This window comes from Flavobacterium sp. UBA2787 (assembly GCA_002352205.1).
Classification (GTDB): Bacteria; Bacteroidota; Bacteroidia; order Flavobacteriales; family Flavobacteriaceae; genus Flavobacterium.
The window spans coordinates 692,057-749,727 of record DEHZ01000010.1 but is presented as its reverse complement, the minus strand read 5'-3'; the positions used below and the strand labels follow the sequence as shown (position 1 = coordinate 749,727).

The 57,671-nt window shown below is 34.0% G+C and carries 55 protein-coding genes (2 of these 55 running past the window's edge); 17 read left to right on the top strand and 38 right to left on the bottom strand.

The features are described 5' to 3' along the window. The 5 genes from B4N66_RS10035 to B4N66_RS10015 all read right to left on the bottom strand — a co-directional run. On the bottom strand, window positions 1-545 hold the beginning of the coding sequence (locus B4N66_RS10035) for a pectinesterase family protein (protein ID WP_291094429.1). Its footprint begins 2,680 nt before the window's first position; only the first 545 of its 3,225 coding nucleotides appear in the window; its start codon is at window positions 543-545; its stop codon lies beyond the left edge, outside the window. Between the two features lie 6 nt (window positions 546-551). Beyond that, the gene (pelA, locus tag B4N66_RS10030; RefSeq protein WP_291094427.1) at window positions 552-1,631 is read right to left on the bottom strand and encodes a pectate lyase; all 1,080 of its coding nucleotides are present in this window, start codon (window positions 1,629-1,631) and stop codon (window positions 552-554) included. Between the two features lie 137 nt (window positions 1,632-1,768). After that, entirely contained in the window at window positions 1,769-3,547 is a 1,779-nt protein-coding gene (locus tag B4N66_RS10025; RefSeq protein WP_291094425.1) for a RagB/SusD family nutrient uptake outer membrane protein, read from the bottom strand. Window positions 3,548-3,565: 18 nt separating this feature from the next. Beyond that, on the bottom strand, window positions 3,566-6,793 hold the full coding sequence (locus B4N66_RS10020; RefSeq protein ID WP_291094424.1) for a SusC/RagA family TonB-linked outer membrane protein: 3,228 nt from the start codon (window positions 6,791-6,793) through the stop codon (window positions 3,566-3,568). Window positions 6,794-6,828: 35 nt separating this feature from the next. After that, window positions 6,829-8,289 (bottom strand): glycoside hydrolase family 28 protein, encoded by a 1,461-nt coding sequence (locus B4N66_RS10015; RefSeq protein WP_291094422.1) that lies wholly within the window; start codon window positions 8,287-8,289, stop codon window positions 6,829-6,831. A 234-nt stretch (window positions 8,290-8,523) separates the two neighbouring features. Between B4N66_RS10015 and B4N66_RS10010 the strand changes: the two genes are divergently transcribed. After that, a complete protein-coding gene (locus B4N66_RS10010) occupies window positions 8,524-9,546 on the top strand; it encodes a LacI family DNA-binding transcriptional regulator (RefSeq protein ID WP_291094421.1) in 1,023 nt (340 codons plus the stop codon). A gap of 59 nt (window positions 9,547-9,605) precedes the next feature. Here the strand turns inward: B4N66_RS10010 and B4N66_RS10005 are convergent, their stop codons facing one another. The 23 genes from B4N66_RS10005 to B4N66_RS09895 form a co-directional block, all read right to left on the bottom strand. Further along, on the bottom strand, window positions 9,606-11,216 hold the full coding sequence (locus B4N66_RS10005; protein ID WP_291094419.1) for a UxaA family hydrolase: 1,611 nt from the start codon (window positions 11,214-11,216) through the stop codon (window positions 9,606-9,608). A gap of 10 nt (window positions 11,217-11,226) precedes the next feature. Continuing rightward, a complete protein-coding gene (locus B4N66_RS10000) occupies window positions 11,227-12,693 on the bottom strand; it encodes a tagaturonate reductase (RefSeq protein ID WP_291094418.1) in 1,467 nt (488 codons plus the stop codon). A gap of 3 nt (window positions 12,694-12,696) precedes the next feature. After that, on the bottom strand, window positions 12,697-14,229 hold the full coding sequence (locus tag B4N66_RS09995) for an MFS transporter (RefSeq protein ID WP_291094417.1): 1,533 nt from the start codon (window positions 14,227-14,229) through the stop codon (window positions 12,697-12,699). Between the two features lie 51 nt (window positions 14,230-14,280). Next, window positions 14,281-14,799 carry a LacI family DNA-binding transcriptional regulator gene (locus tag B4N66_RS09990; RefSeq protein WP_291094416.1) on the bottom strand — a complete coding sequence of 173 codons (519 nt, stop codon included), beginning with the start codon at window positions 14,797-14,799 and terminating at the stop codon, window positions 14,281-14,283. 83 nt (window positions 14,800-14,882) lie between these two features. After that, window positions 14,883-15,542: a bifunctional 4-hydroxy-2-oxoglutarate aldolase/2-dehydro-3-deoxy-phosphogluconate aldolase gene (locus tag B4N66_RS09985; protein ID WP_291094414.1), complete on the bottom strand. Its 660-nt coding sequence runs from the start codon at window positions 15,540-15,542 to the stop codon at window positions 14,883-14,885. Between the two features lie 3 nt (window positions 15,543-15,545). Then, window positions 15,546-15,995 (bottom strand): YhcH/YjgK/YiaL family protein, encoded by a 450-nt coding sequence (locus tag B4N66_RS09980; protein ID WP_291094411.1) that lies wholly within the window; start codon window positions 15,993-15,995, stop codon window positions 15,546-15,548. Window positions 15,996-15,997: 2 nt separating this feature from the next. Further along, window positions 15,998-17,041, bottom strand: coding sequence for a sugar kinase (locus B4N66_RS09975; protein WP_248433787.1), 1,044 nt, complete (start codon window positions 17,039-17,041; stop codon window positions 15,998-16,000). A gap of 53 nt (window positions 17,042-17,094) precedes the next feature. After that, a complete protein-coding gene (locus tag B4N66_RS09970; RefSeq protein ID WP_291094409.1) occupies window positions 17,095-18,099 on the bottom strand; it encodes a sugar kinase in 1,005 nt (334 codons plus the stop codon). A 1-nt stretch (window position 18,100) separates the two neighbouring features. Beyond that, a complete protein-coding gene (locus B4N66_RS09965) occupies window positions 18,101-18,439 on the bottom strand; it encodes a cupin domain-containing protein (protein WP_291094407.1) in 339 nt (112 codons plus the stop codon). Between the two features lie 6 nt (window positions 18,440-18,445). Further along, on the bottom strand, window positions 18,446-19,849 hold the full coding sequence (gene uxaC / locus B4N66_RS09960) for a glucuronate isomerase (RefSeq protein ID WP_291094405.1): 1,404 nt from the start codon (window positions 19,847-19,849) through the stop codon (window positions 18,446-18,448). 12 nt (window positions 19,850-19,861) lie between these two features. Beyond that, window positions 19,862-20,647 (bottom strand): gluconate 5-dehydrogenase, encoded by a 786-nt coding sequence (locus tag B4N66_RS09955; protein WP_291094403.1) that lies wholly within the window; start codon window positions 20,645-20,647, stop codon window positions 19,862-19,864. Between the two features lies 1 nt (window position 20,648). After that, complete coding sequence (gene kduI, locus B4N66_RS09950) at window positions 20,649-21,485, bottom strand: 5-dehydro-4-deoxy-D-glucuronate isomerase (protein ID WP_291094401.1); 837 nt, start codon at window positions 21,483-21,485, stop codon at window positions 20,649-20,651. A gap of 155 nt (window positions 21,486-21,640) precedes the next feature. Continuing rightward, a complete protein-coding gene (locus B4N66_RS09945; protein ID WP_291094399.1) occupies window positions 21,641-22,120 on the bottom strand; it encodes a 4'-phosphopantetheinyl transferase family protein in 480 nt (159 codons plus the stop codon). Beyond that, complete coding sequence (locus tag B4N66_RS09940) at window positions 22,117-22,371, bottom strand: acyl carrier protein (RefSeq protein WP_291094397.1); 255 nt, start codon at window positions 22,369-22,371, stop codon at window positions 22,117-22,119. The genes B4N66_RS09945 and B4N66_RS09940 overlap by 4 nt, the downstream gene beginning before the upstream one ends. A 26-nt stretch (window positions 22,372-22,397) precedes the next feature. After that, on the bottom strand, window positions 22,398-23,672 hold the full coding sequence (locus B4N66_RS09935) for a beta-ketoacyl-[acyl-carrier-protein] synthase family protein (protein ID WP_291094394.1): 1,275 nt from the start codon (window positions 23,670-23,672) through the stop codon (window positions 22,398-22,400). A 1-nt stretch (window position 23,673) separates the two neighbouring features. Further along, on the bottom strand, window positions 23,674-24,102 hold the full coding sequence (locus B4N66_RS09930; RefSeq protein WP_291094392.1) for a 3-hydroxyacyl-ACP dehydratase FabZ family protein: 429 nt from the start codon (window positions 24,100-24,102) through the stop codon (window positions 23,674-23,676). Between the two features lie 12 nt (window positions 24,103-24,114). Next, a complete protein-coding gene (locus B4N66_RS09925) occupies window positions 24,115-24,894 on the bottom strand; it encodes an SDR family oxidoreductase (RefSeq protein ID WP_291094391.1) in 780 nt (259 codons plus the stop codon). Beyond that, complete coding sequence (locus B4N66_RS09920) at window positions 24,888-25,940, bottom strand: type III polyketide synthase (protein WP_291094390.1); 1,053 nt, start codon at window positions 25,938-25,940, stop codon at window positions 24,888-24,890. The genes B4N66_RS09925 and B4N66_RS09920 overlap by 7 nt, the downstream gene beginning before the upstream one ends. Before the next feature lie 10 nt (window positions 25,941-25,950). Next, window positions 25,951-26,661, bottom strand: a complete 711-nt coding sequence (locus B4N66_RS09915; RefSeq protein WP_291094388.1) for a methyltransferase domain-containing protein — start codon at window positions 26,659-26,661, stop codon at window positions 25,951-25,953. Beyond that, on the bottom strand, window positions 26,661-27,782 hold the full coding sequence (locus B4N66_RS09910) for an NAD(P)/FAD-dependent oxidoreductase (protein WP_291094386.1): 1,122 nt from the start codon (window positions 27,780-27,782) through the stop codon (window positions 26,661-26,663). The genes B4N66_RS09915 and B4N66_RS09910 overlap by 1 nt, the downstream gene beginning before the upstream one ends. Before the next feature lie 96 nt (window positions 27,783-27,878). Continuing rightward, window positions 27,879-28,553, bottom strand: coding sequence for a hypothetical protein (locus B4N66_RS09905; protein ID WP_291094384.1), 675 nt, complete (start codon window positions 28,551-28,553; stop codon window positions 27,879-27,881). 67 nt (window positions 28,554-28,620) lie between these two features. Further along, entirely contained in the window at window positions 28,621-29,160 is a 540-nt protein-coding gene (locus B4N66_RS09900) for a hypothetical protein (RefSeq protein ID WP_291094383.1), read from the bottom strand. A 2-nt stretch (window positions 29,161-29,162) separates the two neighbouring features. Next, window positions 29,163-30,071, bottom strand: a complete 909-nt coding sequence (locus tag B4N66_RS09895; protein WP_291094381.1) for a hypothetical protein — start codon at window positions 30,069-30,071, stop codon at window positions 29,163-29,165. A gap of 158 nt (window positions 30,072-30,229) precedes the next feature. On the opposite strand from B4N66_RS09895, the gene B4N66_RS09890 reads away from it, so the two are divergent. Next, complete coding sequence (locus tag B4N66_RS09890) at window positions 30,230-31,141, top strand: SIMPL domain-containing protein (protein ID WP_291094378.1); 912 nt, start codon at window positions 30,230-30,232, stop codon at window positions 31,139-31,141. On the opposite strand, the gene B4N66_RS09885 is transcribed toward B4N66_RS09890, so the two are convergent. From B4N66_RS09885 to B4N66_RS09840, 10 genes are all read right to left on the bottom strand, one after another. Continuing rightward, window positions 31,142-31,387, bottom strand: a complete 246-nt coding sequence (locus B4N66_RS09885; RefSeq protein ID WP_291094376.1) for a hypothetical protein — start codon at window positions 31,385-31,387, stop codon at window positions 31,142-31,144. A gap of 68 nt (window positions 31,388-31,455) precedes the next feature. Continuing rightward, complete coding sequence (gene acs / locus B4N66_RS09880) at window positions 31,456-33,363, bottom strand: acetate--CoA ligase (protein WP_291094375.1); 1,908 nt, start codon at window positions 33,361-33,363, stop codon at window positions 31,456-31,458. A gap of 104 nt (window positions 33,364-33,467) precedes the next feature. Then, window positions 33,468-35,363, bottom strand: coding sequence for an acetate--CoA ligase (locus B4N66_RS09875; RefSeq protein ID WP_291094373.1), 1,896 nt, complete (start codon window positions 35,361-35,363; stop codon window positions 33,468-33,470). A gap of 11 nt (window positions 35,364-35,374) precedes the next feature. Continuing rightward, window positions 35,375-35,740 (bottom strand): response regulator transcription factor, encoded by a 366-nt coding sequence (locus B4N66_RS09870; RefSeq protein ID WP_291094372.1) that lies wholly within the window; start codon window positions 35,738-35,740, stop codon window positions 35,375-35,377. 5 nt (window positions 35,741-35,745) lie between these two features. Then, entirely contained in the window at window positions 35,746-38,433 is a 2,688-nt protein-coding gene (locus B4N66_RS09865; RefSeq protein ID WP_291094370.1) for an ATP-binding protein, read from the bottom strand. Then, window positions 38,426-38,620, bottom strand: a complete 195-nt coding sequence (locus tag B4N66_RS09860; RefSeq protein WP_248433750.1) for a hypothetical protein — start codon at window positions 38,618-38,620, stop codon at window positions 38,426-38,428. The genes B4N66_RS09865 and B4N66_RS09860 overlap by 8 nt, the downstream gene beginning before the upstream one ends. A gap of 84 nt (window positions 38,621-38,704) precedes the next feature. Continuing rightward, a complete protein-coding gene (locus B4N66_RS09855; protein ID WP_291094367.1) occupies window positions 38,705-40,417 on the bottom strand; it encodes a sodium:solute symporter family protein in 1,713 nt (570 codons plus the stop codon). A 110-nt stretch (window positions 40,418-40,527) separates the two neighbouring features. Next, on the bottom strand, window positions 40,528-40,788 hold the full coding sequence (locus B4N66_RS09850) for a DUF4212 domain-containing protein (RefSeq protein ID WP_248433748.1): 261 nt from the start codon (window positions 40,786-40,788) through the stop codon (window positions 40,528-40,530). A gap of 27 nt (window positions 40,789-40,815) precedes the next feature. Further along, window positions 40,816-42,030 (bottom strand): hypothetical protein, encoded by a 1,215-nt coding sequence (locus tag B4N66_RS09845; RefSeq protein ID WP_291094364.1) that lies wholly within the window; start codon window positions 42,028-42,030, stop codon window positions 40,816-40,818. A 108-nt stretch (window positions 42,031-42,138) separates the two neighbouring features. Next, complete coding sequence (locus B4N66_RS09840) at window positions 42,139-42,558, bottom strand: IS1/IS1595 family N-terminal zinc-binding domain-containing protein (protein ID WP_291094362.1); 420 nt, start codon at window positions 42,556-42,558, stop codon at window positions 42,139-42,141. A gap of 257 nt (window positions 42,559-42,815) precedes the next feature. Here B4N66_RS09840 and B4N66_RS09835 point away from each other — a divergent pair, with 257 nt between their 5' ends. From B4N66_RS09835 to B4N66_RS09765, 15 genes are all read left to right on the top strand, one after another. Continuing rightward, entirely contained in the window at window positions 42,816-43,421 is a 606-nt protein-coding gene (locus B4N66_RS09835; protein ID WP_291094361.1) for a flavin reductase family protein, read from the top strand. 52 nt (window positions 43,422-43,473) lie between these two features. Beyond that, window positions 43,474-45,777 (top strand): FAD-dependent monooxygenase, encoded by a 2,304-nt coding sequence (locus tag B4N66_RS09830; RefSeq protein WP_291094360.1) that lies wholly within the window; start codon window positions 43,474-43,476, stop codon window positions 45,775-45,777. 49 nt (window positions 45,778-45,826) lie between these two features. Continuing rightward, window positions 45,827-47,419, top strand: coding sequence for an AMP-binding protein (locus B4N66_RS09825; protein ID WP_291094358.1), 1,593 nt, complete (start codon window positions 45,827-45,829; stop codon window positions 47,417-47,419). A gap of 20 nt (window positions 47,420-47,439) precedes the next feature. Beyond that, window positions 47,440-48,033, top strand: coding sequence for a hypothetical protein (locus B4N66_RS09820; protein ID WP_291094356.1), 594 nt, complete (start codon window positions 47,440-47,442; stop codon window positions 48,031-48,033). Between the two features lie 2 nt (window positions 48,034-48,035). Next, window positions 48,036-48,467, top strand: a complete 432-nt coding sequence (locus B4N66_RS09815; RefSeq protein WP_291094353.1) for an acyl-CoA thioesterase — start codon at window positions 48,036-48,038, stop codon at window positions 48,465-48,467. A 24-nt stretch (window positions 48,468-48,491) separates the two neighbouring features. Next, on the top strand, window positions 48,492-49,472 hold the full coding sequence (locus B4N66_RS09810; protein WP_291094351.1) for a carbon-nitrogen hydrolase family protein: 981 nt from the start codon (window positions 48,492-48,494) through the stop codon (window positions 49,470-49,472). Window positions 49,473-49,564: 92 nt separating this feature from the next. After that, window positions 49,565-50,296 (top strand): LytR/AlgR family response regulator transcription factor, encoded by a 732-nt coding sequence (locus B4N66_RS09805; RefSeq protein WP_291094348.1) that lies wholly within the window; start codon window positions 49,565-49,567, stop codon window positions 50,294-50,296. Window positions 50,297-50,311: 15 nt separating this feature from the next. After that, on the top strand, window positions 50,312-52,195 hold the full coding sequence (locus B4N66_RS09800) for a tetratricopeptide repeat-containing sensor histidine kinase (RefSeq protein ID WP_291094346.1): 1,884 nt from the start codon (window positions 50,312-50,314) through the stop codon (window positions 52,193-52,195). A gap of 175 nt (window positions 52,196-52,370) precedes the next feature. After that, window positions 52,371-53,093, top strand: a complete 723-nt coding sequence (locus B4N66_RS09795) for a hypothetical protein (RefSeq protein ID WP_291094345.1) — start codon at window positions 52,371-52,373, stop codon at window positions 53,091-53,093. A 117-nt stretch (window positions 53,094-53,210) separates the two neighbouring features. After that, window positions 53,211-53,729 (top strand): nuclear transport factor 2 family protein, encoded by a 519-nt coding sequence (locus tag B4N66_RS09790; protein WP_291094342.1) that lies wholly within the window; start codon window positions 53,211-53,213, stop codon window positions 53,727-53,729. Window positions 53,730-53,791: 62 nt separating this feature from the next. Then, window positions 53,792-54,721 (top strand): NAD-dependent epimerase/dehydratase family protein, encoded by a 930-nt coding sequence (locus B4N66_RS09785; RefSeq protein WP_291094339.1) that lies wholly within the window; start codon window positions 53,792-53,794, stop codon window positions 54,719-54,721. Between the two features lie 7 nt (window positions 54,722-54,728). Continuing rightward, complete coding sequence (locus tag B4N66_RS09780; protein WP_291094337.1) at window positions 54,729-55,217, top strand: nuclear transport factor 2 family protein; 489 nt, start codon at window positions 54,729-54,731, stop codon at window positions 55,215-55,217. 88 nt (window positions 55,218-55,305) lie between these two features. Continuing rightward, window positions 55,306-56,415 (top strand): cupin domain-containing protein, encoded by a 1,110-nt coding sequence (locus B4N66_RS09775; protein ID WP_291094334.1) that lies wholly within the window; start codon window positions 55,306-55,308, stop codon window positions 56,413-56,415. A 10-nt stretch (window positions 56,416-56,425) separates the two neighbouring features. Continuing rightward, the gene (locus tag B4N66_RS09770) at window positions 56,426-57,610 is read left to right on the top strand and encodes a retropepsin-like aspartic protease (protein ID WP_291094331.1); all 1,185 of its coding nucleotides are present in this window, start codon (window positions 56,426-56,428) and stop codon (window positions 57,608-57,610) included. Window positions 57,611-57,663: 53 nt separating this feature from the next. Next, window positions 57,664-57,671 carry the 5' end (the start) of a fumarylacetoacetate hydrolase family protein gene (locus B4N66_RS09765; RefSeq protein WP_291094328.1) on the top strand. It continues 901 nt past the right edge of the window, so only the first 8 of its 909 coding nucleotides appear in the window; its start codon is at window positions 57,664-57,666; its stop codon lies beyond the right edge, outside the window.

The window sequence follows — 57,671 nt, the reverse complement described above, 5'->3', positions numbered from 1 at the left end:
CGATATGTCCCAGCTGTTTGGGCAACAAATTTCACTTCTGTTACACTTCCTGATGCAGAAGTTGTTGGAAATGTATTTGTTTGTAAAGATGGATTTGCTTCGTTGACGAACGTCAGTAAACCATCAGTATCGCCTCGGGCAATGATTGTGATTTCATCGTCTTCATCAACTGTAATTCGTAAGTATCTGTTGTTTGGTAAACCAGCATTCGTAGTAACTGTTCCATTACAGTAAACTCTTCCCGAATAAGCAGCAACACTGGCAACATTGGCATCAAAACGCGTTAAATTGGTATTGGTTGTTCGTAATCTGTCGCTGGCATTTCCCACCCAAGAAAGTGATCCTGCTGTAAATGCTGTGGGGAAATTTACTCCGGCAGTTCCGGGAGTTACATCTCCATACCAAGCATTGATAACACTTTCGTTTAATTGGTTGTTGTATTCAGATTCATTAAGTTGTGTAGCTCCAAAATCCCAAACATCTGTATTTTGGGCATACATCATTGATGTTACAAACATCAAACAGAAAAGTAAATTTTTTTTCATCTTTTTTTAGTTTAGTGATGCTTTCCAATCATCATATTTTTTTAAAACTTCTTTTGGTTCGTTGGTGTACCACGCATAGCCTGTTCTTCGTTCTTGACCAATTTCTGCCATACTGTATTTTTTCACACCATCTCGATCACAAAAGAAAGGTTTGTTATCATTTAATTCCATAAACCTAGCCCAAAGTGGTGGAGCAACAGGACTTTCGACAACGATTTTGTCTTTTTCATCATTTTTTCCGGTGGAGATGGTTTCAATTTTAATTCCGTTAATTTTTATTTTTTCAAACCAACTTACCGCTGAATTCACAGCAGTAATTACTTCTTTTGACGGATTTTCGATTGACATCAATAACAACACAATTTTAGCTGATTCTTTTCCGCTTAACGACGGTAATTCGTAAGGTCTGGCTTTGGCAGGTTCCAACGTTTCATTGTCATGTTGTGCACACCAAGCGGTTAATATTCCGTTTTGTTTGTATTGCGTTTTTAGAATGCAATCGATTCCTTTGCTAAAAGATTCTTCAGCCATTTTAGTGATTTCACCAGGAACCGAAATTGAGTAGAAGTCGGATTTATTTTTAACTTCTTTCAACACTTTCAAAACATTCACCATTGCATTATCATTGTAGGTGATATGTGTGTAATAGCCTTTTTTTATTGGATAAAACTGTGGCCAACCACCATTTTTATATTGAGCTGTGATTAGATAAATAACACCTTTTATGAAAGCGGTTTTATATCGCTCATCAGGATTTGATTTATAAATTTTTGATAGAAAAAGCAATTCCTGACACGTTGCACCGTTATCAATCGTACATCCATTTGGATCTGATTTTAGAAGTTTTAATGCTTGCTTTTCTTTTTCTGAAAGTTCATTTTGAATTTCAGTATTTTTTGGCCAACCACCAATATCGCGTTGGTATAACAAAACATTTTCTGCTATATTTTTGGCTTCTTCGGTTGCAAACCAACTTTCATCATTATTTTCTATGATATTTTTCCAAGTGATTTTTTTTTCTTGAGCAAAGTTGCTAAGAGAAATTAATAATGTGAAAGCGATTATGCTATATTTAAATTTTTTCATTTTAATTTTTATTAAATCGAATTCAATTTATATTTAAATTTTTAGCAACATTGAATTCTTAAACTTAAAAAACTCATCATTTTAAATGAACAAAATGATGAGTTTTTTAAAATGTAATTCGTGTGGATTATGGATTTTTAATAGCCATAATCATTTACTAATAACCCATTACTGTTTTCAATAAACACTTGCCAAATTGGCCAAAATTGTCTGGTATCCGGATCTAGTCTATAGATTGCATTTATTTTGGAATCAGTAATTGAACTCAAAGGAGTTGCTGTCCATCCAGCACCCGGATCATCGAATTCACCTCTATTTAATCCGTAAATTATTAATGTTTCATCATCAGCTGCATATCGAGTGTAAAGTGTAGTTGGAACATCTGCATATTCTCCTGCTCTATCTCTTAAATTAAATAGTTTTTCTTTTGCTAAATCTAAATTTTGCTTCAGTAAATTCCATCTGATTAATGCTTGTTTACGTTCCATTTCACCTGTAAATTCAAATTTATGCTCCTCAACAATTGCATTGAACATGGCTTGTTTTGACGTTAAAGCATTTACATAAGCGTCAACTTTAACTGCGTGATCTGCTGGGTTGAAGGCTCTCATTCTTAGCATTTTCAGATAGACTCCGGCAGCAGCTGGTCCTTCTATTTCATTAGCTGTTTCAGCAGCCATTAAAATTACTTCGGCATAACGCATGTATAATTTGTTTACACCATCATCATTAGTAGAGGTTACAAAACGCGACATCCATTCATAGCGATATTTACCAAAATACCAAGTATTAAAGGGATTTAATTGTTGTCTTGCAAAACCGCTCACTGCAGCTCCATATCGATAAGGCACACAAGTTACATTTCTTCTGGTATCAGATTCGTCATAATCGTAAAACACATAAGGTAATGGACCAGATTGTCCACCTCTATTGTTTCCATTAGCATGATGCTGATTGTTGTTAGTATGTCTTACAGCAAAAGTGAATAACATTCTTCCTCTACCATCTCCAAAAGGTATCTCCCAAAGAGATTCGCCACCCGCTGTGGTAACATCTTGATTGTATTTTCTCCATAATGTTTCAAAAGAAGATTCTAAGTTACAAGTACCACTTTCGATAACGGAACGACATTCGTTTAAAGCTAATTGATGCATTGCTGTAACAGATAAATCAGGGTCATTACTTCTTCTGATTCCATCTGGATATTGTTGGAAGCCACAAGCTGCTAAAGCTAAACGAGCACGAAGACCTTTTACAAATGCTTTGTTAACTCTTTCAACGCTTGTTGTTGTTGCATTTCCATTTGGCCATGGCACTAATGTTGCGGCTTCTTCTAAATCTTGAATTAATTGTTTGTAAATAATATCTCTACTCGACTTAGCAATATAGATTGTTTCACCATTTATTGGTTCAAAACGAGCAGGCACATCACCCCATGCTTTTAGTAAGTCGGCATAATAAACTGCTCTTAATGTTAGAGCTTCTCCTAAAAGATAACCTAATTCAGAATCTGGAGTAGGATTTCCATATGTACGTAATCCTCTAATACATAAGTTTGCTCTTTCTATACCACTATACATCATTGCCCATGCATTATTCAATGTATTCATGTTACTATTATTAGGTTTAGCATCATAAACACACAAATCAGGATTGTCATTGGAAGTTGTTTCAGACGAATTGTACCATTCAGTATCGGTATTAAAACCATACCAAGGAAGAAAACGACCACGGTAAGAATTGGTTTCACCAAAAGGAATTTTAATTCCATTAACTGCTCCTTCAGCAAGTCCGGGAGTAGAAAAGATTATTGACTCATCTAAAGTAGATTGTGTTTGAGATTCTAAAAAATCATCCTCACAAGAAACCAAAAAAGATAAGAGTATGATGACTGAAAATATTACTATTTTTTTCATTTTAAATATTTTTTTAAATTAAAAATTTAGGTTTAAACCAAAAACAAACTGTCTGCTACGAGGATATCCTGAATAATCTATACCCGGTGTTAAAGGCGTTGAACGTCTTGTATTAACTTCTGGATCTAGACCCGAATAATTTGTTAAGACAAATACATTGGTAGCAGTAGTATAAAATCTTAATCTATCTATACCAATTTTAGACACAACTTCTTTTGGCATTGTATAGCCAAGTGTTAAAGTGTTTAATCGTAAGAATGATCCATCTTCAATTGCCCAATCAGTAAGTACATACCTAGGCATATAAGGAGACCACAATGAGGTTCCAGCATTAAGAGCTTCTAATGCAGCAGGATCCGTAACTAATTCTCCGCTTGATGGGTCAATATTAGTCCACCTTACACCGTCTGCCATAGTAGTGGTTAGGTTTCTATATTGACCATTTGGGTTAGAAATGGTAGCAGTAGTATGTTCAACTTTGCTAGCGTTGTAAATATCATTACCATAACTCCAGTTGAAAGCAGCTGATAGATCAAAATTATGAGCGTTTGCATTAATTACAAAACCTCCAGTATGACCTGGATTAGCGTTTCCTATTACAGTACGGTCATTTGCATCTACAACTCCATCGCCATTTATATCTTTTAATTTCATTGATCCGGGTCGAACCGCACCCACTATAGTAGATGCATTTGCAACATCCGCTTTTAAAATATATTGACCATCAACAAAATCAAAGTCAGATACTTCATAACGTCCATCACTTCTATATCCATAAAACTCGCCAATAGACCCTCCTACTTTTACATCGTATTCTTCTGTAATTGCTGACGATGCCCAATTAGATCCAGGTCTATATATTCCAAGTTCTCCTAATGAATTAATAGTATTCATGTTGTGGGCAATGTTAAACGAAAAATTTAATCCAAATTTGTCTTTTCTAATTGCATCAACAAATAATGAAGCTTCAAAACCTTTGTTTTCAATTTCACCTAAATTTCTATATTGTGTTAAATAACCCGAACCTGGTATAGGGAAATTAATTAATAAGTCATTGGTTAAATTTTTGTAAACTTCAAAAGATCCACTTACTCTACCTTTAAACAGTTCATAATCCAAGCCTAAATTTTGAGTAACAGTTGTTTCCCACCTTAAGTCGGGATTTGCCAGTACATTTGATGCTGCCCAAAAACTTTCAACGCCATTAATCCATGTTGAATTAAATGATAAATAGTTTTGAATAGTTTGACCAGTTATAATATTATTATTACCGGCTTCGCCATAACTCACTCTAAGTTTTAATAAATCAAGCCAACTTACATTTTTCAGAAAGCTTTCTTCTGAAACTTTCCATCCAGCAGCTACTGAAGGAAAATATCCCCAGCGATTATCACCTAAAAATCTACTTGAACCGTCTGCACGATAAGTTGCAGTTAAAAGATAACGATCTTTGATATCATAATTTACTCTTCCAAAAAAGGATAGTAACTCATCATTTGGGTTATTGAAATTATTAACAGATTGTGGCACTCCTTCTGTTGTTAAATTAATTGCATTGTTAAAATTGAAAAATTCTGGAAAGCCATGAATCACATTTGTTAATAGGTTTTCTTTATTAATAATAGTTTCTTGTCCAACAAGCACTTTTAATCTATGATTTTCTCCTAAATGTTTTTTAAAATCATAATCTAAAGTATTTGCTGTTCTAAAACGATTGTTTTCTCGATTTGTAAAAATTAAAGCCGGAGAACCTTGGTTTTCAGCAGCTGGAATATTGTTTATGTAAAAAGTGGAGTTACCGTAAAAACGATAGTCTAAATTTCTAAAATTATCAAATCCGAAATCAGATTTAAATTGTAATCCATCAATTATTTTCCAAGTCAAACCGCCAAGCATATTATAATTTCTTCTATCTTGTAGTCTATCATTGTCAGCAACAGCAACAAAAGGGTTAACCAAATAACCAGCAACATTTTCATCTGTATCATCATCAAGTAAACCTGGTATTGGAATTGGAGAATAACCAACACTGTGTCTAAAACGAGCATCAGTAGATGAAAATTCTCTTTGTTCATTCGCTCCACCACCTCTAATTTCTGTATCAGAGTAACGAATTGTAAACGCTAATTGTACTTTTTCATTTAGCTTACTTTTAAGGTTTAATGACAAGTTATTTCGTTTAAAGCTTGAACCAATCATAATAGCTTGCTCATCAAAATGTACATAATTGAAATTGTAATTTATTTTATCAGAACCACCACGAATTCCAAGTGTATGACTTTGCACAGTGCCTGTTTGACCATAAATTTCTTTTTGCCAATTTGTATTTTGAGCATTATCATATTGACTTATATCTTGATAAGTTCCAAAAAAATCTTCATACGAGGCTAAATCGTTTTCTAGCGTAGCGAATTCATATTGCCAATTAGCAAAATCTCTCGCTCCAAGTACATCAATTGTATTAACAATATTTTTAAACCCTGTAAACATATCATATGAAACACTCATTTTTTCACCAGTTTTACCGGTTTTAGTTGTAACTAAAATTACACCGTAAGCACCTCTAGCTCCATAAATTGCTGTGGAAGACGCATCTTTTAAAACAGTAATATTTTCTATATCTGCTGGAGCAATATCATTTAAACTATTTACAGGAAATCCATCTACAATAATTAAGGGAGAAGCGTCTTGTGTTAATGATCCACCTCCTCTAATTCTAATTGATATGTCAGCGTCAGGAGAACCTTCTGATGATGTTACTCTAACACCTGCAATTCTACCAGTTAATGCTTCACCCACATTAGAAATAGGCTGTTTCTGAATTTCAGTTCCCGAAAGTGTTGAAATTGATCCTGTTAAGTCAGATTTTTTAACCGAACCATATCCTACTAAAACTACCTCATCCAGTGATTCCTGATCTAAAGCTAATTCGATATTAAGTGTGGTTCTTCCTTTTAACTCAATCGTTTGCGTTTTATAGCCAATAAAACTCACAACTAATGTTGCGTCACTGGATTTAACATTAAATTTAAAAGCTCCATCAAAATCGGTTGAAGTACCATTTGATGTTCCTTTTTCAATAATATTAACTCCGGGAATTTCCAGTTTATCGGCTGCGTCAACTACTTTACCCGATATTGAGACGGTGTTTTGAGCATAAGTTTCTTGCAGTCCGAATACGGAAATAAAAATAAATAGTGTTAGAGTATATCGTAACCTATTTAGTACTAATAATTTTGCTTTCATAATCTGCGTGGTCAATTTTAGGTTTGTTTGTTTTCTTAATTGCTTGTTAGGTTTACTTTTTTGTTATTTATATAGGTATCGATTAATTTTAAATTTTTTACGTGCTTCAATGAAAAGTTTTCTTTTACAGTATCTATTCTTACGTTATTAAATGTGACGTTTTCGATAGGCGAATTTTCTAATCCATCGGCAAAAATGGCATATTTACCAGCATTTTGAACAGTTATATTTTCCAATAAAATATTTTTAATTTTTGGAATAAAATTTCCGTCCTTCTGACCAGCATAAACCGAATAGTTCATTGTAATATGCAAAACAGCTTGTTTTACTTTTCCCACCTTAATGTTTCTAACATACACTCCATCTACCGTTCCTCCTCTTTTAGTATTGGTTTTTAACCGAATTGCTCTGTCAAGTTGAGGACTATCCATAAAGCAATCTTCTACAAAAACATTTTTTACTCCGGCAGACATTTCACTTCCAATCACCACTCCACCATGACCGTCAATCATTTTACAATTTCTAACGACAATGTTTTCACTCATAATACCTACTTTTCTACCTTCGTGATCTCGTCCTGCTTTTATGGCAATACAATCGTCACCTGTGTTGAAAGTACAATTTTGAATGATTACATTTTTAGAATATTCAGGATCACAACCATCATTGTTTGGTCCGTGGCTATCAATAGTTACACCGTCAACAATAACATTTGTACATTTTAATGGATGAATAATCCAAAAAGGAGCATTAATGATTTTAATGTCTTTGATTAAAACATTTTCGCAATCAAATGGTTCTATAAAATTTGGTCTCAAATACTTATTATTTCCAAAAACTCTTTTGTCAATCGGAACATCTTTCTCAGCCATTTTCATCAAAGCAGGTAAATTCAAACTGTCTAATTGCGAAGGTTCTCCTGGCTTGTAACCATATACATCGCCTTCAGAAGTTTTACCTTTCCAAGGCCACCAATAGGTATTGTTAGCTTGACCATTTAACGTTCCTTTACCAGTAATTGCTATATTTTTTTTGTTTTTTGCATAAATTAGCGGAGAATAATTCATCAATTCCATTCCTTCAAAAGATGTGTGAACTAACGGATAATAATCATCCGGATTAGTGCTGAATAATATCTCTGCTCCTTCTTCCAAATGAAGATTTACATTGTTATCTAAATGAATTGGTCCTGATAAGAATTTTCCTGTAGGAACAACTACTTTTCCACCACCGTTTTCTGTACAAGCTTTGATAGCTAATCGAAAAGCTTCAGTATTCATCGTTTTTCCATCTGCTTTTGCACCGTAATCGAGTACTGAATAATTTACATTTTTGAAAGTCGGTTCTTTGGTTGCGACTAAAATTGCTTCCATCTTACCCCACGGATTTTCTTCGCTTACTACTCTAGTTTGGTTCTTTTCTCCACAAGAAATAAAAAGTAGTACAAGGTTTAAATAGATAATTGTTTTGTAATTCCGCATTTTAATTGCTTTCATTTTAGTAAATGTTGTTATGTAATCGATTACCAAAAATAATTAATACAATAATAATAACCAAGCTTTTTTTTATAAAATTAAAAAATAATATAAAATTTATGATTTATTGATAATTGAGACCTTTGTTTTCAAGTCTTTTTTTTAAATAAAAAAATAAATATTCAATGTAATTGTTACATTTGTGTTCATAAAAATCAAAGATTTAGTAAAATATACCTTTAAGTTTATCTCTTAATGAAGAAAAAAACCACTATCTACGACATCGCGAAGAAGCTAAATATTACAGCCGCTACAGTTTCAAGAGCTTTAAACAACAACCCAAATATCAGCGATGCTACCCGTGAGCTTGTTGTGAATATGGCTACTAAAATGAATTATGAGCAAAACCGACTTGCTTTAGCTTTAAAAAGTGGAAAGAGTAATAACGTCGGTGTTGTGGTTCCAAGAATTGACAGTAATTTCTTCGGTTCTGTAATTCACGGAATTGAAGAAGAATTAAACAAACATGGTTATCACGTTATTATTTGTCAAACAGATGGAGTTGAAGCAAAAGAAGTGGCCAACATTGAAGCACTTTTGAATTCCCAAGTAGATGGAATTTTGATTTCAACTTCGAGCAATAATGTTTCAACTTTTGATCGAATTATGAAGAAAGAAGTTCCGTTAGTGTTTTTTGATAGAAAAAAAACAATGAAAAATGTGAGTTCTGTCACCATAAATGACTTTGATGGAGGCTACAAAGCTACTAAACATTTAATTGACACAGGCTGCAAACGTATCGCCTACTTTTCAGGAGATACGAATATTGAAATTTTTAAAGATCGTTTTTTAGGTTACAAACAAGCTTTGGAAGACAATAATGTAGAGTTCGTAAAAGAATATATTGTTCAAACAAAAAGTACAATTGAAGAAGGTAGAAAAGCAGTTAAAAAACTTTTAAAACTTGCTACACCTCCTGATGCTATCTTTTCTTCGAGTGATTTCGCTGCTTTAGGAGCCATTCAAGAATTGAAAGCGAAGAATATTAAAATCCCAACTGATTTTTCGGTTATTGGATTCAGTAATGAACCGTTTACAATGTTTATGGAATTGTCTATCAGCACAATAGATCAGTTTCCACTTGAAATGGGAAGAATGACTGCTAAAGTGTTTTTGGAACAAGTAAACAATTCGGATAAAATTAAAATTGAAAAGAAAGTAGTTTTGGAGCCTGAATTAATTTTAAGAAAATCAACTCGAAAACTAATAGAGAAGTAATAAAAAATCCGTTTAGCTATAGAACTAAACGGATTTGAAAAAAAATACTAACTAAAAAATTATAATGAAACTCCTCGTTTCCAAGGAATAAAATCATCTTGATTCAATTGGTCAGCTTTGGAAATAATTCGTCCGCTTGCCACTTCAATAATATATTCTAAAATGCTATCTCCTATTTCTTCGATGGTTTTTTCGCCACTTATCACAGCTCCTGTATCAATATCAATAATATCATTCATTCGCTGAGCTAAAATTGTATTCGACGAAACTTTAATTACCGGAGCAATCGGATTTCCTGTTGGAGTTCCTAAACCTGTTGTAAATAGAACCACTGTTGCACCGGAACCAACCATTGCAGTTGTACTTTCTACATCATTTCCGGGTGTATTTAGTAACGTTAATCCGGATTCAGAAACATATTCACCATAATCCAAAACATCTGTTACGGGAGAAGTTCCGCCTTTTTTGGCTGCTCCTGCTGATTTCATTGCATCGGTAATCAAACCATCTTTGATGTTGCCGGGAGACGGATTCATATCGAACCCAGAACCTGCATCAACAACGGATTTTTCATATGCTTTCATCAACGATAAAAACTTATTGGCTTTTTCTTCGGTGACGCAACGGTTCATTAATTCTTGTTCAACTCCGCATAACTCCGGAAATTCTGCCAAAATACTTTTTCCTCCTAAAGCAGCCATAATATCAGACACGTGTCCTAAAGCCGGATTAGCTGAAATTCCTGAAAAACCATCCGATCCACCACATTCTAAACCAATACAAAGTTTGGATAAAGGTGCTGGTTGACGCTGAATTTGGTTAGCCCTTTTAATCGCTTCAAAAGAATCTTTAATAATCGTTTGAAGCATTGTATCTACCGTTCCCATTTGCTGTTGCTCGTAGATAATTACTTCTTTATTTAAATTTGGATTGATGGCTTTTAGCGTATTTTGAAACAATTCAATTTGCAAATTTTGACAACCTAAACTCAACACTGTTGCTCCGGCTACGTTGGGATTATTCACATAACCAGCTAAAAGTCGGGCTAAACTTTCAGAATCTTGTCTAATCCCACCGCAACCGCCTTGATGTGTGATGAATTTTACTTCAACATTATCAAATGCATTGGTGCTTTTTTCTTCAATAACTTCAGTTTGACTGGTGTTGTTGACTAACGATCGAAGTAACATTTGATAGCTATCCGTTTTCTTTGGCATTAATTCCTTTTCGAAAACTTCTTTTAAGCGTTCGATGTTTTTATTTTCACAAAAAACTAAAGGAAAGAATAACCAAATATTTCCCGTTCCTACTTGACCGTCAGCACGATGATAACCCATAAACGTTCGGTCTTTCCATTTGTCAACATTTGGTGGATTCCACGAAGTTGTTTCTGTTTTTTGAGAAACTTTTCCGCTTTGATGCTTCACGTTTGATGTAGTTAACACCTCACCTTTTTGTATATTTTGACTCGCTTTTCCAACCAAAACTCCGTACATAAAAATGCTATCGCCGGTTGCAAAATCAAACTCTGCAATTTTATGTTTTGCCTTCACAGCAGTGGCTGTCGTGATTTCTTTTCCTTCAAAAGCGATGGTTTCGCCTTGTTCAATATCAACCAAAGCAACAATTACGTTGTCGGTGGGATGAACTTTTATTAATTTCTTTTGCATAATCGTTTCGTTAAGAATCATATTGATTTTTAAAACTTATAAATCCGTTTTCAATTCCTTTATTTTCTATTTCTGTCAAAGCAAAAACGAGTGCTTCTGTTAAACCATTTACTGAATTTAAGTCTTTATCCCAGAATTCTAAATTTGAAAGTGTTTGTTTAACTACATCTTCATTATTATTTGATTTCCAGCTGTTTTCAAAAAATGAAACTATTTCTTTTGTATCATTAATTGGTAAAATTCTGTCTTGCCATTCCTTCTTATAAAAACGAATTAAACAAGCAAATGAGAATGTTAAATGAACCGGTAATTTTTGATTCATTTTTACATATTCCAACAAACTTGGAAGTACTCTCACTTTGAATTTTGAAACTGAATTTAAAGCAATATCAGCTAATTGATGTTTGATAAACGGATTTCTGAAACGATCTAACACTTCATCTGCAAATAAATCCAATTCTGCTTTTTCCATTGGAAGTGTCGGATTGATTTCGTTGAAAATTGTTTTCGTCACAAAATCTTCTGTAAATTTATTATCCAATGTTTCTTTCACTGTTTCATTTCCATATAAAATTGAAAAAGGAACCATTGCCGTATGAGCTCCGTTAAGAATTCTCACTTTTCGTGTGCGATACGGTTGCATATCCGACACAATTTTTACATCTAAATTCGTTTTATGAAAAGGTAATTTTTCTTTCAACTTTTCATCGCCTTCAATTACCCAAAGGAAAAAAGGTTCGGCAGTTACTAAAATATCATCGTGATAGTCTAATTTATTGTTATAGTCGTCAATTTCATTTCTAGGATAACCGGGTACAATTCTGTCTACCAATGTATTATGAAAAGTACAACTTGCAGTTAACCAATATTTATATTCTTCGCCTAACTGCCATAAATCGGCTAATTTTAGTAAAATTTCTTTTAAAGTATCTGCGTTGTAATTAATTAATTCGCATGGAATAATGGTCAAACCTTTGGAAACATCACCATTGAAATGTTTGAATCTTTCGTATAAAAACACAGACAATTTTCCCGGAAATGAATTGGGTGGTTGCATTTCTTTTTTGTCTGAATCAACATACTCAATTCCGGCTTCAGTTGTATTTGAAATAATGAATTCAAGTGTTTCAACTTTCGCTAAATCAAGGTATTCCTGAAAATTCTTGTATGTATTTATACCTTGTACAACGTTAGTAATCAATTCAATATCTTGAATCTTTTCGCCTTTTTTTACACCATTCATAAATAAAGTGTACAAGCCATCCTGTTCATTTAATAAGTGAACCATACCATTATCAAGTGGTTGAATAACAGCAATTCCGCCATTAAAATCAGCTTTTTTATTTAAGATTTGAAAAGCATAATCAACAAATGCTCTTAAAAAATTTCCTTCTCCAAATTGAACAACTTTGATGGGATATTTTGTTGAAAATCCGATACTTTCTCTACTTAATTTTTGTTTTACTAGATTTTCCATTTTTTAATATTTGATTACTTTATATTTTGGTACTAATGTTTTCATGATTCCCCACGCAATAAGGTAGGCAACGGCACAAATGGAGAAGATAATCATGTAACCTTTATCAATTCCGTCTGAAACAACAGCACCTGATTTTTCTAGTTCTGCGAATAAATTTTCAGGAATACGATCATTTATATACTGCGGAAATTTCTCTAAAAACGGCACTCCATCCACAGTTGTCCACGTTTTATGTGAATAATCAAATAAAACTCCGGAACCTTTATTAATTAAAAATGAACCAATTCCGCCCGCCATTCCACCAATTCCTGTGATGGTTGCGATGGCTCTTTTTGGAAACATATCCCCTACTGTTGAAAAAATATTTGCTGACCACGCTTGATGTGCCGCACCAGCAATTCCGATAATGATAACCGGGATCCAGTATGAAATATCGCCACCAGGTTGGGCTAATAAAGCTAATAACGGGAAAAATGCAAAAATTAGCATAGCTTTCATTCTACCATCATACGGATTTAAACCTAATTTATCAACGAAATATTTTGGCAACCATCCACCGATAATGGATAATAATGTGATGACATATAAAACCACTAACGGAATGGCACTTTGTGTGCTATCCATACCATAAACCGAACTTAAATAGGCCGGTGTCCAAAATAAATAGAACCACCAAACGCCATCGGTCATAAATTTACCAACAATAAAAGCCCACGTTTGACGGTATTTGAAACATTCTTTTAATGAAAAAGTAGCGTCTTTTTCCTCTTGTGTTTCTACAGGAGCATCTACTTGATCTTGGTTGATGTATGCCAATTCTTCTGCATTTACTTTTGGATGAACTTCGGGTTTTTTGTAAAGAAATATCCACAATCCCATCCAAACAAAACCTAATGCACCAATGATGATAAACGCCATTTCCCAGCCTAATGCTTTAGCAATAAACGGGATCGTTAATGGTGCTGCCAATGCTCCAACTGTTGCTCCGGCATTAAAAATACTGGTGGAAAATGCTCGTTCTTTTTTGGGAAAAAATTCGGCTGTCGCTTTGATGGCAGCTGGAAAATTTCCGGCTTCACCGACGGCTAATACAAATCGTGCAAAAATGAATAAGGTGACACTCGTACTAATAACCAACGAAGTATTATTGATTGTACTGATGATTTCTTTTGATTCCGCAAAACCAACAAACCAATTTCCTGTGATGTAACCAGCCGTTGCAATTCCGCAAAAAGCGTGTAATACCGCACCGACAGACCAGATTCCGATTGCCCAAAGAAAACCTTTTTTGGTATCAATCCAATCCACAAATTTTCCGGCAAACAGCATACTGATGGCGTAAAAAATCGAAAACAATGCGGTGATATTTCCGTAGTCATTGTTGTTCCAATGGAATTCGGGTTGAATGAAATCCTTCCAAGTAAGTGAAAGCACTTGTCGGTCTAAATAATTAATGGTAGTCGCAAAAAATAATAAACTACAAATGGTCCATCTGAAATTTGTTGCTTTTTTAGAAGTGGTTTCTTGTGTCATAAGGTTTACTTTTAGGCGATTTTGTTCCTACTGTATTAATTATTTTATGTTTTAGCTGATTTGTTTGATTAGTTTTTCAAACAATTCAGCACAATTTTCATTTATTTTAAAATTGGATTGTTCGTGATTGATTTGAATAAATACCGTTGGTAAATTTCTTCGTCGTGATGAACTAATCTCGCTTTCAATGTTTTTGTTGATGGTAAGCACAATTGCGGCATCAACGCTTCCATCGTTGATATCTTCTAAATAATGTTGAATTTTTGAAACCTCTTCAAACGATTGAAACAACATAATTCGATAGCCTTTTTTAGAAGCACATTTTTGAATGTCATACAACATTTCACTGTAAAGTGCATTATTTATTCTGGGAACAATAATTGCAATGATGCTCGATTTACTACTGCGTAAGGCTAATGCATTCTTATTTGGTCTGTAATTCGTCTTAAGAGCAAATTCTTGAATAATCTTTTTGGTATCGACATTAATATCATGCTTATCGTTCAACGCTTTTGAAATCGTTGAAATGGAAAAACCCGTTAAATGTGATATTTTTTTTAATGTCGTCATTTTTAAAATTGTTTTTTTCCTGTTGAGTGCTTTCTGTTAGTGTGAGGACTAACAGTTGCACTCATCAGGGTGTTAAAAAAATTCTATCGTATGGATTGAATTACTTCTAAAACTTTTTTGGTTTCAGCTTCAATCGTGGCATAATCTTGATCGGCCATTAATTGTTTACTGATTAATTTACTTCCCATTCCAACCGCAGAAACGCCTGCTTTGTACCAACCTGAAATACTTTCTTTGGTTGTATCAACTCCGCCTGTTGGCATAAATAATAATTTTGGAAAAATATCTTTAATACCACTTAAAAATTCTGGTCCAAGCATATTTCCGGGGAAAAGTTTGATGAATTTTACGCCGGCATTTTCAGCGGCAATAATTTCCGTTGGCGTCATACAACCCGGGCTGTAGAATAAACCCTTTTCAATCAAAAATGTGGCTACTTCAGGAACAAATCCGGGACTGATAAAGAAATCTGCTCCAACATTTAGAAAATCATTTGCCTGATCTAAATTTTTGATAGTTCCAATTCCAAGTAATAAATCCGGCATTTCAGCATTTCGAACTTCAACCATTTTAGCGAAGTTTTTCAAAGCAGCTTCACCACGGTTGGTATATTCTACGGCTTTAATTCCTGCACGATAAATGGCTCTAAGTACTTCAATTGTTACATTTTCATCCGCATTAAAATACAAGGGCAAAATTCCTTGTTTTACAATCGCTTCAGAAACTTTTTGACTATTACTCATCTTTTAAATTTTTACTTTAAATACTAATTTTTTTATTACATCATCACCAATCATTGGAGCGTGCACATCTTCAGGATAAAATATAACAAATTGATTATCTGTTAATTGAAAAAACATATCCGGTTCGTCATTAAAAAACAAAACATCTTTTTCAGTGCTATACTCTCCGTTTGGCGTTACACATTTTTCTCTTGGTTTCCAAGCGATCGTTTCTACTCCTTTTGCACAAAATTGAATGTCGATATTTTGATTGTGGCATTCAAATTTGGCTAAACTTTCTTCCTTCGTTTTTCCTTTTTTATTGCTAACAATTACTTTTAAACCATCAGTAATTTCAATTGTTCCGTCTTCTAGAGAATCAATGTCGTTTTGTTTCACAAACTCAAATGCTTTGGCAAACAACGGATGTAAACTGGTATATTTTGATGCGTTATTTAATGTATCTACTATCATAATTATCTTGCTACGCGGCCGGAAGCATCGCCTCCCATTAATTTTTGAACTTCGTCAACTGTAACTAAGTTTGCATCACCTTTGATAGTATGTTTCAAACAAGAAGCAGCTACAGCAAAATCCAATGCGTTTTGATCATCATCAGGATACGTTAATAAACCGTAGATTAATCCACCCATAAAGCTATCTCCACCACCTACTCTATCTACGATATCTGTGATTTGATATTGACGAGTTTGGAGCATTTCTTTTCCATCGTATAAAACTCCGGCCCACGTATTGTGAGAAGCCGAAATTGAACCTCTCAACGTCGTAATTACTTTTTTAGCTCTTGGAAATTTTTCCATCATTTGCTTACAAACTGATAAAAATGCTTCTGCTTTTACATCGTGTCCGTGCGTTTGAACAGCTGCACCATCGGGTTTGATTCCGAAATGCATTTCTGCATCTTCTTCGTTTCCTAAAATTACATCACAGTAAGATGTCAGTTCGGTCATAATTGCTTCTCTGTCGCCACCGTATTTCCATAATTTGGCTCGGTAATTCAAATCGGTTGAAATGGTTACACCCATTTTGCTGGCTACTTTCACAGCTTCCAAACAAACATCGGCAGAACTTTGAGAAATTGCAGGCGTAATTCCGGTCCAATGGAACCAACTTACACCTTGAAAAACCTCTTCCCAATTGATCATTCCTGATTGAATTTCCGCCATCGAAGAATGTGCTCTATCATATACTACTTTACTTCCTCTACTTACAGCTCCTGTTTCTAGGAAATAAATCCCTAAACGATCACCACCCCATACAATTTTATCAACACCAACGCCTCTTTTACGCATTTCCATCATGGCACATTGACCAATATCATTTTTTGGTAAACGGGTTACAAAATCAACCGGAATTCCATAATTAGCTAATGAAACCGCTACGTTTGATTCTCCACCACCATATACAACATCAAAATTGTCTGCTTGTGAAAATCTTAAAAATCCTTGTGGTGCTAATCTTAACATTATCTCACCGAATGTTACTACTTTTTTTGACATTATTTTAAAAGTTTTGTTATTATGTAATTTTGTTTCAGGTTTAAAGTTTCAAGTTATCTCGACACTCTTCCGCCGCCGGAACCTCCCATTAATGCTTTTATTTCATTGACCGTTGCTAAATTGATATCGCCTGAAATGGAATGCTTCAAACAAGTCGCTGCTGCGGCAAATTCTAACGCGGTTTGATTGTCATTCGGCCAAGCAATCATTCCGTAAATGATACCTGCCATAAATGCATCACCGGCACCAATTCGATCAATTATATGCGAAATATTGTATTTCTGCGAATGCAATAATTCTTTACCGTTCCAAAATGAAGCACTGATTCTGTTAGACGAAGCATTTGCATCCATTCGTTTGGTGGTTACAATGTTTTTTAATTTTGGAAAAGTGTTCATCCAATTAGAAAAAATTTCTTCTTGGGTATCCTTTTCATTTACTTTTATGCCTAACACTTTTTCCGAATCATCAATTCCGCCTAAAAGTAAATCGCAATGTTTTACTAGATTTGGCATAATTTCATTGGCATTTTTACCGTATTTCCATAAGGTAGGACGATAATTTAAATCCGCTGAAATCGTCAATCCCATTCGTGAAGCAACCGTTAATGCTTCTTCACAAATTTCAGCTAATTCTAGTGTTAAAGATGGTGTAATGCCCGACCAATGAAACCAATCGGAATCTTTGAACGCATCTTCCCAGTCAATCATTCCTTTTTTTAGGGTTGAAAACGAAGAATCTTCTCTGTAATACACCACTTTTCCCGGTCTTTCGGATGCACCTTGTTCAAAATAATAGATGCCGAGTCTTTTTCCTTGAATAAACGAAATAGGTTCAACACCAAAAGAACGTAACATGCTTAGCGATGATTCGCCTAATTCATTTGCCGGAACCGCCGTAATAAATTTTACGGAGACTCCAAATTTTGATAAAGAAGCTGCAACATTTGCTTCGGCACAACCATAATACAAATCAAACGACCTTGCCTGCGTGAGACGTAAATGACTCGGAGGCGAAAGCCTAAGTAAAAGTTCTCCAAATGTTACTACTCTGCTCATTTTACTTTATAAAATCTTCCCGCATTGGGCTAAAAACGTCAATTAATAAACCATCTTCTAAGCATACAACACCGTGTTCAAGGTTTGGAGCAACATAGAACGAATCTCCTTTTTGTAACAACTTGGTTTCATTGTTAATTGTCACTTCAAATTTGCCTTCTGCAATATGAGTGACTTGCGAATGGATGTGATGATGCATCGCACCAATTCCACCCTTTTTAAATTGCACATTGACCATCATTACCGATTGATCGTGTCCAACAATTTGTCGCTCGATATTATTATCAATAGTTTCCCAATTAGTTGATTTATTTTCGAAAAATGCTTTGCTTTTAGCCATTTTCAATTACTTAAAATTAAAATAGTTTTTGGCGTTATTGTAACTAATATCGGCTACCATCTTCCCTATCCATTCCATATCATTTGGCAATTCGCCTCTTTTGATTTCATCGCCTAAAAGATTACATAAAACTCTTCTGAAATATTCATGTCTTGGAAAAGATAAAAAGCTTCTGGAATCGGTTAACATACCAATAAAACAACTGATTAATCCCATATTTGACAAGGCATTCATTTGTTTTGTCATTCCGTCTTTTTGGTCTAAAAACCACCAACCGGAACCAAACTGCACTTTTCCTTTAATGCTTCCATCATTGAAATTTCCAATCATAGTTGCCATTACTTCATTATCGGCAGGATTTAGATTGTATAAAATCGTTTTTGTTAATTTATCTTTCGAATCCAATGAATTCAATAAAGCAGATAGATTTCTGGCTTGTGAAAAATCGCCAATCGAATCCCAACCTGTATCCGGTCCTAAAACCCGGTGCATTCTGGCATTGTTGTTACGCAAGGCTCCCAAATGGAATTGTTGCACCCAACCGTGTTGATGATAATTTTCACATAAAAACAATAAAATGGCTGTTTGGAATTTAGCATCTTCTAAAGAAGAAATCAGTTGATTTTTTCTTCTCTTTTCAAAAATGGAATTGATTTCACTTTCGGTATATTTTTCAAACTGAATTTGATCTAATCCGTGATCGGAAAGTTGACAACCATTTTCATTGAAATAAGCAATTCTTTTACTTAAAGCATTACATAAATCAGCATACGTATTTACTTCAAAATCAACCACTTTTGACAATGAATCAATGTAACTATTATACGTTTCACTTGCAATTAAAATTGCTTTATCAGGTCGGAAAGCGGTACTTACTTTTACTGAAAAATCGTTATTGGCTAATTGCTTATGGTATGCCAAATCATCCGTTGGATCTTCTGTTGTGCAAACCACTTCGGCATTGGCTTTCTTTAATAAATTCTGACAAGAAAACTCAGAAGTACTTAATTTTTGAGATGTAGCTTCGTAAATAGCTTCCGCTGATTTTTCATTTAATAATTCATAAATATCAAAATAGCGAGCTAATTCCAAATGCGTCCAATGATACAACGGATTTCGCATTGTGTACGGAACCGTTTTTGCCCATTGAATGAATTTATCTTTGTCTGAAGCATTCCCGGTAATGAATTTTTCATTCACACCCAACGTTCGCATAGCTCTCCATTTGTAATGGTCGCCATTAATCCAAACGTCTGTTATATTTTTAAATTGATTATTTTCAGCTATTAATTTAGGCGATAAATGATTGTGATAGTCAATAATAGGCTGATTTTTAGAATAGTTGTGATACAATTCTTCAGCATATTTATTTTCTAACAAAAAATTATCGTGTATGAATTTCGTACTCATTATAATTGTTTTTTAATCTTCATTCGATGGTTTTCCGATGGTAGCTAAAATTCCACCATCCACATAAATTATTTGTCCGTTTACAAAATCACTCGCTTTTGACGATAAAAATATTGCTGCTCCTGCCAAATCTTCGGGATCTCCCCAACGTGCTGCCGGAGTACGACTGATGATGAAATCGTTAAACGGATGACCGTCTACTCTAATCGGAGCCGTTTGAGAAGTGGCAAAATAACCCGGGCCAATTCCATTTACTTGAATGTTGTGTTTTGCCCATTCTGTTGCTAAGTTTTTTGTCAGCATTTTTAAACCGCCTTTTGCCGCAGCATAAGCCGAAACACTGTTTCTTCCCAACTCACTCATCATCGAACAAATGTTGATTATTTTACCTTCTTTGCGTTCAATCATTTGTTTCGCAACTAATTGAGACATAATAAATGGACCAACTAAATCCACATCAATCACTTTTCTGAAATCGGCAACCGGCATTGTGATGGCCAATTCTCGTTTGATGATTCCGGCGTTATTCACTAAAATATGGATGTCACCAACTTCTTTTTGAATTAATTCAACGTGTTTAGCGGCATCAATTTCATCGGTTACATCAAATAAATAACCTGTTGCTTGATAGCCTTTGGATTTGTAATACGAAATCGCTTCCTCCATCTTGGATGGCGTGGTTCCCGTGATGATTAATTGAGCACCGGCTTGAGCTAATGCTTCGGCAATTGCCATTCCTAAACCGTGCGTTCCACCGGTTATTAAAGCGTTTTTATGTGTTAAATCGAATAATTTCATTTTATCTTAGTTCGTTTGGTGGACAAATATCCATATCGCTATAATCTAAATTTTCACCCGCCATTCCCCAAATAAAGGAATAGTTTGATGTTCCGGCACCTGAATGAATAGACCATTCCGGTGATAAAACCGCTTGATTATTTTGCATAAAAATGTGACGTGTGTGTTGTGTTTCTCCCATAAAATGAGAAATGGTTTGACCTTCTTCTAAATCAAAATAGAAATAGGCTTCCATTCTGCGGTTGTGCGTGTGAGCCGGCATTGTATTCCAAACATTTCCGGGTAATAATTCGGTTAAACCCATTTGCAATTGACAGGTTTGAACGATTTCATTCACAATCAATTTATTTAAAATTCGTTTGTTAGCCGTTTTTTCTTCGCCTAACTGAATTACGATTGCATTTTCTTTGGTAACTTTTTTATTTGGAAAATAAGTGTGAGCGGGTGCCGAATTGATATAAAACAAAGCCGGTTTTTCTTCATTGCTTGAAAAAACAACTTCTTTTGCTCCCATTCCAACATATAAAGCTTCTTTTTTGTTTAGTTCAAAAGCTTCTCCGTCAACCGTTACCGTTCCTTTTCCGCCTACATTGACAATTCCCAACTCGCGACGATCTAAAAAGTTTTCTGATTTTAAGTACGGAATTGTTTCTAGTTTTAAGTCTTTTGAAACCGGCATAATTCCTCCCACAATGTAACGATCGTACATTGAATAGGTTAAATTTATTTCATTTTCTGAGAATAAATTATCAATTAGAAATTGATTTCTGATTTCTTGTGTGTCATATTTTCTAGCATCAATAGGATTTGATGCATATCTAAAACTGAAATTTGTCATGAGTATATTTGTTGTAATCGATTACACAAATATAATAATTATTTTTAATAAAACTAAAATATGTATAATTTTTAGAGATAAAAAATAAGATATATGAAAAAAAGTGGACTTAAAATAGCTAAAATCTGATTGTTATAATCAAATCTGTAAAAAATCTAACTTAAATTTAGTAGTAGGATTTTCTCAAATCTCCCGTGATGACTTTTTGAAATGAAATGATTCTTTCCGTTAGTAATTATAAACGGAATTTCATCATTTTTATGAATTTCAACCGAAGAATTTAGTTCTGAGATATTATTAAATTGTAGATTTTTTAAAGCAATTGTATGCAACATATCGCCTTTTTGAACTGTTTTGGTGTAGTATTTATTTTTATTAAAACAAACAATTCCGGAATCGTACTCAGTATTTTCAATTTTTAATGGATAAAATCCTCGCAAACCATTTTCTTGTCGGATGATTTTATAAACAGCTTCTTTCTTACTCCACAATATCCAAACCATAATTGTTCGATTTTCTGCAGAAAAAATAAGATTTTGCTCTTTTGTAGTAAATAGTTTATCGAGGTAACCTTTTCGTTGCCAATTGCTTTCTACTTTTGCTAACGCTAAATCGATGACATCATTTCCAATCATTTTTCAGCTAATTTGGTTTCGATGATTTCCAACGCTGCTTGAACATTGAGCATTCTTTCCATCGATGCATTGTCAATCACAATGTCAAAAGCTTCTTCAACATCCAAAATAACATCTACTAAATTAGCAGAATTTATCTTTAAATCATTGATAAAATCTGTGTTTTCATTTAAATTCTCAAAAGCTTCCTGATTTTTAATATATGGTTTTACAATAGTTTTCAGTTTGAGAATGGTTTCTTCTTTGTTCATCTTCTTTTTTTACGAAGGTAAGCAACTTAGCTAAACTTTTTGAAAACAACACAAGCATTAACATCGCCAAAACCAAAACTGGCTTTTACAGCAATATTGATTTCTTTTTGAAGAAGTTGTTGCGGAATTTTTTCTCTATTAACCAAAGTTTCAATTTCCGGATGCAAATCTTCACAATTAATTGATGGGAAAATAAATCCGTGATGAACTTGCAAAACAGTTGCCACGCTTTCAATGCTTCCGGAAGCCGAAAGACAATGTCCAATCATTGATTTTAATGAATTGATATATGGAAAATTGGATTTGGATAAACCTAAAGCTTTACTCCAATTAAAAATCTCTAAACTATCTTTAATTGTGGCAGTTAGATGTCCATTTATTGTATCAATTTCATTTGAATTTATAGTTGAATTTAGCAACGCATCTTCAATACATTTTTGCACAGCAATTGAGTTTGGAGCGGTCATTGTTCCTTCGCCTCGTTGTCCTCCGGAATTGCTGTTTCCACCTAAAACTTCCGCATAAATTGTTGCATTTCTGGCTAAAGCTGAATCTAAATCTTCTAAAATTAAAGCTCCTGCTCCACTTCCGGGAACGAATCCGGAAGCACTTGCACTCATTGGTCTAGAGCCTTTTTCAGGTGAATCGTTGTGTTTGAAGGTACAAACCCGCATTGCATCAAATCCACCCCAAATATACGGACCGCTGTCGGAAGTGCTTCCCACCAACATTCGTTTCGCTTGTCCGGAAACGATTCGGTCGTAGCCCATCAAAATGCTTTCTGTTCCGGTTGCACAGGCGGAAGAATTGGTGGTTACTTGATTTCCTAAACCTAATTTAGCCGCCAAATACGCACTCACGCCACTATTCATCGTTTGAGCAACAGCTGTACTTCCTAACCTTCTGGTTTGAAAATCATCAATTTTATAAATACTTTCCCTGAATTTTTCGATTCCGGATGTTCCTGATCCAAATATTGTTCCGCTCTCCCAATCGGGATTTTCGTTGTTTTCAATGGATAGACCGGCATCTTTCCAAGCATCTATTCCGGCGATAACACCGAATAAAATTCCGGAAGCGTTGAAGTTTTTTAATTCTAATTCTGTAAAATATTCTTTTTTAAGTTCTTCCGATATTTCAGGTTTTCCCGAAATTTGACAGGAAAATTGTAATTGTTCTAATTCTGCATCGTATTTTATTCCCGAAATTCCGTTTTTGATGGCGTATAAAAAGTTGCTCACTCCTACACCATTGGGAGCAACCACGCCTAATCCGGTTATCACGACACGTTTTTTTTGCATTTTATTTTATTATTATTCCTGACAAAGTTCCGCTACAAACCTCTTTATTTTTATTATTCATCATTCGGACTTTACATTTTAATTTTCCAAAACGGAAATACACTTTTTCTGAAATAACGGTGACTTTTTCGTTGGGATAAACCGGTTTTAAAAATTCAACTTCGGAGGATGAAAAGGCGATTTGCGAAACATCTTCGTTCAAAGTCAGATAAATTCCCAAACAAACCAAGCCAATTTGAGCCATTGTTTCAATTAAAATCACACCCGGCGTAATTGGATTATCTTTAAAATGACCTTTGTAAAAATCTAATTTTTCATCAAATATAAAAGTTCCTGTTACTCCATTTTCATCAATTTGAAGCAATTCATCTACAAAAAGAAATGGCTTTTGGTACGGAAGTTTACTTAAAATTAAATCGGTTTCTTTCATTACAATTTGATTTTAAAGGCTTTCACCTCCATCAACCTTAATAATAGTTCCGTTGATCCATTTGGCTTCTTCTTTACAAAGTAAATAAACCACATTGGCCACATCTTCAGGAGTTGTTAATCGCTTAAAAGGATTTCGTTTTATAGCAAATTCTTTAATTTTTTCACTATTCGGAATGAGTTGAAGAGATTTTGTATTGGTCACACCTGCTTGAATGCAATTACTTTTGATGCCAAATTCTGCAAATTCAAAGGCAATTTGTCTTGAAATCGCTTCCAACGTTGCTTTGGCAGCACTCACGGCTCCGTAATTTGGAATTGGTCGTTGGCTTCCTTCACTGGTAAAAGATATGATTTGGGCATCGTGATGAAATAATTCAGCTTTAAAAACTGCTTTAGTCCAATCATACAGCGAAATTGCCATCGCATTAATAGTTAATAAAAAATCATCTGTTGACAATGAATTTTCGGAAGTCATACTTTTTAAACTTCCTTTTGCAATGCTATGAATCAGACATTTTACTTTATCAGAACCAATTTTAATCTTTATTTGATTAATGATTTCTTGCCGTTTTTCAGGTTGTAAAGCATCGATGTTAAAACTCAAAAAGGAAATTCCGGTTGATTTGATAGTTTCAAATTCATTTTCAATCTCGGGTAATTCCACTCGCGTATTTCGGTGAATGATGCAAATATTCATTCCGTTTTCGGCTAATTTTTTAGCAGAAGCCAATCCTAATCCGGAACTTCCTCCGAGGATGATTGCCCAAGTATGTTGAAATTCCTTTACCATTCTAATAAAATTCGTTGTGCTGTAAATCCGGGACCAAAACTCAACATCAACCCTCTTTGACCTGATTTTGGATTTTGTTGCATAATTCTTTCCAAAACAAATAAAACGGTTGCACTCGACATATTTCCGTATAATCGCAAAACTTCTTTGGTGTCGTCTATGTTTTTGCCTAAATCTAAAAATAAATCTTCGACTAAATTTACGATTTTTTTCCCACCCGGATGAAAAATTAAATAATCAATATCCGAAATAGATAAATTGTTTTTTTCTAAAAAAGGATGAATAATCGCTGGAAAATGTTCGCCAATAGTTTCAGGAACTTCAATATCCAAAACCATTTTTAAACCTTTATTCGTCAAATCAAAACCCATCATTCGTTCTTTATCGTAAAAATGATACATTGCTTCATCAACAAGCATTGGTCCTTCATCTTCGGGAAAAGAAGACAATAAAGCACACGCGGCTCCATCACCAAAAATCGCAGCACTGACAATGTTTGCCATCGAAAAATCATCCAATTGGAAGGTTGCTGTCGGACTTTCAATGGTAATCACAGCTGCTCGTTTGTTGGGATTGGCTTTAAGGAAATTTTTGGCATAAATCAGTCCGGAAACACCACCAACACAACCCATTTCGGTCACCGGAAGTCGAACAATATCTTGTTTTAATTGTAATCGATTGATGAGATAAGCATCTAGGGACGGAATCATAATACCGGTGCAACTCACAGTAATAATATAATCAATGCTTTGCGGACTCCATTTTGCTTGATTTAATGCTTTTTGAAGCACTTGTTCGCCTAACACAATCATTTCTCGTGAATAAATGGTGTTTCGTTCTTCGAAGGATTGGAGCGAAAAAACTTCTTCCGGATGCATAATCGAGTAGCGTTTGTCCACTTTTGCACCTTCTACAATTTTTTTGGCTTTTCTGATAAACCGCTCTTCTTGACTGTGAAGCCAATTATCCATTAATGGAATTATTTCCGAAGTTTCGCGGGAATATTGCGGAAGTTGCGTTGCAACGGTTATGAGTTTTACAGCCATTTTAATTTATTTATTTCCGAATAATCCATTGGTATCTAAACGCCCATTTCCATTGAATCGTTTGTTCTTTTGCGTTAATTTTTCGTGAAAAACCAATCAATTCTTCCTTTTTGAACCCTTTTAAGATAGAAAGTAAACCATCTTTTTTGGGCATTTCTTGTAATTTAAAGACAAAACAAACCAATTGAAATAAGTGATAGGCAATGGAACTTCTGTGCAAATCATTTATAACAATTCCGAGCTTACTTTTTGCTAAATAATCTTGCAAAATCATATTAATTTCGTCATCACTAAAATGATGTAATGTTAAGGTAAACAATGTAATATCACTATTTACTTGATTTATTTGTTGATGTAAAATATTTTCCTGAATATAGTTAATATTTGGGAAATTTTCAGATAATTGTATGGCTTCTTTGATTGTATAAGCGTTCGCATCAATCCCAATTAAATCAAATTGATATCCGTTTGAATGTCCGAATTTTGCAATTTCTCGCAGCATGTCGCCATTTCCGCAACCGACATCACAAATGCTAATTGATTTAGATTTATCAACAGATTTTAGTAATTCTTTTACGCCGTTTAATGTTAACTTGTTTCCGCCTAATTTTTGATTTATTGACGCGATGGTTTGTAAAGCGGTAGTTAGCTCATTTCCTTCCATAGAAAAATCGTCCATTAATTCTTCTTCTCGGTTGCGAAATTTGGTGTTTACAAGCATTATTGAATTGGCTTTCCGTGCGTTTTTTGAATTAGGAAAGGTAGTGATTTTGGGAAGACGATTAACCATTTCATCATCATATTACTCAGAACTGGATTAAGTAATAATTTTGAGAGCATTTTACCCATTTGAATGCGTGATTTGAAATTGAAATTCCATTGATTAGTGTAGTTTATTTCGAATTCCTTGCGATTTACTATCCCATTTAGAAAATCAATCGTACATTCACTGGCTATTTTGGCACTGTGAATGGCCATCGCCATTCCGTTTCCACATAGCGGATGGATTAATCCTGCAGTATCTCCGAGCATTAAAATATGGTTTTCAACTTGTTTTTTGCTTTCAAAGGAAACTTGACTAATGGTTAGGGGTTTTTCAAAAAGCATTTCTGAATTGTCAAAAATAGCTTTGAGTTTTGGATTTTTACTTAAAACATTCGACTGAAAATCGGAAATAGCTTTGTGTTTTTTAAAAGATTCATATTTAGTTAAATAACAAATATTAATAATGTTATTTTCCACTTTCGAAACACCGCAATAGCCTCCTTCAAAATTGTGTAATTCTACTAAATCATTGGGAAAATTACCTTTGTAATGAGCTTTTACAGCTAACCATGGTGATTTTCCTTGAATAAAATTTCGCTGAAGTTTGACATCTAAATTTGATCGTTTACCAAAAGCTCCTAAAACTACTTTTGCTTGGAAAGTTTGGTTATTTTCGGTTTGAATGGTAAATGAATCGTTTGAAAAACCAATTTCATTTACTTGGTGATGAATGATTTTACAACCTGATTCTTTGGCTTTCTCGCAAAGGTAATTATCTAACTGATAACGACTTATTCCAAATCCGCCTAAAGGAAGAACAGCCGAAATAGATTTTCCGTTATTGATTGAAATTGATGTTTTATTGATGTGAGTTGGCTGTAATGATTCAATAAACAAACCCAATTCTTCTAAATAAGGTAGCACTTCGTTTGATATGAATTCGCCACAGACTTTGTGTTTTGGATAAGTGTTTTTTTCAAATAGAATAACCGATTTTCCCTCTTTCGATAAATGAATCGCGGCGGTTAATCCGGAAAGACCGCCACCGATGATTGCTATTTGGGGAGTTGGGTTCATTTGAGCTAAATTAATACAAACAATTCATTTTTGCTTGTTTTTAGAAATAAAAAAAAACGCTCGTTAAAAGCGTTTTAAAAAAATTATAGCAAAAAATTAATCTTCTATTTCATAATAAACCAATCGTTCCTCCCAAGTGTAGTTTGAAGCAACAGCGTGACAAACAAATTTTACTAGTCCTATATTTTTTTGGTAATTATATTCTATGGTTTTAGAGATTAATTCGGGTTGTGTTGCCGCTGGTGTAAAAACACCTTTATAAGGCATAATTGTGTAATCATTTCCTTCTACATTCATAGTGGTTTGTTCATATAATCGATGTTCAATAGTTCCATAAGGCTCATCAACTACATAAGTATAATTAAAATCAGAACCAGGATGTAAAACAAATCCGGAAGATTCTTGCACTGTATTTTGTGCTGTATCTTCATTAATTTCAACTAAATGACCTTGGTTGTTTACACGAACGTAGGTAATTTTTTCATAAACAATAGTATTACTATTTATATTAACTCTTTTGGTTGATTTTTTTGCAAATGACAGGCCTGAAATAGTTACTTCATCTATGATTTTAATTGTATCAACAACACCATTAAAAGTGAATTCAGTAGGATTAAAATTCGTGTTTTCATATTTTTTGTAAACCCATTTGTTACCAACATTTAGGTTAAAAAAGCTTTCATCTATAGAAGTGGTATTATCATCTTCAGAACAGGATAAAATTGAAATAGCTATAAATAAAAAAAGTACATTTTTGATGATGTTTTTCATGTTTTTAAGTTTGGTTCTATTCAAAAAACGAACTTTTTTTAACTTTATTTTAGTAAGCTGATGATTTTCAATTCATCTCACCCAACAAAACACTCCAAACTTCCTTTTGATTTTCGCCAAACGATTTTAAATTTTCAGAAAAATAAACCTTTTGTTCAATTTCGATGATGGTAATTTGTTTGTTTCGTTCTATTTCTAAATAATAATGATTGATCCAATAATCATTAAAAAACTGAACTTTCTCGTTCTTTTTTCTGGTCTGGAATCGAATATTTTTTTCATTTCCCAAAAGATTTAAAAATTCAGCGAGTGAAACTTTTTCTTTTTTGGAAGAAAGAAAATTTATAATCGACACATTATCTTCCTTATAAAGAGAATGAACAGCCGTTTTAATTTCTGTTATTAAATAGTTTGAAATAGTTGGATTTGTTAGCAGTTGAGCATATTCATAAAAATCATTCACTTTAGAAAACGAACTTTCCTGATAAGCTTGCAATGTTTCAACAGAAAAGCTTGCTTTCATACTTTTCTTTGAAAAACTCGCATCTTGAGCCATTCCAAAGCAAGAAAAAAACAATAATACGATAAGTAAATAATTGATTTTCATATTTATTCCTGTTTAATTCGAATGAATTGAATTTGATCTTCTGAATTATTTTTAATTTCTAAAATTAGCATTTTTTTGATGGTTGATGTTGGAATGACTAATTTTTCTGAAAATTCTTTTTTGTTATAATATTCGGCTCCCAAATTGTTATGCAACATCACGATAACTTCCAAATCATCAGACAAAATCTTCTGCAGTTGCTCTTTTCGAGTTTGCCAATCTTTGATGTCTGATTGCATAAACGCTTTGAGCATCAACGCATAATCGTCAGGTTGCATCAAAAGAATTTGCGTTTCAGTATTGGATTTTGCAACTTCAACTTCCTTTTTTTTGTAAAACGGACTTTCAACACTGATTTTTGTTTCGGGTGAAACGGATTCAATTGTCGCTTTTCCATCTTCTACTTTTAACGGAACTTTTTTATCATCATCAATTTGATAAACTTTCACATCTTCATCAGCAATTTTTTCTTGCGTAAATTCATCTTTAATTTCAATGGTTTGTGAATTCGTTGTCGTTTTATTTATCCAATAGAAAATGAAAAGAATGATTATCAACCCTACTCCTATCATCCAAAAATAATTGCTTTTCTTTTTAGTTTTTTGAACAATAGAATTTTCTTTCTTATTTATAAAAACAAACTCATCCCAACCTGAAAATCCACAAAACTGACACAAAATATCCAACATGTCTTTTCGTGGTAATTTTTCATTGGTTTCCGGTTTTAAATGCGTGTAAATCCACTTTTCGCTAATGCGTTGCTTCAGTTTATCTTCAATTAAATCAATTAAATTTTGAATGTCTTGCGAACTGAATTGTTTCCAACCACCTTGAAAATAAGGATAATGCTTTTGATAATTCAATAGCACTTCGTTTTTCAATAATTGAAATAATTGTGGATCGTTCATCATAAAATTGAATTCGAAAATAAAAATACGCTTTTAATTCGATACTGTAAAACTACTGTAAATGTTTAGAAAACCAATTACAATCAGTTGAAAGTGGTTTTGCCAATCCTTTTTTAGAATGTCAAACTACTATTGCATCATAAACTTTTAAATCATAAAAAATGAAAACAATTTTCTTATTACTTAGCGTTTTTTCTTTATCAATTAGTAATGCTCAACACGGTGCAAATGAACTGTATCGAAATGGCGAAAAATACAATTCTACTGTTTATCAACTGAATAATGGTGAACATCAGCGTGTTTCGCAAACCAAAAACGAAGCGGTTTATCGAATTAAAATTTTAAATAATGCAAAAACAGATGCGTACATTGTAACCTTTGGATTAAATCAAGAAGCTCAAACGGTTAAGGAATGCAATGCAAAAATTAATCAACGAATTCAAGGTTTTAAATCGGTTGCCAAAAAATTGGGCATAAAAGAAGATGAAATTTATGTAGATTTTATTACTCAAAATAAAATTTATGATTACGAATCAGAAACCCAAGGTTCGCAAGTGAAAGTGAATCAGGTAGATGCCGGTTTTGAAATAAAAAAGAATGTCATTCTTCGGTTTTCCAATCAAGTTTCTTTTGATGATTTGGTGGAAAAAGCTTCTGATTTTGAAATACATAATATCATTAAAGTCGATTATGTTAATTTGAATGCTGATAAAATTTATGAACAAATGTTTGAAGAAGCTCAAAAGTTAGTTCAAATTCGAAAAAAACAAATGGGCAAACATATTGATGAAGGTCCCGAAGATGTTCCGACAATTGGAGTTAGTTTTGTAACCTTATCGCCTACTTCGCAGTATAAAACTTTTCAAGCATTTGAAACATCAGAACTTAGTTATTCCAACAATTCACGTTACAGTGATAAGCACGTGATCAGGCAAGAAGAGCGAAAAAGCAAAACATTCTATTATGATGGTTTGAATCCGCAAGGATATGATAAAATTATGAATGCTGATTCGCCTGTGGTTGGGATGCAATATGTGATGGAAATTACTGTGACGTATCGGAAAAAACAGTAACTAAGATGTTCTGTTTTTTAGTTCTTCCCGTACTTCTTTTAATTGATTAGTAAAGATAATTACAAGCGGTAAAAAAGCAACAGGTAAAAAAGTTAGCACTGAATTTTTCATTTTTATCATTAAAAATATACCGCTAAAAAGCATGATAGCCATAGCTGTAAGCATTAATATTGTCGAATTTTTCAAAGTTTTTTCTTTATACTTTAATTCCTCAACAGATAATTTTGATAAATCTTGCTTTTTCATAATTTCAAATAGATTTAAAAAAACCGCTTGAAATCAAATCAAGCGGTTTACAAAAATATAAAATTGTTTTACAACTTTCCGTCCTTAATTTCCTCAACAATTTCAGGATTTAATAACGTAGTAATATCACCAAAATTAGAATAATCTCCTTCCGCAATTTTTCTCAAAATACGACGCATGATTTTTCCGCTTCTTGTTTTTGGTAAGCCTGAAACAAACTGAATTTTATCCAATTTAGCAATCGGTCCGATTTGATCGGAAATTTGTTGATTAATTTCTTTTCGTAAATTATCTTGATTTCTGCTTTCGCCTGACTCTTTCAAAATAACAAAACCGTACAAGGCATTTCCTTTTACATCATGCGGGAAACCAACAATTGCACTTTCTGCCACAGCCGGATGTTCGTTGATTGAATCTTCGATTGGAGCTGTTCCTAAATTATGACCGGATACAATGATTACATCATCTACTCTACCCGTAATTCGGTAATAACCTACTTCATCTCTCAAAGCTCCATCTCCGGTGAAATATTTTCCCGGGAAAGCTGAAAAATAGGTTTCTTTATATCGTTCGTGATCACCCCAAATCGATCGTGCCATTGCCGGCCAAGGGAATTTAATGCATAAACTTCCTGTCACTTGATTACCTTCAATTTCATTTCGTAATTCATCCATCAAAACCGGCTGAATTCCGGGTAACGGCAAAGAGGCATACGTTGGTTTTGTAGGTGTTACAAACGGAATCGGCGAAATCATGATTCCACCCGTTTCGGTTTGCCACCAAGTATCCACTAACGGACAACGTTTTCCGCCTACGTGGTCGTTGTACCAGTGCCAAGCCTCTTCATTAATAGGTTCTCCAACAGATCCAATTACTTTTAAAGATTTTAATGGAAAACGCTGCACATAATCGATACTTTCTTTGGCTAACGCACGAATGGCAGTTGGAGCCGTATAGAATTGGGTGATTTTATGTTTTTCAATTACTTCCCAAAAACGGCTAAAATCAGGATATGACGGAACACCTTCAAAAATTACGGTTGTTGCTCCGTTTAGCAAAGGTCCGTATAGAATATAAGAATGTCCGGTAATCCAACCAATATCGGCTGTACACCAATAGACATCATTTTCTTCGTAATTAAATACATTTTTAAAAGTATAGGCTGTATAAACCATATAACCAGCAGTAGTATGCAACATTCCTTTTGGTTTTCCTGTTGAACCGGAAGTGTAAAGAATGAATAATGGATCTTCTGCATCCATGATTTCTGCTACGTTATTCGGAATTGCTTCATCTAAAAGTGGTTGCAACCAAAGGTCACGTCCCTCTTTCATGTTTACAGTTGTGTGCGTTCTTTTGGCAACCAACACTTTTTCCACACAAGGTGATTTTTCTAATGCTTCATCAATAATACCTTTTAAATCAATGGTTTTATTTCCTCTAAATCCGCCATCGGAAGTGATGACCATTTTACATTCGCTATCGTTAATTCGTGTCGAAACAGCCGAAGCAGAAAATCCTGCAAAAACAACTGAATGTATTGCTCCAATACGGGCACATGCCAAAACAGAAACAGCCAATTCAGGGATCATTGGTAAATAAATACAAACCCTATCCCCTTTTTTAATGCCTTGATCTCTCAACACATTTGCCATCTTAGCTACTCGTGCATAGAGTTCATTATAAGTAATATGTTGAGCTTCTTCGTCAGGATTATTAGGTTCAAAAATAATCGCTGTTTTATCTCCTCTTCGTGCCAAATGACGATCAATGCAATTTTTAGTAATATTTACTTTAGCGTCTACAAACCATTTGAATTTTGCCTCTTGCATGTCAAATTCAAACACTTTATCCCATTTCTGATACCAAGTAAAATTTTCATCGGCAATTCTATCCCAAAATTTTCGGGGTTCACGCACCGATTTTTTATACATTTTGAAATAATTCTCGAGGTCATGTATTTTATAGTAACTCATGATGTTCTGTTTTTGGTCTAATTTTTATGTAAAAATAACGAATCTAATCGTTCGTTGCAATGTATCTTTGCTAAAAAGATATAGATAAAATTGTGTTTATGATTTTATTTTTGCTTTGAAACTGCATATTTTTCAATAACTTCAATTATTTCATCAATGATTAGTTCGTCGTCTATGGTTGATGGAATTTGAAATTCAATTTTATCAACGATATTTCGTAATAATTTACGTAATATTTTTCCCGAACGTGTTTTGGGTAATCGTTGCACAATCATCACATTTCTCAAACAAGCTACTGCTCCGATTTGGTCACGAATTAAATGAACAATTTCGTATTCCAATTGAAAATGTTCTGTTTCATTTCCGGTTTTCATTACCACCATCGCTAACGGAATTTGTCCTCGTAATTCGTCGTTCACACCAATCACAGCACATTCTGCCACAGCTGGGTGCGAAGCTACAATTTCTTCCATTTCTGCGGTTGATAATCGATGCCCTGCAACATTGATGACATCATCTACTCTTCCTGTTATAAAAATATAATCTTCTGCATCTTTAAATCCGCCATCACCGGAGAAATAATACCCCGGAAATTTTGATAAATAACCTATTTTAAAACGTTCACTATCATTCCATAAATCGAGCATCGTTCCCGGTGGTAAAGGTAATTTTATAACAACAAAACCTTCTTCGTTGGCACCTACCTCTTCCCCATTATCATTTAGAATACGAATGTCATATCCAGATACCGCTTTTCCGGCAGAACCCGGTTTGATGGGTAAATATTCTACTCCCATCATATTGGCTATCATCGGCCAACCTGATTCTGTTTGCCACCAATGATCGATAGCAGGAACCGGAATGTGTTGATTATACCATTCTAATGTCGCTACATCACAACGTTCTCCAGCCAAAAATTGGTTTTTTAAACTTGATAAATCATATTCTTTGATAAATAATCCACCAGGATCTTCTTTTTTGATGGCACGAATAGCGGTTGGAGCGGTAAACATCACATTCACTTTATGTTCGGCAATCACTCTCCAAAATGTAGAAGCATCCGGCGTTTTAATTGGTTTTCCTTCAAAAATGATAGTTGTATTTCTATTGATTAGCGGACCATAAACAATATAACTATGTCCAACTACCCAACCCACATCGGAAGCTGCCCAAAAAATTTCATCTTGTTTTACTCCATAAATGTATTGCATTGAAAATTTAAGTGCTGTCGCATAACCGCCTGTATCTCTGACAATTCCTTTTGGTTTTCCGGTTGTTCCGGATGTGTATAAAACATAAAGTGGATGAGTTGAATTCACAACCACGCAATCAGTTTCTTCCGAACCATAAACTAACGCATCATAATCTACATCGTATTTTTTAAATGGAACTCTAGCACCTAATTTTCGATTAAAAACTACTACTTTTTTGGGTTTGTGATTGGCTAATTCAATCGCTTCATCAACTAAAGGTTTATAGGCGATTAATCGATCCACTTCAATTCCTGAAGAAGCTGTTAAAATGATTCTGGGTTTGCAATCGTCAATTCGGATAGCCAATTCGTGTGGAGCAAATCCGCCAAAAACGACGGAATGGGTCACTCCTATCCGAGCACAAGCTAACATTGCAAAAGCAGCTTGCGGAATCATTGGCATATAAATTACTGCAGTTTCGCCTTTTTTTATACCTAAAGAAAGTAAACCTCCAGCTAGTTTGGCAACTTCGGTTTTAACTTCGTTGTAAGTATACTTTTTAATAGTTTGTGTAACCGGCGAATCATAAATGATGGCAATTTGTTCACCAAAACTCTCTTCAATGTGTTTGTCTAAAGCTAAATAACAAATATTTAATTCACCATCTTTATACCAAAGCGGATACTCATTTTTATCTTTTGATAAAATGGTTTCGGGTGTTTTAAACCAAGAAATTAAATTGGCTTGTTCTTTCCAAAATAATTCCGGATTGTCAAGACTTTTTTGATAAAATTCGTTGTATTGCATTGTAGTAGTTGTTAGTCTTTTAGAAGTTCATTCACTTGATCTACCAATTTTTTGATTGAAAATGGCTTGGTCATGTAGGCATCTGCACCCAATTGCATTCCTTTTTCAATATCGCTTTCTTTGTTTTTTGCGGATAGAAAAATGACTTTGCAATTGGTAAGTTTTTCATTCTTTTTAACCGATTCAATTGTGGCATAACCATCTACATTGGGCATCATAATATCGAGAATGATTAAATCCGGTTGTTCGTTTTTTAAAATATCCAACGCTTCCTGACCGTCACGAGCGATGAAAACTTCAAAATTGTTTTTCTTAAACGTATATTCCAACGACATGATAATGTTGGGTTCGTCATCTACTAATAAAATCTTTTTCATGAGTTTTATTTATTTTTGGGAAGGATGAAAGAGAATGTCACGCCATTTTGAACATTTTCTGCCCAGATTTTACCTTTATGAGCTTCGATGATTTGTTTGCAAATGGCTAATCCTAATCCGCTTCCGATGGGTTTTTTAATATTTTGATTGTTTGATTGATAAAATTTGTCGAAAATGGTTTCCAAATCATTCGGATTTACTCCTTTTCCGTTGTTAAAAACATTTATTTTGATGAAATCTTCCTTATTTAAAACGGTGATAATAATCAATCCTTGCTTTTCATCCGTAAACTTTATGGCATTGGAAACCAAATTGGTTATCACTTGTATGATTCGTTCTTCATCATATTCTATAATCACTTTTGATTGATTTTCATCAAATTCCACATGAATCTTTTTGTTCGAAATCAGTTGTTGTAAAGGTGAAAGTGATTTGGAAATGGTTTGAATAATATTTCCTTGACTGGGATAAATTTTCTGTTTTCCGGTTTCAAATTTTTCTAAATCCAAAATTTTATCAATTAATCTATTTAAACGATCGGATTCGGTGATAATATTTTGAAGAAATTGTTTTTTGAGTTCTTCCGGAATTTCGTCATCGTCGTGCAAAATTTCGCTCGCTGCCCGAATGGCGGTTATTGGTGTTCGTAGTTCATGCGTAACGGTATCTAAAAAATCATCTTTTTGCTTATCTTTTAATAATAAAGTTTCATTTGCTTTTTTTAGTTGCGATGAAAGTTCCTTTAATTCATTGGATGTTTCTGTCAGTTTTTTATTTATGATAAGATTTTCTTTCGATTCTTCTAAAATTTTCAAGACTTCTGGTAAACTGATTTTATCTTCTTTGGTTACACTTTCAATTAATATTTTGGCAGAAGCAGTTCCGATGTGACCAGTTAATAGATTTTCGGCAAATTTGACTAATCTGGCATCTGCCATCAAATTATCGGGAGCAATATTATATTTCATTTTAAAAATGGAAAGTGCACGATTGGTTCGTTCTTCGCCTAAAAAACGTTTCAACACTTTTTGAATATCAGACACATAAGCCGTTCCTTTCCAAACAAAAGCATTTTCATGGTTGTTGATGTATTTATCAATATCTACGAACATTTCGGCATAATTTCGTTCGCGGTAATCACCTTTAAAACTTACAGAAACAAATAGATAAACCAAACTATTGAACAACAAACTCCAAAAAAGTGCATGTGGAATAGGTTCTAGATAATCTAATCCAAACAATTGAAATGGTTGTAAAAAAGTATAACCAAAGAAACCTTCTTTAAAAAAGTTACTTTCGGGATTGATGGAACTCATTAAAAACGGTAGCATAATCGTGTAAAAACAAATCAACATTCCTACTATTATTCCCGCTACTGCACCGTTTAGTGAACCTCTTTTCCAAAAAATAGCTCCAAAAAAAGCGGGTCCGAGTTGAGCTACAATTACAAATGAAATCATTCCGACGGATACTAACGAAAAATCCATGATGAAAAATCTGTAGTAGATAAAAGCTAAAATAATTAGTAAAAAAATACCAATTCTTCGAATTTTGACGATGCGTTCGCTATTGCTTTCCTGGTTGTCTTTTTGTAAGGAACCTAATAACCCATACGGAATTAAAAGATTGTTACTCAACATAGTAGAAAGTGTAATCGATGAAACCACAATCATTGAAATGGCTGCTGAAAATCCGCCTAAAAAGACTAAAACCGTCATAAATGTATTGTCAAAAAGTTGCGGAATTAAGAGCGAAAACATATCCGAATTGACATCTTTACCTTCAAATAAAATATTTCCTCCCCAAGCGATTGGATAAACAAATAAATTGAAAAGTAACAAATAAAGTGGAAACAGCCATATTGCAGTTTGGATATGTTTTTCACGATTGTTTTCGACAATTGACATGTGAAACTGCCGAGGCAAAAGAAAGATTGAAAAAAATGATAATATGATGAGCATCATCCAATTCATTCCACCTTCTAAACCATGAATTGTATTTCTTTCTTCAAAACTTTCCATTAATGATGCTTTGGCATAAATGGCATCAAAGCCATCAAATATGTAAAAAGTAACATACAATCCTAAAATAATAAAGAAGAACAATTTAAGTACTGATTCCATCGCAACAGCAGTCACAATTCCTTTTCTCTTTTCAGAAGCATCAACATAACGCGTTCCATAAAAAGAAGCAAAAAGAGCTAAAACTAAGGCAACATAGGTTGAAGTGTCTAAAAAAACATTGGTGGTTTCCGGTGAATTGGTTACGATATGAAATGTTTCAGAAATCGCTTTGAGTTGTAATCCCACATAAGGCAAAATCGCTATTAGTGAAATGATTGTAACTAAAGCTCCCAGAAATCGACTATTTCCATAACGAAGCGAAATAAAATCGGCTATACTTGAAATTTTATTGACTCTGGAAATTCGGATTATTTTTCTTAGAATAACAATCCAAGCCGGAAAAGCAATCACCGGTCCGAGATAAATCGGAATAAAATTTAAACCTGAATTTGCAGCCACACCAATACTTCCGTAGTACGTCCAAGTTGTGCAATAAACAGCGAGTGAAAGTGAATAGACATAAGGATTATTTGTCCATTTCGAGTTACCTTTTCGCTCTGCCCATTGAGCAATAAAAAAAAGTAATCCGAGATAAAGCAGCAATATGACTAATAAAAATCCGCTATTCATTGTATTTTTTTAAAAAGTAAAATGAAATGATAATTGACAATGTCCAAACCGAAAAAATGTAAAAATAGATGATTGGAATTCCAAAAATAGCTTCAGATTTGTTGAAAAGTAATAGTATTGGAAAGTTGAATGCCATCCATAACAACAAACTAATAATCACAAATTTTTGAAGATGTCTTTTTTTCATTTTTAGTTTTTCATTTGAATCACAAACTCTGCTCTTGAAATTCAAAAGCAGAGAAAGTAATTTTATCTAAAGATAATTCTTTTATTAATGTCCGGTTGCCTCACCAGCTCCGGATGGAATTCTGATGTTTTCCACAATATCCTGAACATCTTGTGGTGGCTCAGGAGTAAATCTGTTAACTATCAAAGCTACTGCGAAATTGGCAATCATGGCAACAGTTCCAAAGCCTTCCGGTGAAATGCCAAACCACCAATTTGGTTTTAACGAATCTACCATTTCTTTTCCACCATCGAAGATACCGAATTTGAATTTTAGCATGTAATAAATCATTAATAACATTCCAACAACCATTCCGCTGATAGCTCCCTCTTTATTCATTTTCTTGTAAAAAATACCTAAAATAATGGCCGGGAAAAAGGATGCCGCAGCCAAACCAAATGCCAGTGCAACGACAGCTGCCACAAATCCAGGCGGATTAATTCCGAAATAACCAGCGATACAAACCGCAACTGCAGCAGAACCACGAGCAGCCCAAAGTTCATTTTTTTCTGAAATGTTTGGGTTAATCATTTTCTTGATTAAATCGTGCGAAACAGATGAAGAGATAACTAATAACAATCCCGCAGCTGTTGATAAGGCAGCAGCCAGAGCTCCGGCGGCTACTAAAGCAATCACCCAATTTGGTAAATTCGCAATTTCAGGATTAGCCAAAACCATGATATCGTTATCAATTTTTAATTCGTTTGCTTCTTTATCAGCAACATACTGAATTTTTCCGTCTCCATTTTTATCATCAAAGGTTAATAAACCTGTTTTCTCCCAATTCATAAACCATTGTGGCATTGCACTATATTCTTTATCACTTACTGTCTGAATTAAGTTTGCTTTTGCAAAAACCGCAACAGCTGGAGCTGTAGTATAAAGAATCGCAATTAACAACAAAGCCCATCCGGCAGATTTACGAGCATCTTTCACTTTTTTAACAGTGAAAAATCGAACAATTACGTGAGGTAATCCGGCTGTTCCAACCATTAATGCTAACGTGATAGCAAAAACATCAATCATGGATTTTGAACCACTTGTATATTCATCAAACCCTAATTCAGTTTGAAGTCCGTTTAATTTATCTAGCAAATAAGTTCCTGAACCATCAGCAACTGTTCCTCCCATTCCTAATTGTGGAATAGGATTTCCTGTCATTTGTATCGAGATAAAAATGGCTGGTACCATAAAGGCAAAAATCAATACACAATATTGTGCTACTTGTGTATAGGTGATTCCTTTCATTCCACCTAAAACTGCATAGAAAAGAACGATTACCATTCCAATAATAACACCGGTATTAATATCTACTTCCAAAAATCTTGAGAAGACAACCCCTACTCCTCTCATTTGTCCGGCTACATACGTAAACGAAACAATCAAAGCACAAAAAACAGCTACTGAACGAGCAGTTTTTGAATAGTAGCGATCACCAATGAAATCAGGCACAGTGAATTTTCCGAATTTTCTCAAATAAGGAGCTAATAATAAGGCTAGTAAAACATAACCGCCAGTCCATCCCATTAAATAAACAGCACCATCATATCCCGCAAAGGAAATAATTCCCGCCATGGAAATAAATGAAGCTGCCGACATCCAGTCAGCTGCAGTAGCCATTCCGTTAGCCAAAGGTGAAACACCACCACCGGCAACATAAAATTCTTTGGTTGATCCGGCACGCGACCAGATTGCAATTCCGATGTAGAGAGCAAATGTTACTCCTACTATTATATATGTCCAAGTTTGTACATCCATTTTGATTATTTTTTAGAGTTGCTGAGTAGCTTAGATACTGAGCAGCTGAGTTATTTGAATTTTTTATTTCAATTTATTTTAACAGAAAACCGATAACCGAAAACAGAAAACTATTCCTCTCCGTATCCGTATTTTTTGTCTAGTTTGTTCATTAGTCTAACATACACAAAAATCAAAATCACAAATACATAAATTGATCCTTGTTGTGCGAACCAAAATCCGAGTGGAAATCCTCCGATTTTAATACTGTCTAAAGCGTCTTTAAATAAGATTCCTGCTCCATAGGAGACTAAAAACCAGATGGACAAAAGAATAAGAAGATACCTTAAATTCTCTTTCCAATAGGCGGTAGCGTTTGCTTGATTACTCATAGTTAAATTTGTTTTTAAAAGTTAAGTTTATAGATAAACCATGGCTTGAAGCGTAATCGTTCCCGTTTTGCTTTCGCCAAATTTTTCATTTTTATATTCTAATGTAAGTTTAGAATTGTGTCCGTTTAAATAAAGGTTTGTACCCACACCGAATACATTTCGATTATCATCCACAGCATCATAACTGTTGGTTGCATAGGATAAGTAGGGTTGAATTTTTGTCAATTTTTCCGAATGGAACATATAACCGGCATGACCATAAATGAAGCTTCCGGTTCCATAGGCGTTAAACAAATAATTTTTACCGTAATTGTTGTTTTGGTAAGTAGCATAAGCTGTAATTGCTCCTTTTTTATCACCAACTGGTGCATCATAAAAAGCATCAACAGCAAAAATGGATACATCTTCACCAATGTTGGTTGTGCCATCATTGTAAACACTTCCTTTTGGATGCAGAAAAAATCCGGCACCTACATTAAATACTTTTTTGGTACCTAAATAAGACCCAACTCTAAACGGTAGAAAATTGCTTTCAGCATCAAAAAAGCCATATTCAAAATAACCGGCATAATTCATTCCTGACTCTTTTGAACCTAAAACTCTTCGACCTGCATAAATTGTGGTGTTTACATTATCTGCTGTAACTCGGGTGTCTAAACTGTTTGTCATTGATTCGTTAATGGAAACCCGGTATTGAAATTTACCAAAAGTACCTTTTGCATAAACACCTTGGTGACGAGCAAATTGATCGGATAAACCTAAGGTTGACCATGATTGACGGTTGTTATCCAAAGTCATAAAATTTAAAGTTCCTTGACTATTTAATCGCGAAATTCCGTTCCAGTAATGTAAACCTGAACCAATGGCGTGATTTTTTCCTAAACTGTATTGCACCCAAAAATCATGAAAAAACAATTGAGAACTCTCGCCTTTTCCTGTTGGCGACATGTTATCTGCATTCAATGAATTTAAACCAAAATGAGTTAACACTAAGAATTTTGGTGTAATTTGAGCATAGGTTAAAATCCGTGCTCTTCGAGTTGAAAACTCAATTGCTTTTTTATCTTCGGGCAGGTTGTCATTATATTGACCCCACATTTGCCCCCAAGCAATGACACGCATGTATTTTGAACCTTCTTCGTTTAGGTTAAATTTCATTCCGCCCCCATAATCGGGAGAACCTTGCGAGAAAGCATTAAAAAAGCAAAACGTTGTCATGAGAAGTAAGACTGCTTTTTTCATTAATTATAAATTTGGTTTTGGTTAGAAGAATTTGTTTTTCTGAGTACCAAATTGAAATTTTATAAGTGAGAAAAAAAAACAGTTATATATTTTTGTTAATTAGTATAGCTAATCTTTGAAACGCTCCCATTTTATAAGCATAAATTTATCGCCTAATTCAGTAATAATCATCCCGGCACCTTTGAGCTGGTCTTTGTTTTTTAAGAATTCTACTAATTCTAAATGATTATAAATCTTATAAGTAGGATGATAATCGGTGTGAGCAGGTTTTTTGATTTTAAACTCTTTTACCCAATTACTCACTGTTACATGAGAAACTCCTAAAATTCGCTCGATTTCACGATAACTTAATCCTTCTAAGTATAATTGCAGAGCTTTCGTTACGTAGTAATCATCTATCTTTTTACCTAACTTGTTGACCGTAAAGTAATAATTGCATTTTTTGCATAAATACCTTTGTCTGTCTTTAATGATGCCACTTTTAACAATCTGATCATTTTGGCATTTCGGACACGCTAAAATCTCCATATATAAAAATTTTGCATAAATATATTAAATTAGCAATAATATAAAAACATATTTTGTAATTTATTTTAGAAAAAATTATGAAGTGCTTAATTTTATTGGCTAAAAATTATATTGTTCATAATTATAGCTAAATTATAATAAAACAGCAAATTCTAATAAGTTATACCATTTTCATCTAAAAAAAGATAAATTTTAGCGTAAGAGATAAGTAAATATTCATGCTATTTTCTTTAATTTGTAGAAACAACAATCAACTTATGCAATTTAATACTAATGAAACAGACCCTTCTGTTTTATATAAATTACTAACCGGAACTATCATCCCCAGACCAATTGGCTGGATTTCGACTGTAGATGCTAACGGAATCAACAACCTCGCTCCTTTTTCTTATTTCAATATGGTTTCTCACAACCCACCTTGCGTGATGTTTTCCACAGCTAGAGATAACAATAAAAATAAAGATACACTGAATAATGTATTGCAAAACGGACAGTTTGTGGTGAATTTGGCAACATTAGATGTGGTAGAACAACTGAATGCAACTTCAGCTACGGTTGCATCCGATGTAGACGAATTTGAATTGGCCAGCCTTACTCCTATTGACTCTGTTTTCATCAAACCCAAACGTGTAAAAGAAAGTCCGATTCATTTAGAATGCGAAATGATTCATCATTATTTTATGGATAATAATGATGGTGGCGGTGCTTGCATCGTTATCGGAAAAATAAAAACCATTCATATTGATGATGCTATTTTGATGGAAAACAACCGAATTAATTTAGACGTTTATAAACCTGTTGCTCGTTTAGCAGGTTCAAATTATAGTACGTTGGGAGAACTTTTTTCAATTAAAAGAGCGTAATTTAATGTTTAAAAAATCAGTGTAAATCGGTGAAATCCGTGTCAAAATAAAAATGAAAAAAATAACAGTAATCGGTGGCGGCCCAGGCGGACTCTACTTTTCCATATTAACCAAAAAAGCAATACCTCATTGCCAAATCGATGTTTACGAACGCAACAAACCAGAAGACAGTTTTGGTTTTGGCGTAGTTTTCTCCGATGAAACATTAAGCGAATTTTTAATGCGAGATTTAAAATCGTATGAACTTATTCGCAGTGAATTTGCTTATTGGGATGATATCATCGTTGCTCGTGACGGACAAACCGTCAACAGTTCCGGAAACGGATTTTGTGGATGTTCCCGAAAAACATTATTAAAATTATTACACCAACGCTGCCGTGAAGAAGGTGTCAATCTGCATTTCGAACAAAATGTGGGTGATTTAAGCCAGTTTGCTGATTCAGATATTATTGTTGCGTGTGATGGAATTGGAAGTGTCATTCGAACACAATTTGCCACAGAATTTGGCACTAAAATAGAACTTAAAAAGAATAGATTTGTTTGGTTAGGTTCGACTAAGCCTTTGGATGCTTTTACTTATTTCTTTAGAACAACGCCTTTCGGAACCATTGTGGCACACACCTATCAATATGAAGAAGGAATGAGCACCTGGATTTTTGAATGCTCCGAAAAAACTTGGCAAAACATCGGTTTTGAAGTCACCAACGAAAAAGATACCATTCAAAAAATTACTGAAATTTTCGCAGCAGAATTAGACGGACATCCGCTTATTTCCAACAAATCACATTGGCGACAATTTCCGCACGTAACCAATGAAAAATGGTCATACAACAATATTGTTTTGTTAGGTGATGCGAAAGCAACTGCTCACTACTCTATTGGTTCAGGAACAAAATTAGCGATGGATTCAGCGATTGGTCTTTCCGATGCTGTGATTGCAAATCCTACGAATGTTGAAGCTGCTTTCGAACAATACGACAAAACCAGAAGAAATACGGTGGAAATGATTCAGTATGCAGCTTTGGTCTCGTTGGATTGGTTTGAAAATATGGATCGTCACATTCAACATCCGTTCTATCAATTTGCTTTTGGTTGTATGACGCGTTCCAAAAAAGTAACGTTTGAAAATCTACAAATTAGAGATAAATCGTTTACAGATAAAGTTTTAAAAGAGTTCAATGACAATTGCAATGTCAATGACAAAAATCAATCAGCGGCTTTTTCAACTTTCAAATTAAGAGATTTAGAACTTTCCAACCGAATTGTAATGTCTCCGATGGGACAATATTCAGCTGAAAATGGATTAATTAATAACTGGCATTTAGTTCATTACGGAAGTCGAGCAACCGGTGGCGTTGGATTGATTCTAACTGAAATGACAGCTGTTTCTTCAACCGGACGTATAACTTTAGGTTGTGCAAGTATTTGTAATGAAAATCAAATAGTTGAATGGAAAAAAATCACTGATTTCATTCATCAAAATACACAAACTAAAATCGGAATTCAACTCGGACATTCAGGAAGAAAAGGAGCTATAAAAAAACCTTGGGAAGGACAAAATGAACAGATTGATGATGCTTGGGAATTACTTTCCGCCTCTCCTATCCCATTCAATTCCAAAATGGCAACTCCGAAGGAAATGACTTTGGAAGATATGGATAAAATTACTGCTGAATTTATCCAAGCTACAAAAAATGCTGAACAAGCCGGTTTTGATATGATTGAATTACAAGCTCATCACGGATTTTTATTAGCTTCGTTTTTATCTCCTTTGACAAATACGCGAACGGATGAATTTGGCGGAAGTATTGAAAACCGCATTAAATTCCCCTTACGAGTGTTTAATGAAATGCGAAACGTTTTTCCACAACAAAAACCAATGTCGGTTCGAATTTCCACTTCCGATTGGGCAGAAAACGGAATTTCAGAGGAAGACGTGATCTACATTGCAAATGCTTTCAAATCAGCCGGAGCAGATATAATCAACGTTTCAACCGGAAATACAGTTGAACATCAAAAACCTCAAATGGGAAGAATGTGGCAAACGCCTTTTTCGGATTTGGTTCGAAATACAGTTCATATTCCCACCATAACCGCCGGATTTATTCAAGATATTGATCAAATCAACACCATCATTTTAAACGGAAGAGCGGATTTAGTGGCATTAGGCCGACCTTTATTAGCCGATGCGAACTTTGTCAGAAATGCTCAAGCGTATGAAAATGTGCAAACTGATGATATTCCGGTTCAATACAAAATGGGAAGTTCTCATTTATATCCGTTGAAAGCATCAGAAAGGAAACAAGTGGAAAGTATGAAGAAGGCGTTGAAGCCGAAAAGCAATAAAAAGAATTAATTAGAAATCTCAGCAACTCAGTTTCTCAGCAACTCAGCAACTCAAAAAAATGAAACACTATCAAGACAACTTCGCTCACGATTCCCTACCAAGCATCGACTTGCAACCCATCTATTTACCTGGTTTGTACGAAAACGATATGCTCAATTGTGTCGAACGTCTTTTAGATTCTCACATTAAAAACGGGAACGGAAATGCTCCTTGTCTTCGCACTTTCAAAAAAACGTGGACGTATCAGGATTTATTTGATAAAGCCAATCAAATTGCTAATGTTTTAGTGGATGATTTAGGTTTACAATCCGGAAATCGTGTACTGATTCGTTCTGCCAATAATCCAATGATGGTGGCGTTGTGGTTCGGAATTCTGAAAGCAGGCGGAATTGTAGTAGCGACGATGCCTTTACTACGTTCCAAAGAACTAAAAACAATCATCGAATGTGCCGAAATATCCCACGTGTTTTGTGACATCGCTTTAGAAAATGAAATTGATTTGGTGGATTCCGATTTTCTGAAAAGAATCTGCAAATTCTGTGGTTCAGAAAGCGGTACTTCCGAATTGGAAAATCTGATGATTAATAAACCTAAAACCTTTACTAATTTTCATTCCAAATCAGATAGTGTTGCTTTGATTGGTTTTACTTCCGGAACGACAGGATTACCCAAAATGACGGCTCATTACCATAAAGATATTTTGAATATTTGCGAAGCATTTCCAACGTATTCTCTTCAACCAACTGCAAATGATATATTTACAGGAAGTCCGCCAATCGGTTTTACCTTTGGTTTAGGTGGATTGGTTTTATTTCCGTTATATTTTGGTGCTTCCACATTTTTAATAGAAAAACCAACACCGGATGTTTTGTTGCAAGCCATTCAGGAACATAAAATCACGATTTGTTTTACCGCTCCAACCGCTTGGCGAATCATCACTACAAAAGTGAAAGACTATGATATTTCCAGCTTACGCAAATGTGTCTCTGCCGGAGAAACCTTGCCGTTAAAGGTTTGGGAAGATTGGCACAACGCCACCGGATTAAAAATCATTGACGGCATTGGAGCGACTGAAATGCTGCATATTTTCATTTCATCTAATGAAGAGAATATGAAACCAGGATCTACCGGTTTGGCCATTACAGGTTATGAAGCGAAAATCATTGATGCTAACGGAAATAACGTTTCTGCGAATGAACCCGGACGATTAGCCGTTCGCGGAATTACAGGTTGTAAATACCTAAATCGAATAGAAAAACAGCAAGAATACGTTCAAAATGGTTGGAATATTACTGGTGATATTTTCAAGCAAGATGAAGACGGTTACTTCTGGTTTGTCGCTCGTGGTGATGATATGATCATTTCTTCAGGCTATAATATTGCAGCAATTGAAGTAGAATCCGTACTTTTAACCCACGAAGAAATTCTGGAATGTGCCGTAGTTGGTTTACCTGATGATGAACGTGGGATGTTAGTTTGTGCTCATATTGTTCTAAAAGATGCATCTAAAGCAACGGATAATATGAAAAACCATATTCAACACTGGTTCAAAGAAGTAGCGGCTCCGTATAAATATCCGAGAGTGATTTATTTTACAGAAAATCTGCCTAAAACAGAGACTGGGAAAATACAGAGGTTTAAATTAAAGTAGTAAGTAGTAAGACTTTGATTATGAAAATAAAATTAATTTTACTTTTTTTGATAATCTATTCTTCCATCATAGCACAGCAAAAGGAAGCTCTTGATTCTATTTTTAATCAAACTAAAAAAATTGAAATCATAGCTTTTTATGCCAGAGATAAATGGGATCGCGAAGATCGTTCTATGTATGTAAACTACATAAAAAACAACAATATTGAAATAAAAGAAAAATATTTAAGGAATAGAATTCTTTTAAACCTAGATCAAATAAATAAATTAAAATCAGAATTAGGAAATTGTAAAACTGAAGATTGGGAGATTGGTTCTTGTTATTGGCCTAGACATATTCTAATCTTCACTAACGCTAAAAATGAAATATTTGGGTATATTGAATTATGTTTTAGTTGTGGTAATACACAATCTTCAAAAAATCTTAACTTTTTGGCTCGATGTGCTTTGAAACAAGAAAAATTATTTAAAGAATTTGGAATCACCTATTTTGATGACACAGAAGAAGAAATTAAAAAATTAAAAAGTAAAAGAGAAGAAGAACAGAGAGTATTTGAAGAAAAAATAAAAGCTATTGAAGAAAAAAATAAAATGAAACAAGAAAATAAAAGCTAACAATGACTAATTCTTTCACCAAACAAGAAAAAATAAAATTCAAACATATTGACTACGCTGGTATCGTGTTCTATCCACGGTTTTTGGAAATGCTCAATGATTTAGTAGAAGATTGGTTTGAAGAAGCACTCGACAGACCGTTTTCTAAAATGCACGAAACCAATGGAATTCCAACAGTTGATTTGAAAATCCAATTCAAAAACCCGGCTAGATTGGGAGAAGTTCTGACCAAAAAATTATGGGTAAAAGACATTGGTTTTGCATCAGTTTTATGTGGATTTCAATTCGTTAATGAAAAAGAAGTAACTGTTTTAGAAGGCGAAGTAACCCTTGTTAACGTAAAAATAGCTGAAGACAGAGAAAAAATCAAAGCAGAAGGTTTTTCAGAAGAAATGAAAGAGAAAATTTCAAGATTCATCAATCCTACTACTTAATACTCCCATTTTAATACTATCACAATGAACTTTCCAAAATTCAAAGCCGCTGCCGTTCAAACCTCACCCGTTTTTTTAAACGTTGATAAAACAATTGAAAAAGCGATTTCTTTCATCAAAGAAGCTAGTTCAAACGGAGTTCAATTAATTGCTTTTCCGGAAGTTTTTGTTGCCGGATATCCGTATTGGAATTGGATTATGACACCCGTGCAAGGCAGTAAATGGTATGAACAATTATATAAAAATTCGGTCGCTGTGACGGATGAATCTATGAAACCGCTATTCAAAGCTGCAAAAGATTTCAATATGCACGTGGTCATCGGAATCAATGAACGTGGCGATAGTTATGGCGAAATTTACAATACTAATCTTATCATTGATAATAATGGAAATCTCATCGGAAAACACAGAAAGCTTGTCCCCACTTGGGCAGAAAAGCTTACATGGTCAAGTGGAGATGGTTCTTCTTTAAAAGTTTATAAAACTGAAATCGGTCCAATCGGAACATTAGCTTGTGGCGAAAACACTAACACTTTAGCCAGATTTACGTTATTATCGCAAGGCGAATTGATTCACATTGCCAATTATATTTCGCTTCCAGTAGCTCCACCTGATTACAATATGGCGGAGGCGATTAAAATTCGTGCCGCTGCTCATTCGTTTGAAGGGAAATTATTCACCGTTGTTTCGTGTTCTACGATTTCAAAAGAAATTATGAATGTTTTAAAATCCGATGTTCCTAATATTGAAGAGTTATTGACTCGAAAAAGTTCGGCTTTCTCAGGAATTATTGGTCCAAACGGAGCTGTTGTTGGCGAACCTTTGATTGATGACGAAGGAATTGTGTATGCCGACATCGATTTGGAAAAATGCATTCAACCGAAACAAATGCACGATATTCTCGGACATTACAATCGCTTTGATATTTTTGATCTTCGTGTAAACACCGCTCCCACTCGAAAAATAACATTTATAGATAATCATGAAGATTTTAACAAAAGTTAAATAAAAAGCAGTATTTTTACATCCCATATACGTCTACCATTCAGAATTTTAAGATTATTACTGAAGTTATTCATTTATAAGTCATTTTCTTTATGGAAGGAAAAATAAAAATTCTTATTGTGGAAGACGAGATGATTATTGGTGCTAACATCGCACTGCAATTAACTAGTCTTGGCTATGACGTATTGGGAATTGTTTCTCATGCAGAAGAAGTTTTAGCCAAAATTCGTCAAACCTTACCGGATATTTTACTGCTTGACATCTATCTAAAAGGTGATTTAGACGGAATTGAATTGGCTCACTTCATTCAAAAAGAATTCAAAATCCCGATTATTTATTTGACTGCCAATGCAGATGATAAGCACTTTAACAGAGCAAAAGCAACAAATCCGTACGCATTTATATCCAAACCTTTCAAAAAATTAGATTTACAACATGCTATTGAATTGACGATTCTTCGCATTCAAGAAGAAAAAAAGTTAGAAGGTACTGACTTGGATACTTTTGTTATGAGTGATTCGATTTTTGTTCGAAGCCATGATAAAATGATAAAAATTAACATCAATGACATTCTTTATATTGAAGCCGAACGTAATTACTGCAAAATTCATTGTAAAGAAAAAGAACACCTCATTGTCAGTACGTTAAAAGATTTAGAAGAAAAGTTAAACGTCAAAAACCTGATGCGAATTCATCGTTCTTTTATCATCAACATGCATCACATCGACGAAATTGCAACCAGTCATTTGGTGATTGCCAAAAAAGCCATTCCTGTAAGTCCGGAACTAAAAAAACAATTATTGCTTCACATACAAAAAGTATAAATTTATCTGATGGCTATGAAATTAAAACTACTTATTCTTCTTTTATTTCCTTTTATTATTCATAGTCAACAAGCCACTTTGGCCGAATTAGAACTGAAACTAAATTCAGAAAAAAATCAAACTAAAAAACTAGAAATCATTTCCGAAATGGTCAATACTGTTTTTGGAAATGATATGAAACAAGCATTAGTATTGGCTAAAAAAGGTGTCAAATTAGCCGATCAACTAAACAATAAAAACTGGCAGCCTAAATTTTATGAAATGGAGGGCAGAATGCACGCTAACTTACTTCAGTTAGATTCTGCTAATTTATTTTTTGACAAGGCAATGAAAGGATATAAAGCCATTAATGATGTAAGAGGGCAAGCATCAACTTCGTTTAAAATGGCTTGGGTTTTAAAGAAAAAAGGTGAATATGATAAAGCGATGCAAAAGAACATTTATGCTTTAAAATTAATGGAAAGCATTGATGATAAAGCCGGAATTTGTGATGCAATGACTCGAATTTCGTGGGATTTAACCAAGCAAAATCGATTAACTGAAGCCTTAAATTATGCTGAAAAAGCAATCGATATGGCCGAGAAAAATAACTTGACTTCTGAATTTTTTTACGTTTATAATAATGCCGGTGACGTTGCCATTGCAATGAAAAAAAATCAACTTTCATTAGACTATTTTAATAAAGCAGCCGCCATCGTTGAAGAACAAAATTTAGGATTAACCAGTAAAGTAGATATTGGCAATAGTCAAGGAAATGCACTCAAAAAATTAGGTAGATATGACGAAGCCATTCGTTTTTATACCAATTGTTTAAAAATGGCCAAAGAAGCCAATTATCAAAACGGAATCAACACGGTAACTGCCAATTTAGGGGAAATAAATTTGTTAAAAGGAAATTATAAAGAAGCTCTTCCCTATCAATTGGAAACCGTTCGATTGCAGGAAACGAATAATGACAAAGCGAATTTAATTGAAAACTATCACCACGTCAGTACAATTTATCAGAAACTGAATGACTTTGAATCCGCGTTATCATACAAACAAAAAGCGTATGATTTGAGAGATAGCATAGGTTCTATTGAAAGTGATGCAAAAATGTCGGAACTCCTAACCAAATACGAAACAGAGAAAAAAGAGGAAACTATCGCTTTTCAAGAAGCTAAAATATCCCAACAAAAATTAGTTCAATATCTTGGAATTATTGTTGTTGGTTTACTGTTAGGATTGTTGATTTTTGGCTTCATCAGTTATCGAAATCGAAGCAAAAGCAATCGGTTATTAGCTCAGAAAAATGCTGAAAATGAATTGTTGATGAAGGAAATTCATCATCGGGTGAAAAATAATTTGGAAATTGTATCGAGTTTACTCGCTTTACAATCGGCTCAAATAGATGATACAAAAACAAAAGAAGCGATGACAGAAGGACAAAATCGGGTGAACTCCATCAGCATTGTTCATCAAAAACTCTATCAAGGAACGAATTTGGGTTCTATTGAGATGAAAGATTATTTTTTAAACCTCAGTCAAAGTATTCTCGACAGTTTTGGTGCAGAAGAAAAAGTCAAACTGAATTTAGCTATGGAAAAACTCGATTTAGACATTGATACAGCCGTTCCATTAGGATTGATAATCAATGAATTACTAACGAATACCATAAAATATGCTTTCCCTGAAGGCGATAAAGGAACAATTACCATCAAATTAGAAAAACAAAATGACCAACATCTTCATTTGGTTGTCACCGATAATGGTATCGGAAAATCCGGAATTACGCATGGAACCGGATTCGGAACTCAGTTGGTTTCCCTACTCACCCAACAACTAAACGGCACTATGAAAGAAGAATCAGAAAATGGAACAACCCATATTTTTGATTTTAAACTTCGAAAAGCAGCTTAATCTTCAAATTAATTCATTGCCACATTGACCAATTGGCACATTCCGATAAGTAAAACCCCTTTTTCGGACATTATTCCACCCACTTCGTCCTAAACCTATTTCATTTTCAGTTAATTACATTTTACTTAGTACCGGATATATATCCAATTCAACTAATCTTAAAAATTAATTAATCATGAAAAAATTACTCTTTTTAGTACTGCTATTACCAATAATAGCTATGGCACAAGTTGCAGAACGTCAAATATTGACAATGTCTGAATTAACGATCAAGCAAGGTCACCATGATCAATTCAAGGCAGGTGTAAAAATGTATAAAGAATGTTATGAAAAAAACAACGGAACAGATTCTTGGAATCTTTGGTCAAGATTGCAAGGAGAAGGAACCGTTTATGCGTTAACAGGATTGGTTAAAAACTGGGCAGATTTAGACAAAGATGATGAAGCTGGTAAAGCTTGTAGAGATATTGTCATCAATATGATAATGCCACACATTGAAAAAAATGTGTATCATTTGGCTTCTACTATGCCGGAAATGAGCACTAAAAAAGTAAATCCTGATCGAACAGTAGTTTGGGTAACTTACTTTAGAGTAAAAAACTCTACTGTTTTTAATGCAACCCTTAAAGAAGTTCATAACACACTAAAAGCTGTTGAAGGAGATGTTAGAGGTTCATGGTACTCATTTATGGGAGGTGATGAAAATGCTCCTAATTATATGGTAACAACTTCATATAAAGATTTAGCAGAATTGGATATCGAAAAAGACGGTGTTTGGAAAGTCATGGAAGATAAACATGGCGTAAAGAAAACCGAACAAATGCGAAATGATTTTAGAAGTTCTATTGATGGCTCATGGGGTTATACCTATATCTTAAGTAAAGAACTGAGCAAATAAAAGTATAACTCAATTCAACTTTATAAATTTATTGTACACGTTATCTATTTCTAAATCGAATTAATAACATTTTATTGAAGCGTGTACTAGAACAAATCAACTTAAAATAATGTAATCATGAAAAAAATAGTAATTGTAGCTATTGGATTATTAGTTTTGGCATCCTGTCAAGAAAAGCAACGTTACACCCAACAATCCCCGGAAATCGATTCGTTTAAAAAATCAATCGAAGCCTATGAAAAAGCAGATTGGGCAACAATGAAATCATTCTATGCGGATACTGCAAAAATTGAACACAATGTCACAAAAGACAAAGCAGTTAGTGTAGATAAATTAATCGAAGTAAGTAAAGAAGACACAGAACTTTTTTCGAATATAGATTTTATTGACTCCGAATCAGAGTATGAAATGGTAGTTACCGATAACGGCGAAACTTGGGTTAATTTTTGGGGAGATTGGAAGGGTACATTAAAAGCTACAGGTGAAGAATACATCCTGCCTTGTGCCATCACTGCTCAGTTTGTAAACGGTAAAATTGTTCGCGAAGTAGGCTTTTGGAATAACGCCAAAATTGCCTTGGATTTACAAAAACTGTCAGCAGCAACAACAGTCGTCGATAGTACTTCAACTAAATAATTATTAATTCAAAACCTGCAAGGAACTCAAAAGCTTTGCAGGTTTCTTTAAAATGAATCAAAATGAAAAAAGCAGGTATAATTGGTGGTTCCGGTTTCATAGGAAGCTATATCACCAAACAATTTTTAGACAATGGTTTTGAAGTAAAAGTTTCTACAACCAATATTTCAAAAGAAGAAAAATACCGTCATTTGATGAATCTGAAAAACGCCGATCATTTATACATTGAAGAATTAAATGTTGAAGATAAAGCACAACTCAAAGAATTTGTAAGTGAATGTGATATTGTTATTCACAGCGGAACCCCTTTCCAACTAACCATTACCGATCCTGAAAAAGAACTCTTTACTCCTACTATCAATGGCACAGAAAACTTTTTGGAAGTCATCAAAGCAACACCAAGCGTAAAAAAAGTGGTTCTTCTTGCTTCCGTTGCGGCTTGGAATACCAATTTTCCGATGCCGGCCGATGGCAAAAGTTTTACCGATACATTTGATGAAAACGACAAACGTTTCACCAGCGAAATGAGTCATCCGTATTGTCAAGCGAAATTCATCGCTAATCAAGTGGTGGAGCAATTTATAAAAGACAATCCGAACCTTTCTTTCGAGATTAGTTCCGTTTCACCAGTTATGGTAATGGGAAAATCAATGTCGGATAGAGAAGATTCTACTTCAACCGGAATGCAATTTTTAATCAAAAATAAAATCGCACCCGATGAATTTGTTCAATCTTTATTTGATAATGATGTGCCTTTTGCCATTGTAGATGTGAAAGATGTGGCACTGGCAACTTTTAAAGCAGCAACAACAAACAATTTACACGGAAAAGATTATCTGTTAACCAGTGAAACCTACAAAGTATCAGATGTTCACGAAATGTTGAATGATCGAAAACCTAAATCATCGGCGGAGATAATTTATAAAAATGATTTGGCAAAAAAGGATTTGAATATCTTGTTTAGACCTGTTTTGGAAACTTTAACGCAATAAAATTCAGATGAAGTTTTTATTCGAAAATAATCTAATAATTCTCCAAAAATGGTTTTTAATTGTTTTTGTATTAATTTTTCCATTGACGAATAATTTCGTATTTGCTCAGAAAAGTGAATTAGAAAAAGAAATTTGGCAGCTGGAGAATCGCTATTGGAATTACCTTGAAAGAAACGATACAACTTCCTATAAAAAACTTTGGATTCATAATCAAATCAATTATCAATCGGATGAATTGACTATTTCTGATGTAAAAAAATGTTCGTATTGGATGAAAGAAATCAATGAAGACAGTAGTTTGGAATTCAATTGTGCTCTTCATAAAAAAGCAATTGAGATAACGGAATACGCAGTCATAATTCACTATAATGTTGATAAATTCTGGACAGATAAGCAACATAACATCCACAAAAGTGAAACATTTAGTTTTTCACATACGTGGATAAAAAGCGAGAATTCGTGGTTATTATCCAATGGAATCGCAATTAAAAATTAGTCATTCAAAGTAATACATTGCCGATTTCACCCTTGAAAAATTCAAAGAATAATTGTAAATTTACCGTTTTATACTTTGAAAATTCAACATGGACGCAAAACATTCAGACGACGTTTACGGAAGAGCGAGAGTACAAGATTCCGAAGAACTAAAAGCATATTACAAAGATTTGGAAAACTTGGGTGCCGGTGCTCTATGGACGGTTGCTAATGATATCGAGCCGTGGGAACCTCGCTCCTCTTCTATTCCAATGCTTTGGAAATATGACGATTTGAGAGAATTAGTCCTTAAATCTTCAGAACTTGTAACTCCTGAACAAGCTGGTCGTCGTGTGGTCTATTTAGTTAATGATAAACGAAAAGACGTTTCTGCTGCTGTTGGTTGGTTATATACCGGAATTCAGGTGACTCGTCCGGGCGAATTTACGTCTGCTCATCGCCATCGTGCTTCTGCCCTACGTTTTATCATGGAAGGCGAAAAAGGTTATACTGTTGTAGATGGTAACAAAATAATGCTTGAAGTGAATGATTTCGTCATCACACCCAATTCTACTTGGCACGAACACGGCGTAGAAGAAGGTGGAAAAACCTGCATTTGGCAAGATGGTCTCGATATTCCTTTAATTAATGCGTTAGAAGCGAACGATTATGCCGTTTTAGATGGTAAACAAGAATTGATCGCTCCTTTAAATTACTCACCTATTTCCTATGGTTGTGCCGGATTAATTCCAGCCGATAAAACGTGGGACAAACCATATTCTCCACTTTTCAAATATTCTTGGTCGAATGTTTATCCCGCTTTGCTGGAAACACAAAAAGTAAGTGAAGTAAATCCTTTTGACGGGATTTTTATGAATTATACCAATCCGCTCACTGGTGGCCACGTGATGCAAACGATGGGTGCTTCAATACAATTATTGCCTGCCGGTTTCAATGGAAAAGCTCATAAACATACCGGATCTTTTGTCTATCAATGTGCAAAAGGTAAAGGATATTCCATTATAAACGGTCAGCGTTTTGACTGGAAAGAACGAGATATTTTCTGCGTTCCATCGTGGGCTTGGCACGAACATCACAATCTTTCTGAATCTGAAGATGCATGTTTATTTGCATTTAATGATTTACCGGTCATTGAAAAATTGGGATTATATCAAGAAAAAGTTTATTCAGAAAATAATGGTTTTCAATCTTATAACTAAAATTAATTAAATGATAAGATTAAATATAACGATTCTATTTTTATTTGTAACAAGTCTATTATTTTCTCAAAAAATAGCTTTTGATCAGGGAAAAATCAATCAAAAGAATTACTACGAAGAAATCAGTTTTGAATTGGTTAATGATAAAATCATTCTTCCTGTAGTTATTAACAATAAAACCTTTAAATTTTTATTAGATACTGGTGCACCTAACGTAATTTCAAAAACAGTTTTAGCGGAAATTAACGTCCAAAACAGCAGAAAAATAAACGTTTCCGATGCCAATAATCAAAGTGATAAAATGGAAATGGTTGCCATCGAATCGATGAAACTAGGCAATCTTACTTTTGATAATACTACGGCTTTGGTCAGTGATTTAGATAACCATTTTATATTGAAATGTTTTAAAATGGATGGTTTTATTGGGAGTAATCTTTTACGAAATTCGGTTATAAAAATTAGTTTAAAAGATAAAAAAATCATTATTACAGATGATGTTAAAAATCTTAAAACAAAAGCAAAGCCTTCAAAATTAATATTATTTGGCGAACAAAAATCTCCTTACGTTAAAATTAAATTTTTAGACAAAAAAAAACATATTGTTTCTGAAGAGGTCTTGATTGATACAGGAATGGACGGTTTTTATGAAATGTCAAACAGAGCTTTTAATATCTTTTCAACTGAAAATGTATTTGAAGAATTATCTAGAAGCACCGGTTCAAGTAGCATCGGGCTTTTTGGAACAGCTCCATTGAAAGAACAAATTCTATTTAAAGCTACTTTTTTAAAATTAAATGGTACCACGTTTGAAAATTTAATTTCCAATACAACAGACGACAATAATTCCAGAATTGGTCTAGATTTATTGAAACATGGAGATATAATAATCGACTTTAAAAAGAAGAAATTCTATTTTGAAGCTATTGAAACTGTCGTTTTAGATAAAAAACCGCCAATTTACAGTGCAACCATTATTGATAACAAATATTCTATTGGTTTTGTTTGGGATGAATCTTTTAGAGATAAGTTAAGCTACGGAGACGAAATCATCCGAGTAGATTCATTTGTACTTGATCAAATGGACTTTTGTGATATTGTTAAAATAAAAAACTTCAGAAAAGATAATCAATCGTATGAATTGGAAGTTAAATCTAAAGATAATTCAAACACTCAAATTGTAAAAATTGAACAATAACTTTTCACTTGTACACATAACCTTAGTAACTTAGAAAATCATCACCTTTATACATGAAATT

Coding starts and splice junctions, on each gene's coding strand:
- B4N66_RS09915 (WP_291094388.1), bottom strand. CDS start 26,661: ATGCTTGTAAACACCAAATTTCGCAACCGAGAAGAAGAATTAATGGAC.
- B4N66_RS09975 (WP_248433787.1), bottom strand. CDS start 17,041: ATGTCAAAAAAAGTAGTAACATTCGGTGAGATAATGTTAAGATTAGCA.
- B4N66_RS09935 (WP_291094394.1), bottom strand. CDS start 23,672: ATGCAAAAAAAACGTGTCGTGATAACCGGATTAGGCGTGGTTGCTCCC.
- B4N66_RS09920 (WP_291094390.1), bottom strand. CDS start 25,940: ATGGCTGTAAAACTCATAACCGTTGCAACGCAACTTCCGCAATATTCC.
- B4N66_RS09795 (WP_291094345.1), top strand. CDS start 52,371: ATGAAAAAATTACTCTTTTTAGTACTGCTATTACCAATAATAGCTATG.
- B4N66_RS09865 (WP_291094370.1), bottom strand. CDS start 38,433: ATGAATAGCGGATTTTTATTAGTCATATTGCTGCTTTATCTCGGATTA.
- B4N66_RS09970 (WP_291094409.1), bottom strand. CDS start 18,099: ATGAGCAGAGTAGTAACATTTGGAGAACTTTTACTTAGGCTTTCGCCT.
- B4N66_RS10000 (WP_291094418.1), bottom strand. CDS start 12,693: ATGGAAAATCTAGTAAAACAAAAATTAAGTAGAGAAAGTATCGGATTT.
- B4N66_RS09835 (WP_291094361.1), top strand. CDS start 42,816: ATGCAATTTAATACTAATGAAACAGACCCTTCTGTTTTATATAAATTA.
- B4N66_RS10005 (WP_291094419.1), bottom strand. CDS start 11,216: ATGCAAAAGAAATTAATAAAAGTTCATCCCACCGACAACGTAATTGTT.
- B4N66_RS09800 (WP_291094346.1), top strand. CDS start 50,312: ATGAAATTAAAACTACTTATTCTTCTTTTATTTCCTTTTATTATTCAT.
- B4N66_RS09770 (WP_291094331.1), top strand. CDS start 56,426: ATGATAAGATTAAATATAACGATTCTATTTTTATTTGTAACAAGTCTA.
- kduI (WP_291094401.1), bottom strand. CDS start 21,485: ATGACAAATTTCAGTTTTAGATATGCATCAAATCCTATTGATGCTAGA.
- B4N66_RS09910 (WP_291094386.1), bottom strand. CDS start 27,782: ATGAACCCAACTCCCCAAATAGCAATCATCGGTGGCGGTCTTTCCGGA.
- pelA (WP_291094427.1), bottom strand. CDS start 1,631: ATGAAAAAATTTAAATATAGCATAATCGCTTTCACATTATTAATTTCT.
- B4N66_RS09895 (WP_291094381.1), bottom strand. CDS start 30,071: ATGATGAACGATCCACAATTATTTCAATTATTGAAAAACGAAGTGCTA.
- B4N66_RS09780 (WP_291094337.1), top strand. CDS start 54,729: ATGAAGTTTTTATTCGAAAATAATCTAATAATTCTCCAAAAATGGTTT.
- B4N66_RS09925 (WP_291094391.1), bottom strand. CDS start 24,894: ATGGTAAAGGAATTTCAACATACTTGGGCAATCATCCTCGGAGGAAGT.
- B4N66_RS09900 (WP_291094383.1), bottom strand. CDS start 29,160: ATGAAAATCAATTATTTACTTATCGTATTATTGTTTTTTTCTTGCTTT.
- B4N66_RS09870 (WP_291094372.1), bottom strand. CDS start 35,740: ATGAAAAAGATTTTATTAGTAGATGACGAACCCAACATTATCATGTCG.
- B4N66_RS10020 (WP_291094424.1), bottom strand. CDS start 6,793: ATGAAAGCAAAATTATTAGTACTAAATAGGTTACGATATACTCTAACA.
- B4N66_RS10025 (WP_291094425.1), bottom strand. CDS start 3,547: ATGAAAAAAATAGTAATATTTTCAGTCATCATACTCTTATCTTTTTTG.
- acs (WP_291094375.1), bottom strand. CDS start 33,363: ATGAGTTACTATAAAATACATGACCTCGAGAATTATTTCAAAATGTAT.
- B4N66_RS10010 (WP_291094421.1), top strand. CDS start 8,524: ATGAAGAAAAAAACCACTATCTACGACATCGCGAAGAAGCTAAATATT.
- uxaC (WP_291094405.1), bottom strand. CDS start 19,849: ATGAGTACGAAATTCATACACGATAATTTTTTGTTAGAAAATAAATAT.
- B4N66_RS09855 (WP_291094367.1), bottom strand. CDS start 40,417: ATGGATGTACAAACTTGGACATATATAATAGTAGGAGTAACATTTGCT.
- B4N66_RS09930 (WP_291094392.1), bottom strand. CDS start 24,102: ATGAAAGAAACCGATTTAATTTTAAGTAAACTTCCGTACCAAAAGCCA.
- B4N66_RS09785 (WP_291094339.1), top strand. CDS start 53,792: ATGAAAAAAGCAGGTATAATTGGTGGTTCCGGTTTCATAGGAAGCTAT.
- B4N66_RS09850 (WP_248433748.1), bottom strand. CDS start 40,788: ATGAGTAATCAAGCAAACGCTACCGCCTATTGGAAAGAGAATTTAAGG.
- B4N66_RS09990 (WP_291094416.1), bottom strand. CDS start 14,799: ATGACGACATTAAAAAAAATATCACATTTAACGGGTTTTTCCATTTCA.
- B4N66_RS09985 (WP_291094414.1), bottom strand. CDS start 15,542: ATGAGTAATAGTCAAAAAGTTTCTGAAGCGATTGTAAAACAAGGAATT.
- B4N66_RS09820 (WP_291094356.1), top strand. CDS start 47,440: ATGAAAATAAAATTAATTTTACTTTTTTTGATAATCTATTCTTCCATC.
- B4N66_RS09905 (WP_291094384.1), bottom strand. CDS start 28,553: ATGAAAAACATCATCAAAAATGTACTTTTTTTATTTATAGCTATTTCA.
- B4N66_RS09860 (WP_248433750.1), bottom strand. CDS start 38,620: ATGAAAAAAAGACATCTTCAAAAATTTGTGATTATTAGTTTGTTGTTA.
- B4N66_RS09790 (WP_291094342.1), top strand. CDS start 53,211: ATGAAAAAAATAGTAATTGTAGCTATTGGATTATTAGTTTTGGCATCC.
- B4N66_RS09810 (WP_291094351.1), top strand. CDS start 48,492: ATGAACTTTCCAAAATTCAAAGCCGCTGCCGTTCAAACCTCACCCGTT.
- B4N66_RS09825 (WP_291094358.1), top strand. CDS start 45,827: ATGAAACACTATCAAGACAACTTCGCTCACGATTCCCTACCAAGCATC.
- B4N66_RS09840 (WP_291094362.1), bottom strand. CDS start 42,558: ATGGAGATTTTAGCGTGTCCGAAATGCCAAAATGATCAGATTGTTAAA.
- B4N66_RS09955 (WP_291094403.1), bottom strand. CDS start 20,647: ATGAAATTATTCGATTTAACACATAAAAACGCTTTAATAACCGGTGGA.
- B4N66_RS09775 (WP_291094334.1), top strand. CDS start 55,306: ATGGACGCAAAACATTCAGACGACGTTTACGGAAGAGCGAGAGTACAA.
- B4N66_RS09830 (WP_291094360.1), top strand. CDS start 43,474: ATGAAAAAAATAACAGTAATCGGTGGCGGCCCAGGCGGACTCTACTTT.
- B4N66_RS09815 (WP_291094353.1), top strand. CDS start 48,036: ATGACTAATTCTTTCACCAAACAAGAAAAAATAAAATTCAAACATATT.
- B4N66_RS09995 (WP_291094417.1), bottom strand. CDS start 14,229: ATGACACAAGAAACCACTTCTAAAAAAGCAACAAATTTCAGATGGACC.
- B4N66_RS09980 (WP_291094411.1), bottom strand. CDS start 15,995: ATGATAGTAGATACATTAAATAACGCATCAAAATATACCAGTTTACAT.
- B4N66_RS10015 (WP_291094422.1), bottom strand. CDS start 8,289: ATGAAAGCAATTAAAATGCGGAATTACAAAACAATTATCTATTTAAAC.
- B4N66_RS09965 (WP_291094407.1), bottom strand. CDS start 18,439: ATGGCTAAAAGCAAAGCATTTTTCGAAAATAAATCAACTAATTGGGAA.
- B4N66_RS09945 (WP_291094399.1), bottom strand. CDS start 22,120: ATGATTGGAAATGATGTCATCGATTTAGCGTTAGCAAAAGTAGAAAGC.
- B4N66_RS09805 (WP_291094348.1), top strand. CDS start 49,565: ATGGAAGGAAAAATAAAAATTCTTATTGTGGAAGACGAGATGATTATT.
- B4N66_RS09885 (WP_291094376.1), bottom strand. CDS start 31,387: ATGAAAAAGCAAGATTTATCAAAATTATCTGTTGAGGAATTAAAGTAT.
- B4N66_RS09875 (WP_291094373.1), bottom strand. CDS start 35,363: ATGCAATACAACGAATTTTATCAAAAAAGTCTTGACAATCCGGAATTA.
- B4N66_RS09940 (WP_291094397.1), bottom strand. CDS start 22,371: ATGAACAAAGAAGAAACCATTCTCAAACTGAAAACTATTGTAAAACCA.
- B4N66_RS09890 (WP_291094378.1), top strand. CDS start 30,230: ATGAAAACAATTTTCTTATTACTTAGCGTTTTTTCTTTATCAATTAGT.
- B4N66_RS09845 (WP_291094364.1), bottom strand. CDS start 42,030: ATGAAAAAAGCAGTCTTACTTCTCATGACAACGTTTTGCTTTTTTAAT.